We start from the raw sequence: 56,448 nt of genomic DNA, 5'->3' as shown, positions 1-56,448 counted from the left end.
TGGAGCAGGGCCTTGGCCTTGTCCGGGTTGTAGTCGTAGACGGTGCCGGCCTTCTGGTAGGCCTTGTTGCCCTCGTCGAGGTAGCTGGTCGCCGGGCTGCCGTAGCCGTTGAGCGCGGTCTTGATGACCGCCTCCTTGTCGATGGCGTAGTGCAGGGCCTGGCGTACGCGCTTGTCGCTGAACGGCGCGGCGGAGTTGTTGAACATGAGGAAGACCTGGTTGAAGGCCTGCTTCACGTCGATCGTGTACTTGTCCTTGAGCGAGTCCACGTTCAGGTACGGCACGGCCTCGATGGCCTGCACCCGGCCGCCCTGGAGGTCCGACACGCGGGCCGACGCCTCGGTGGTGGTGTTCCACGTCATCGTCTCGACCTTGGCGGCGCGCGGGCCGTTGTAGTTCGCGTTCTTGCTCAGCTTGATGCCGGATTCCTTGGACGCGCTGTCCACCTTGAACGGGCCGGAGCCGATCGGCGCGGTGTCGAACGCCTTGGCCGCGGCCGCGTCACCGGTCTTCGCCTTGGGGACGATCTTGATGACCGCGATCCGCTCGCTGAACAGCGCGAACGGGTACTTCAGCGTGAACTCGACGGTCGAGGCGTCCTTGGCGGTGACGGTGTCGATGAAGGAGACGAAGCCCTGCATGAGCGGCGGCGCCTTCGGGTCCGCGGGCTTGAGCACGCGGGTGAAGGACCAGGCCACGTCCTCGGCGGTGACCGGGGTGCCGTCGGAGAACTTCGCGCCGTCGCGCAGCGTCACGGTGTAGGTCCGGCCGTCGGCCCCGGGGGTCGGGTCGCTCTTGGCCAGGGCGTTGTAGGGTTCCCGCGTGATCGGGTCGAGGTCGACGAGGCCCTCGAAGACGTGCTGGTTGACCGCTGTCGCCACGGCCGAGGAGGCGTTGCTGGGATCGAAACCGCTGGAGAGCGTGAAGGCCAGCGTCGCCTCGATCGACGTGCCCCCCTTCCCGTCGCCCACGGCGTTTGTCGAGGCGGGACCGCCGCTGCAGGCCGCCAGCGCGACCGCGAGGCCGCCCGCGAGGGAGGCGACGGTCAGGGAGCGGACGCGGCCGCGCAGGGCGCGCCGGCTCCTCGACGGCTTACCGGTGGTGCTCACGTAGCTGCCTCCATAGGCTCTTCATGCGCTCGCGTGACCGCTCGCGCTCGGGGATGTGAAGCATAAGGTGTATGACGTCTGACGTCTGATGCCGGTAGGGTGAGAGTGACAGATTCGGGAACGAAGGGCAAGGGGCAGATGACGACCATTGACGCCAGTCCGCTACGCGGCGCCGAGCGGCCCAGCCCTCGCCGGCAGGAGGTGGCGACCAGGATCAAGGAGTACATCCTGCGCAACCGCCTGAAGCCGGGAAACCTCCTGCCCACCGAGACGGAACTGTGCGAGGCGGTCGGTGCCAGCCGGTCCAGCGTCCGCGAGGCGGTCAAGATCCTCTCCGCGCTCGACATCGTGGAGGTACGCCACGGCCACGGCACGTTCGTCGGCCGCATGTCGCTCAACGCCCTGGTGGAGAGCCTGACGTTCCGGGGCCTGCTCAGTGGCGAGGACGACCATCACGTCCTGGCCCAGGTCGTCGACGTCCGCCAGACGCTGGAGCAGGGCCTGGCCGCCACCGTCATCGACGCGCTGGACGAGCAGCACCGGTCGGAGCTGTCCGCGCTCGCCGACGAGATGCACAGCCGGGCCGCCCAGGGCGAGGACTTCCTCGACGTCGACCGCGCCTTCCACCTGAAGCTGATGGAACCCCTCGGCAACGACCTGCTGGTCCAGTTGACAGAGGCGTTCTGGCAGGTGCAGGCCATCGTCGCGCCCACCCTGCGCACCGAGCCGGAGGACCGGGTCATCACCGCCCAGCGGCACCAGGCGATCGTCGCCGCCCTCACCGCCGCCGACGCGGCGGCGCTGCGCTCGGCCATCGCCGAGCACTACGCGCCCATCCGGGCGAGCATCGCCCGCGCCGCGCAGCCCTGATCCGCCGTACGCCGGGACCTGTCGTTCGAGCCTGATCGAAGCCCCCTGTCCCGGGGCACCCCCGGTGCCGAAGCTGTCTGTGACGGGCGCGTCGGGCGCCCCGGACGGCCGAGGTGGGTGTCATGGCGGTGGTGTCGCGCCGGTCGCGGTCCTGGTGGTACGCGGTAGCGGTGCCGGCCGTGCTCGCGGCGGCGGTGGCCGGGGCGCTGGGCGCGAGCCGGGACGCCGCGCCGCCGCCCGCTGACCACGGCGCGACCGCACTGCCACCGGACCCGAGCGCGCCGGCCGTGTCCGCTCCGGCCGCGTCCGCCCCGCCCGCTGAGGTGCTGTACGCCGCCGAGCAGGTACTGATCCGCGACTGCATGCAACGGCGCGGGTTCCGCTACTGGCCGGCCCCCCGGCAGCCGGTGCCGGAACTGCGCGAGTTCCCGTACGTCCTGGACGACGTGTCCTACGCCCGCCGGTACGGATACGGCGGCGCCCTGGAACGCCGGCTCCAGGAGACGATCGCGGCCGACCCGAACGTGCGGTACGCCCGGGAGCTGCCACCGGAGCGCGGCGCCGCCGCCGTGCGCGCGCGCAACGGCGACCCGGGCGAGCCGGATGCGTTGCGCGTGACGCTGCCGGCGGGCGGGGTGCTGCGCCGCAGCAGTCACAGCTGTACCTCCGAGGCGGAGCGACAGCTCTATCGCGACCTGCCCGGCTGGTACCGCGTCACCCGGATCACCGACAACCTCGCCGGCCCGCGCGTCGGGCGGGTGCTCGCCGACCCCCGCTACGCCGACGGCGTGCGGGCGTGGCGGCGGTGCATGCGGGCCGCCGGACACGACGTCGCGGACCCGGCGTCGGCCCGCGCGTCGGCGCCGGAGCCGACTCCCGTCACGCCCGGCTCCGTCACGCCCGGCGAGATCAGGCTGGCGGTGGCGGAGGCGACCTGCGCCACGCGGACCGGGCTCGGCCGGCTCGCCCGGCGGCTCGACGCCGAGCACCGTCGGGCCGTCGACTCCCGGTTCCGCGCCGAGATCGCGGACCGGCTCCGCCTGGAGGCCGACGCGCTGCCACGGGCCCGTGCCGCGCTGGCCGCCGGCTGACCACCCACGACGTCCGTGGCAGCCCGCCACGGAAGGAACCGACCGGAGGGAAACACCATGAGAGCAGTACGCGCCGTGCTGGCCACAGTGGTCGCGGCGGCAGCCGCGCTGGCCTTCACCGCCACCGCCGCCCAGGCCGCGCCCCGGCCGACCCCACACGCGGACACCGCGCAGCGCGCCGCCGCGGGCAGCGGGTACCTCTACGTCAGCCAGGACGCCGGCTGGGCGGGCCGGTGGTGCTGGTGGTACAACGCCGACAACAACTGGGACACGATCAACACGGCGGAGAACGCCAACTGCGACAACAACAACCGGGCCAGCATGCGCAACCTGGCGTCGTCGGCGTGGAACGACTCCAACAGCGGCCGGCCGGTCGCCCTCTACATCCACCCCGACTACACCGGCGCGTACGCCTGTCTCGGCGCCGGCGACGCGTGGGACAACCTCACCGGCGTCTGGTTCACCTGGGGCTCCAACCGCGACGGTTACATGGCCAACGCCAACGACAACATCGCCTCCCACCGCTGGCGGTCCAGCTGCGGCGCCGGCTGAGACACCTCGGGGCGGCCCCCCCCCGCCCCCCCCCCACCCCCGCCATCCAGTGATGTACATCAATGTCAGGGACGAGACTGAGCGCGGTGGCGCATGCGGGAACACTGTGCGTCATGGGGACGCTACGCATCCACTTCACGGCCGGGGACCTCAGCCGCACCCGGCTGGCGGCCCGGCCGGATCCACTGTGGGAGATCATCTGTAGCCTGCACCGCCTCCAGACCCGGGCCGGCCACGCGGCTTACGCCCGCTGGCACCGGCAGGTGCGCCCCGACCTGCAACGAGCCGGCCTCGTCCCGGTCCTCCGCGAGCGGCTGCTGCCGATCGCGCCGCTCAGGCGGTACTTCCCGGACTTCCTCACCCCCGGCCCGGTCACCGACCCCGACGAGGGCATCGACCTGGTTCTCGACACCCCGGCCCGGCGGATCCGCACCGAACTGGGGCGGATGGTGACTCCCGTCGACAGCCCCTGGCTGGTCGATCTGGCCGCCGGCCGACCCGCCGCCCGGCACTGCCTCGGCGACGCGCTGCGTGCCTACTTCCGGGTCGCACTCGCTCCGCACTGGACGCAGGTCACCTCCGCCGTCTCCGGTGACCGGGCCCTGCGCGGGGCATGGGTCCTCGACGACGGCGCCGGGCGCATCCTCGACGACCTGAGCCCGGAGACCTCCTGGGATCCCCCGGTGCTGTCCGTGCACGGCTACCCGGAGGACCGGGAGATGCGTCTCGACGGCCGGGGGATCACGCTTGTCCCGTCGTACTTCTGCTGGCATGCGCCGATCACGCTGGCCGACCCGGAGTTGCCGCCCACGCTTGTCTACCCGGCGTGCCGGCAACGATCGGAACCGACGCCGCCGACCGGCCCGCAACGCCGGCTCGGCCCACTGCTCGGCCACACCCGGGTGGCGGTGCTGCGCGCCGCCGCCGGCGGCGCCACCACCGGCGAGCTGGCCCGGCGCGCTCGCATCTCGCCGGCCACCACCAGCCATCACACCACCATCCTGCGCGAGGCCGGCCTGATCGTCAGCCAGCGGCACGGCAACCTGATGCTGCACCGGCTCACCGCGTTGGGCGAGGCGCTGCTCGGCGAGGCGCCCGGGCGCGATCGCTGAGGGCTCTCGGCGCCGTATCGGACGTCGACCGGAACCGATCCTTGACGGGCCGGGGCGGATCCGCCTAGCGTGCAGACATCGGACATCTGACGTCAGATAGTCGATCCGATCCCCCTCCCCCGTCCCGGAAGGAACCACGTGTCCCCTCGCCGCGCCATGCCGCGCCGGGCAACCGTCCTCGCGGTGGCCGCCCTGACCCTGCTCTCCGTACTGCCCACCACGGCGGCCCAGGCCGCCGCCCCGGCCGGAGTGACGGCCACCGCCGGCGCCGACTGCACCACCGGCCGGCTGCTGCTCGACCTCGACAACCGCAGCGCCACCACGCAGACCTACACCGTGACCTGGCCCGGTCGCTCCGGCTCGCCGTGGACCCGCACGGTCGCCGCCGGCAGCAGCGCCGAGCTGTACTGGACGCTGTCCCCCGGCACGCCGTACACGCTGCGCACCACGACCCCGACCGGCCTGGACGACACCACCAGCGGCATCTTCCACTGCGGCACCGGCATGTCCGCGCTCACCAGCTTCGACTGCACCAACGGCCGCCTCCAGCTCGCGCTGGAGAACCGCACCACGACCGCCCGGGACTTCACCGTCACATGGGCCGGGCGCACCGGCTCACCGTGGACCCGGACGATCGCCGCCGGGGGCAACTACCCGCACTACTGGACCGTCGGCGCCGGCACCCCGTACACGCTGCGCGTCACCGCGCCCGGCTTCGACACCACGCTGCGCGGCACCACCTCCTGCGACCTGGCCACCGGCAACCCGCAGATGACAAGCACCACGCTGCTCACCACGCAGACCGTGATCCGCGACCTCAACGGCGCGGGCGGCCGGTACGACGGCACCGTCGCCTCGGTCCGCATCCCCGGCCTGGCGGTCACCAACAACGGCACCGTGATCGCCGTGGCCGACGCCCGGGTCAACGGCTCGTACGACCTCGGCGGCGGCACCAACAACATCCAGATCGTGATGATCCGCAGCACCGACGGCGGCCGGACCTTCGAGCAGCCCCGCGTCATCCACGCCCCGCCCACCACCAGCGAGGGCGTCGGCGACCCCAGCCTGCTCGTGGACCGCGCCACCGGCGTCGTCTACTGCTTCTTCACCTACTCCCCCCGGCCCGGCATCAGCTTCTGGTCCGGCGGCTCCGGCCTGAACACCGCCGACGACCCGAACAGCATGCACCTGCGCTACATCACCAGCCGGGACAACGGCGCCACCTGGAGCGCCCCGGTCGAGCTGAACCCGGCCGTCAAGGACCCCACCTGGCGGCAGGTGTTCTTCTCCTCCGGCCACGGCATCCAGACCAGCACCGGCCGCCTCATCCAGCCGATCGCCTACCGGGACTCGGCCGGCACCAGCCACGCCGCGAACATCTACAGCGACGACCACGGCGTGACCTGGCGGCGCGGCGGATCCGCCGGCGGGAACATCAACGAGAGCAAGGCGATCGAACGCGGCACGGGCGCGGTGGTGCAGAACATGCGGCACAACTCGACCCGCAGCCGGTTCTACGCCACGTCCACCGACGGGGCCGCGACGTTCGGTGCGGCGACGGCGAGCGCCCTGCTGCCCGACCCGCTCTGCAACGCCGACGAGATGTCCTACCTGCGCCCGTCCGAGGTCGGCGCGAACCGGGCGCCGGTGCGCACCCGCACGGCGCTGTTCAGCAACAACGCGCACCCGACCGCGCGCAACGACCTCACCGTACGGCTGTCGACCGACGACGGCGCGAGCTGGCCGGCGCGGGCGCTGGTCAAGCCCGGCGGCGCCGGCTACTCGACGATGGCGGTGCTGGCCGACGGCACTGTCGGCAACCTGTACGAGGTGGGCAACACCGGCGGCATCTACTTCGCCCGGTTCAGCCTCGACTGGGTGAAGGGCGCCTGACCGCCGGGTCCCGCCCGGACAACGGCGTCCGGGCGGGACCGGTCAGCGCTGCCAGCGGACCACGCCGCCGACCACCGTGAGCGCCACTGTCAGGTCGCGCAGCCGCTGCGCCTCCACCCGGTACGGGTCGGTGGGCAGCACGATGAAGTCGGCGAGCATGCCCTGGCGCAGCCGGCCCTTCAGGTGCTCCTCGTAGGAGGCGTACGCCCCGGCCTCGGTGAAGCAGCGCAGCGCCGAGTCCAGGTCGAGCCGCTCGTGCGGGTCGACGCCGCCCGGCGGGGTGCCGTCGGGCTGCTGCCGGGTCACCGCGGCGTGGATGCCGAAGAACGGATCGGGATCCTCCACCGGGGCGTCCGAGCCGAACGCCACTGTGGCGCCGGCGTCCAGCAGGCTGCGCCAGGCGTACGAGGCCAGGCCCCGGCCGGCGAGCATCCGGGTGGTGAGCGGGATGTCGCTGGTGCAGTGCGTGGGCTGCATCGAGGCGATCACCCCGTGGTGGGTGAGCAGCGGCACGTCGGCCGGCAGCAGGTGCTGGGTGTGCTCGATCCGGTGCCGCAGCCGGGCCGCCGGACCGGGTTGCGCCGACTCGCGCCAGCGCGCGTACGCCCGCAGCACCATCCGGTTCGCCGCGTCGCCGATGGCGTGCGCCGCCACCGCGATCCCGGCCCCGGCCGCGCGCGCCACCAGCCGCTCGAACTCCTCGGCCGGGGTGACAGCGATGCCGTGGTTGCCGGGTTCACCGTCGTACGGCTCGGTCATCAGGCAGGTGTGCGAGCCGAGCGCGCCGTCGGTGAAGATCTTCACCGGGCCGGTGCTCAGCCAGCGGTCCCCGTCCCCGGTGGCCCAGCCGCTGTCGATCGCCTCGTCCAACGCTGTGGCCGGAATCGTCTTGTGCACCCGCAGCGGCAGCTCACCCCGCGCGTACAGCGTCTCGTAGGCGGCGCGGGCGTCCTGCCCGTCCAGGTCGTGGATGCTGGTCAGCCCGGCGGCGAGCAGCCGGGGCAGGTGGGTACGCAACTGTGCGACCAGGTCACCGGCGTGCGGGGAGCGCACCACCGCGTACGCCGCGTCCGCCGCCGCCTCGCGCAGGATCCCGGTCGGCTCGCCGTGCTCGTCCCGGGCGATCTGCCCGCCGGGCGGGTCGGGGGTGGCCGCGTCGATGCCGAGCCGGGCCAGGGCCGCGCTGTTCACCCAGATGGTGTGGCCGTCGATGCTCGGCAGCGCCGCCGGCCGGTCCGGGCAGGCCCGGTCCAGGTCGATGCGGTCCGGCTGCACCGGCCGGGTCCATCTGTTGCTGTCCCACCCGCCGCCGAGCAGCCAGGCGTCCGGCGGCAGCGTGGCGGCGTGTCCCGCGATCCGGGTCAGCGCCTCGTCGAGGCTCGCCGTGCCGCGCAGGTCCGCCTGGTCCAGCCCGCGCACGTAGGACGCCGCGTGGATGTGGCTGTCGATCAGGCCGGGCAGCACGGCCATCCCGTCGAGGTCGACCCGGCGTGCGCCGCCGCCGGCCCGGTCCCGGCACTCCGCGAGATCACCGACGGCGACGATCCGCTCGCCGCGGACCAGCATCGCCTCGGCGTACGGGCGGGCCGGGTCGAGGGTGTGGATGCGGGCGTTCTCGTAGACAGTGCCGCTCATGGGCTCCCCTGTTCCGGCGCTCGCGATCGTCAGGACGTGTGGACCGGCGACGTCTCCCGCGGCTCACCGGCCCGGTCGGCGCGGATGCGGTCGATGTGACCGGCCAGCTCGTCGGTGATCAGCAGGTCCCGCCGGATGTCGTCGTGCGGGTAGGCGGTCCGCCCGACCATGTGCGCGGCCACCGGGGCGGTGGCGAGCTGGAACAGGCCGACCAGCACCAGCGTGGTGATGTCCACCCCGGTACGCAGCCGCAGCGCGCAACCGAGCAGCACCAGCAGCAGTCCGAGCACCTGCGGCTTGGCCGCGGCGTGCATGCGCGACAGCACGTCCGGGAACCGGACCAGCGCGATGCCGGCGGCGAGGCAGAGCAGCGCGCCCGCGATCAGGCAGGCACCGGCGACGGTGTCCAGGACCGTGTCGAGGCTCATTTCGGGTTCCTCCGCGCGGCGAAGCGGGCGACGCTCACCGAGCCGACGAAACCGACCAGGGCCAGGACCACGAGCACCGGCAGCGCGGTGGCGTCCCGGCTGTAGGCCGCCTCGGTCGCGATGGCCGCGACAGCGACGGCGAGCAGCACGTCGGTGGCGACCGCCCGGTCGAGGATCGACGGGCCGCGGATGATGCGGACCAGGGTGAGCCCACCGGCAGCGACGAGCAACAGGGTGACGATCACGGCGACGACTGTCACGTCGGTGCCCCTTCCAGGTCGACCGACCGGGACGGCCCGGCGGGTGCGGATCGGCGGACCAGCTCCAGTTCCTCGGGCGAGCCGACGGCCGCCACGATGCGCTGCTCCAGTTCCAGCACGCTCTGGCGGAAGCGCTCCACCTCGTCGCGGCTGCGGATGCCGATGACGTGCACGTAGAGCGTGCCCGTGCTCCGGTCGGCCTCCACGATCAGGCTGCCCGGCACCAGCGACAGGGCTTCGGCGTTGAGGGTCAGGTTGAGGTCGGTGTTCACCCGCAGCGGCACCCCGATGATCGCCGACTGGGGGTGGTTGGACCGGACGGCCAGCCAGGCGATCTGCGCGGACGCCACGACCAGGTCGCGCAGGAAGCGCGCCAGGAACCTCAGCAGCGGCACCGGCCGGATCCGGCCGGCGAACGTCACCGGTGGCAGCGGGAAGACCACGAGCAGCACCGCGGCGACGACCAGGCCGCTTATCACGTTCGCCCAGCTGAAGGTGCCCCACAGCAGCACCCAGACGGTGACCAGGCCGGTCACGGCGATCGCTCGGTTGCGCCAGCGGTCACGGGCGGTCAGCGGCGCTTTCGGCTGACTGGTCACGGCGGTCCCTCCGGGAACACGGCCTCCACGTACGGGGCACGGCGCAACAGGTCGTCGGCGGCGTCGGTGCTGATCTCGAACAGTGGCCCGGCCACCACTGTCAGCGCCAGACCGAGCACCACCAGGGCGGCGGTCGGCACGGTCATCAGCCGGGGCAGTACGGCACCGGCCGGCGAGGCGCCCTCGTGCGGCTGCTCGGCGCCCTCGGTCCGGGCCGCCCGGTCGGCGTCGCCGGGCCCCGGCATGTCCGGGTGCGGGGCCCGCCAGAACGCCAGGTTCCACACCCGGGCGATGGCGTAGAGCGTGAGCAGGCTGGTCAGCAGCCCACCGGCGACGAGCGCCCAGGCCAGGAACCCGCCGTCGTCCACGCCGGCCTGCACGAGACCGAGCTTGCCGAGGAACCCGGAGAACGGTGGTATGCCGGCCAGGTTGAGGGCGGGCACGAAGAACAGCAGCGCCAGCAGCGGCGACAGCCGGGCCAGCCCGCCGAGGCGGTCCAGCGCGGTGCTGCCCCCGCGCCGTTCGACCAGGCCGGCGGCGAGGAACAGCGTGGTCTGGATGGTGATGTGGTGCACCACGTAGAAGATCGCCGCGGACAGGCCGAGCGGGGTGGTCAGGCCGACCCCGAACAGCATGTAGCCGATGTGGCTGACCAGCGTGAACGACAGCAGCCGTTTGATGTCGGACTGGGCCACCGCGCCCAGGATGCCGACCACCATGGTCAACGCCGCTATCACCATGAGCAGGTCGGCGGTGCGGCCGCCGGGGAACAGCAGCGTCTCGGTGCGGATGATCGCGTACACGCCGACCTTGGTGAGCAGGCCGGCGAAGACCGCTGTGACCGGCGCGGGCGCGGTCGGGTAGCTGTCCGGCAGCCACGCCGACAGCGGGAACACCGCCGCCTTGATCCCGAACGCGAGCAGCAGCATGCCCTGCAGGACCAGGCGCAGGTCGTCGGGGAGCGCGTCCAGGCGGTCGGCGAGCTGGGCCAGGTTCAGCGTGCCGGTGGCGGAGTAGACCAGGCCGATCGCCACCAGGAAGATCAGCGACGACAGGAGGCTGACCACGACGTACGTGGTGCCGGCCCGGATCCGCGTCTCCGTGCTGCCCAGCGTCAGCAGCACGTAGCTGGCCACCAGCAGGATCTCGAAGCCGACGTAGAGGTTGAACAGGTCGCCGGAGAGGAACGCGTTGCACACGCCGGCGGTCAGCACGAGGTAGGTCGGGTGGTAGACCGACAGCGGCGTCTCCTCGTTGCCGTCGGCCATGCCCTGCCCGATGGAGTAGACGAGCACGCACAGCGTCACCGAGGCGGAGACCACGAGCATCAGCGCGGCGAGCTGGTCGGCGACGAGCACGATGCCCATCGGCGCGGCCCAGCCGCCCACCTCCACCACCAGCGGGCCGTCCAGCGACGAGCGGACCAGCAGCAGAGCCGCGACCGCGACGGTGGCCGCGAGCACCACGATGCTTACCCACCGCTGGATGCGGGCCCGCCGGGCGAGCAGCAGGGTGAGGGCCGCGCCGAGCAGCGGCATCACCACCGGCAGCGGAACGAGCCAGGTCATCGGCCCCCCTCCGCCTCGGCGGCGGCCAGGACCCGCGCCTCGGGACTGCCGTCGGCCACGTCGGCGTCGGCGGTGCCGGGGCCCTCGTCCCGGTCGGCCAGCTCCATGATGCGGCGGTCCTCGACGTCGTCCTGCACCTCGTCGTGGCCGTTGAGGTGCCAGCTGCGGTAGGCGAGGGCGAGCAGGAAGGCGGTCATGCCGAGCGTGATGACGATCGCGGTCAGCACCATCGCCTGGGGCAGCGGGTCGGACATGTCCTCCTCGGCGGAGGTGCCGACGATCGGCGGGCCGCCCGCCCGGCCGCCGGTGAGCAGCAGCAGGTTCGCGCCGTTGCCGAGCAGGATGACCCCCATGAGGACGCGGGTGAGGCTGCGTTCCAGCAGCAGCGTGACCCCGGTGGCGAACAGGACGCCGATCACCAGGATGTAGACCAGGTTGGGGATGTTCGGGCTCACACCAGCTCCTCTTCCCGTACGCCGGCCGGTTCGTTCTCCTGCTCGTCGTCCTCCTCCTGGCGGTCCATCTCGGCGCCCAGGCTGCGCAGGATGTCCAGCACCAGGCCGACCACGATGAGGAAGACGCCGACGTCGAAGAACACGGACGTGACGAAGTGGACGTGGCCCAGCAGCGGCAGGTGGAAGTCGAGCGTCGCGCTCTGCAGGAACTCGCCGCCCAGCAGCATCGCGACGACGCCGGTGCCGACCGCGACGAACAGTCCCGCGCCGAGCACGAACCCGGCGTCCACCGGCGCGGCGCCGTTGAGTTCGGTACGCCCGCCCGCCAGGTATCGCACCGCGAGGCCGAGGCCGGCGGCCAGCCCGGCGGCGAACCCGCCACCCGGCGCGTTGTGGCCGGAGAAGAGCAGGTAGATGGCGAACAGCAGGATGGCGTGGAAGAGCAGCCGGGTGACGACCTGGAGGATCACCGACTGCTGCCGGGAGGTCGCGCCGGTGGTGAGCCAGCGCGGACGCGACGACTGCTGCCGGCCGGCGCCGGGGATGCCGCTGCGCAGGTCCAGCGCGCGGGTGCCGCGGAAGATCAGGCTGGCCACGCCGGTGGCGGCCACCACCAGCACCGCGATCTCGCCCATCGTGTCCCAGGCGCGGATGTCGACGAGCGTCACGTTCACCACGTTCTTGCCGCCGCCGTAGGACACCGCCTCGTCCGGGAAGCCGGCCGAGATCGGCGTGGCCGTCCGGCTGCCCGCCGCGACGTACGCCATGCCGGCGGTGACCAGGCCGACGGCCACGCCGAGCGCGACGCGGAACCGCCGGGTGGCGCGGATCGGGCGGGCCGAGAACCGGCGCGGCAGGCGGCGAAGCACCAGCACGAACATCACGATCGTGACGGTCTCCACCAGGAACTGGGTGAGCGCCAGGTCCGGCGCGCCGTGCAGGATGAACAGCAGCGCCGTGCCGTAGCCGGTCACCCCGACCAGGATCATCGCGGTGAGCCGGCGGCGGGCGCGGGCGGCCACCAGCGCGGCGACGACGACCACCGCGCCCGCGACGGCCTGCAACGGCGTGTCCCACAGCTGGAACCGCTGTGCCCAGGGCACGCCGGCCAGCAGCGCGCCGCCCGGCATGATCACCAGCACCAGCAGGATGACGCCGAGGTAGAACGGCAGGGATCCGCGCTGGGTGGCGCCGGTGAGCTCCACCGCCGCGCGGTCGACGGCGCTCGCCAGCCGGTCGTAGCCGGTGGCGCCGTCGAAGGGCAGCCGGGCCAGGTACGGACGGCGGCGGTGCAGCAGGAGGAACAGCGCGACGCCGCCGGTGACGGCCAGCGCGGACAGGCCGAGGGCGGGCGTCAGCCCGTGCCAGAGCGCCAGGTGGTAGCCGGGGTCGGCGGTCGGGAACTGGTCGGCGTACGGGGCGAGCACCCGGTCCACCGCCGGGGCGCCGATGCCGACCGCGAGGCCGGCCAGGGCGAGCACCGCCGCCGGGCCGATGAACGCCGGCTCGATCCGGTGCGGCCGGGTCTCCGCGACGCCGGGCTTGGCGGCGAACGCGCCCCAGAGGAAGCGCAGCGTGTACGCCACCGTCAGCGCCGAGCCGACGACCACCCCGGCGAGCACCAGCAGCTCGACGGTCCCGCCGTGCAGGAACGCCTCCAGCGCGGCCTCCTTGGCCACGAAGCCGAACAGCGGCGGCAGGCCGGCCATGGAGGCGGCGGCGAGGCCGGCGACGGCCGCCAGCACCGGCGCCCGGCGACCCAGACCGCTCAGTTCGCGCAGGTCACGGGTGCCGGTGACGTGGTCGACGACGCCGACGACGAGGAAGAGGGTGGCTTTGAACAGGGCGTGTGCCAGCAGCATCGCGGCGCCGGCCAGCGCGGTGTCCCGGGTGCCCGCGCCGAGGATCACCATGAGCAGGCCGAGCTGGCTCACGGTGCCGTACGCCAGCAGCAGCTTGAGGTCGACCTGCCGCAGCGCCGTCCACCCGCCGAGGAACAGTGTGATCAGGCCGCCGGCGAGCAGGACCGCCCGCCACACGGTGGCCTGGCCGACCGCCGGGCCCATCAGCGCGGCCAGGAACACACCCGCTTTGACCATGGCGGCGGCATGCAGGTAGGCGCTGACCGGCGTGGGCGCGGCCATCGCGCGCGGCAGCCAGAAGCTGAACGGGAAGATCGCCGACTTGCTCGTCACGCCGAGCAGGACGAGCACCAGCGCGACGGTGAGGTAGCCGCCGTCGGGCAGGTTCCCGGAGATCTCGGACCACCGGTACGAGCCGGCGTGCTGGCCCAGCATCACGAACCCGGCGAGCATCGCCAGGCCGCCGAGCGTGGTCACCAGCAGCGCCTGCATCGCGGCCCGCCGGCTCTCCCGCTTGGTGGGATCGCTGCCGATCAGCAGGTACGAGAAGACGGTGGTCAGTTCCCAGAACACGTAGAGCAGCAGCAGGTCGTCGGAGACCACCAGGCCGAGCATCGCGCCGGCGAACGCGACGAACACCGCGGCGAACCGGCCGAGGCTGGGATCGTCGGAGTCGAAGTAGCGCGCGCTGTAGACCAGCACGAGCGCGCCGACACCGCCGACGAGCAGCACCAGCAGCCAGGACAGCGTGCCCATCCGCAACGCGAGGTCCAGCCCGAGCTGCGGCACCCAGGTGACCGTCTCGACGACGGGCCGGCCAGAGCGGACCGCCTCGGTCCGGGTCAGCGCCCAGACCAGCGCCGCGGCCGGGACGGCGGCCAGCAGGTAGAGCACACGTCTACCGAGGAGGCGTACCAGCACGGGGGCGGTCACGGCTGCGAACGCATGGACCGCCACCAGAACCAGCACACACACTCCTCAAGATCGACCTGCGGTACGTCAACCCTAACCGGCCAGGCCGCGAGACGGTATGTCGAGAGAATCACGCGAACGTGTCGTGTCAGCTCCGCTCTGTTTCGGGTAAGGAGTGAGGTTTGGTCTGCCCGGTACACCGGTCGGCGTCCGGCGGGCGCCCCGATAGGGTGGTCGGCGTGCTGCCGATGCGAGCCGCCCTGGCGGGCACCACCGGGAACGCGATGCTGATGGGCCTCGCCGAGGTCAGCACGCCGCTGGGTTGGGTGCTCCTACCGGGCCTGCTCGGCGTCTCGGCCCGGCCCCGGGTGGCGGTGCTGGTGTCGGCCTGGGCGGGCGCGCTGGTAGTGCTGTCGGTCGTCGTACCGGTCATCCCCGGCCACCGCAGCGATCCGCAGGCGCTGCTCGCCTCGGCGGTCAGCCTGGCCGCGGTGCCGGCCCTGGCCTGGGCCCGCCGCCGGACACGGACCGCGACCGTGGCGCGCGCCGCCGGCCCGCCGGACGTCGCGGTGTTCACCGTGCCGGCCGGCCCCGGACGCGCCGCGCTGGCGATCTGCGGCACACCCGGGGAGATCGGTGCCGCCGTTCCGCTGCGCGGCGGCGGCCTGCTCGCCCTGATCGGCACGGTCACCGGCGCGGCACTGGACACCCCCGCCGGGCGCCGGGCCGTCGAGCAGACCTTCCGCCGCCACGCCCGGCCGGGACGCACGCTGCCGGACCTCGCCGGCGTGCTCGACCGGGCGGTACGCGATCTCGCCCCGGCGGGTCACCTGCGCGCCACGATCGTGCGGGTGGACCGGGCCGGCGCCGTGGCGGCGGTGCGCTGCGGCTCCCCCGACCTGATCACCGTCGCCGGTGACCGGGGCGAACTCGCGGCGGTGCCGGCCGGTCCGGCGCTCGGCGCCACCGCCCCCGGCGGGGACCTGCGGCCGGCACCGGTCGAGGGCCGCCGGATCGCCGTCCTCGGCGCCGCGTACGCCGACGCGCACCGCCGGCACTGGGTGCGCGTACCCGATCAGGTGACCGCCGCCGACGACGACCCGGCGGTCGCGGCGCGGCGGCTGACCCGGGGTCCCCGGGGTGAGCGGCGAATCGGCCCGGCGCTGGTGATCGACCCCGGCCCGCAGTCGCGGGCATGACGCCGGGCGCGCCCGCCCCCGGACGGGCCGGTCACGCCCGCCGACGCCGGCCCCGCGGCCTACGCTGGGCGCGGTGGGCCGGCCTCCGGCGCGGGCCCCGCACGGGGGGATCGCGATGACCGACAGCGTCCGCCGGCCAGGTCCGGTCGCGGGCGGCGAGGACGAGCAGTGGCTGGCCGAGGTGGCCCGCGAGGCGGGCGCCGACGCCGGTGGCGTGCCGGTGGAGCTGCTCGGCGACTACCTGCGGCTGCTCACCGACGCGGCGGTGACCGGCCGCCGGCCGCGCCGCGCCGAACTCGACGCGGTCGGCGCGCTGGGCCGGCGCGCGGCCGAGCAGGGGATCTCCGCCGGCCGCGCGGTACGCCTCTACCTGTCCGCGGCGCGGCGCGTCTGGCGGCAACTGCCGCACCTGGACCGGTCCGACGACAGCGAGGCGGTCCGCGCCGCCGCCGACGCCGTCCTGCACGTGGTCGACACCGCGGTGGCCACGCTCGCCGAGGGGTACGCGGTGGCCCGCCGGGAACTCGTCCGGCGCGAGGAGTCACTGCGCCGGGAACTCGTCGACGACCTGCTGCGCGGCGACTCCGACCTGGGCGGCCTGGTGGAGCGGGCCGAGCCGTTCGGCCTGGACCTGGCCCGGGTGCACCAGGTCGCGCTCGCCGCGCCCGGCCGCCGGCTGCCGGACACGGAGGCGGCGATCAGCGCGCTGGAGCGGGTCATCTTCGACCGGCTCGGTGACCGGGACGTGCTGGTGGCGACCAAGGAGGGCCTGCTCGTGGTGATCGCCCCGGCGGACCCGGTGACCGCCGACCGGGGCCGTGACGCCGGCCCGTCCGCGAACCTCGGCACGCTGATGCACGGCGAGCTGGACCGCCTGGTGCGGGGCCGGCCGTGGCAGGTGGCGGTGGGCCGCCCGCATCCCGGCGTCTACGGCATCGCCCGCTCGTACGAGGAGGCCCGGGAGGCGCTGACCACAGCACGCCGCCTGCACAGTGAGGCATCCGTGATCGACGCGCACGACCTGCTGATCTACCGGGTGCTGCTGCGTGACCAGCCCGCCATGGTCGACCTGGTCCGGGCGGTGCTGACGCCGCTGGCCCAGGCACGTGGCGGCGCCGAGCCGCTGCTGGACACGCTCAACGAGTACTTCGCCTGCGGCGAGGTCGCCACCGAGGCCGCCCGGCGGCTGCACGTGTCGGTGCGCACCGTCACCTACCGGCTGGCCCGGATCCGGGCGTTGAGCGGCTACGACCCCGCCGACGCGCGGGACCGGTTCACGCTGCACGCCGCCGTGCTCGGGGCGCGGGCGCTGGACTGGCCGCGCCGGCCGCTGCCGGCGTAGGGCCGGCTCAGGCCGGTACGGCGACCAGCTCCGGGAAACCGAGCAGGTTGGCCAGGGCCGCCGCCTCGTCGCGGGTGAGGGTCAGCGTGACCATGCGGTCCGGGTCGTCCGGGTCGTCGTGGACGACGTCGCGCCGGCCGCCCACCTGGTAGTCGATCACCCCGATGCGACGGCCCTCCTCGGTGACCAGCGTGTGCCGGACCCCGATGCCGGGGAGGGTTGTACGTTCGATGATCACGGGGACCTCCTTCGGACGCGGTCGCCGCGGACCCGCCGGAACCGGCCGGCGTCAGGGCGACGCGGAAGACGTTCGAGCTGCGCTCGCGTTCTCCATGTGTCAACCATAGCCAGGGGGGATGGGGAGATCCGGGTTCCGGCGACCGGCAATCATCGCGCCCGTTGTTGGCCGGTGGCGTGCAGTGCCGCGCGTGCTGTTCCCGGCGACGCTGGAGGTCCGAGGCGGTACCGAGCAGCGAGGAGGTGGTGAGCATGACCCGCACGTCGATGGCTCCACCACCGGCGTTCGCCGTTCTCGTCGCGTCCCGACCTGCGAGCGGCGACCAGAAGCGCGTCTGAAGCCCCCGGCCACCGGCGTCGTCGAGTGAATCCGACGCCCGCGGCCCCGGCCACGCCCCTTCCCCGCACCGTCCACCGCCCGGTTGGGCACCCTGATCCGAAAGAGGTCGGTATGCCGCACCCTGTCACCGCCATTCGCCCGCCGGCCCGTACCGGCATGCTGATCGGCCGTTCCCACGGCAGCCGCCCGTCGGTGACCGTCGACGCGGCGCCGATCGCCGTGGACCTCGGCAGCAGCCTGCTGCGGATCTGGCTGGGACCGGGCCGGACGCTGAGCGTCCCGGTCGGGCACGGCCTGCGCAGCCCGGTCGTCCGGCGCGGGCGGATCGTCGACGGTCCGGCCTGCGTCACCGAGCTGCGCCGGATCCTGCGCGACCACCGCACCCCGGTCCCGGTCGGCGCGCTGGTGGTGGCCTGCCGTCCGGTGCTCGCCGCGCCGGCCGAGCAGGAGGCGGCGCGCCGGGTGCTGACCGCCGTCCTCGCGCCGTCCCGGCTGCTGTTCCTCGACAGCGTCCGGGCGGGCGCCATCGGCGCCGGCGCCGCCGCCGGCACGCTGCTGGTCGCCGACATCGGCGCCCAGCTCAGCGAGGTGGCGCTGCTGGAGGACGGCCGGGTGGTCGCCGCCCGGCGGGCCGACGTCGGCACCCGGGACCTGAACCACACGACGACCGCCGTCATGCTCGCCGACACCACCGCCCGGCTGGTACGCGAGCTGCGGCAGGACGCGGCGCTGCGGCCCCTGGTCCGCGCCGCGCTGACCCGTGGCCCGGTCGTCATCGGCGACGGCGCCACCCGGCCCGACGTGACCGCCCGCCTGGTGGCCACGCTCGGCGCCACGGTCCACCGGGCCGCGTCACCCCGTACCGCGGCGCTGACCGGCGCCGGCATGGCCGCCATCTCGGCCCTGCGCCACCCGCACGACACCCAGCGCCGCCCGGAAAGGAGCGCCACATCATGACGCACGCCCTCAACCGCACCGACACCCTGCGCGAACTGCTCGACCGGCAGTTCGGCGAGTACACCGACCAGCTCACCGAGCTGACGCTGCACACGCGGCAGCCCGGCCACGGCGGCCACGACCCGGACACGCTGCGCCGGCTGATCGAGGTCGCCCGCCAGGGCGTCGCGGACACCGCACAGGCGCTCAAGCGGATGTCCGAGGGCACGTACGGCGTCTGCGAACGCTGCGGGCAGGACATCCCGACCGCCCGCCTGGAGATCCTGCCCTCGGCCCGCTTCTGCGTGCCGTGCCAGCAACGGCGCTGAGCACCGCACGGGGCTGTTAGAGCGGGCGCCGGCCGGTAGCGTCGTCGCCATGGATGTCGACGACGTCGCCGGCCGGCTCGGCGTGCCCGCCGAGGAGGTCGACCGGGTGCGCCGGCTCGCCGGTGACCTGCCCTCCGCGCCGCTGCCCGCCCGGGCGGACGCGCCCGCGCTGCTGGACCGGCTCGCGGTCCGCCCCGACGACGCCGCCGAGATCCTGGCGGGCTGGCCGGAGCCCGGGTCGCCACTGTGGACGCCGGAGCTGCGCTGGCTGCTCGACCGCTCGATCGCCCTGGTCCGCGCCGACCTCGGTGGTTTCGCCTGGCTGCCGCCGGGCCCGGCGCTGCCCCGCGAGCGGGGTCCGGCCTGGCGGCACCTGTACGCCTACGCGTACCTGGCACTGGTCGACGTGGCCCGGGCCTACCACACCGACCACGGCGTGCCCGACGAGGTGTCCTGGACGACGCTCGCCGACCTGGGCAGCAACCTCGCCGTCGACCGGCGGATGAACGGTGAGGGCTGGCCGGTCATCCAGTGCTGGCTGACGCTGCACGCGCGCGGCGGCATCTACGAACTGGGCCGGCTCCAGCACCAGCGCGGCGACGCCGAGGCGATCGAGCTGCACGTCCCGGACTCGGGACCGCTGACCCCGGAGGCGGTCGACGCGTCGCTGGAGCGGGCCCGCGCGTTCTTCCCGCGCCACTTCCCCGACGAGCGCTACACCGCGTTCTCCTGCGGCTCCTGGCTGCTCGACCCGCAGTTGCGCGAATACCTGCCGGAGGACTCCAACATCGTCCGGTTCCAGCGGCGGTTCACAGTGGAGCCCTACCAGGAACTGCCCGGTCTCGACGGCGACACCGAGATGCTGCGGTTCGTGTTCCGCACCCTGGACACGCCGCTGGACCGGCTGCCGCGCCGCACCGTGCTCCAGCGCGCGGTCGTCGACCACATCCGGGCGGGACGCCACTGGCAGTGGCGCCGGGGCCGCTTCCCGATGTAAGTGGACCGAGGGCTTCGGGTGAGCGCCCCCGCGGGCGGGCAGGTCGTTCACGCTAGGCGCCGGGCCGCGGCACCCGCGGTCCTGCCGGCGCGCCCCGGGCCAGCCAGCCGTCGAGGGCGCCCGGGTCGTCGAACAGCAGCACCGGCGGACCGGCCGGGTCGGCCGCCCAGGCCCGCATGCGCCGGCGCGCCCGGCTGAACCCGGTGACGTGCCACACCAGGACCGAGTCGGGAGACAGCACGCTCCCCCAGGACTCCCGGTTGCCGTTGCAGATCTCCTCGCCGCTCGCCAGCCGCCGCCGCGTGCGCCGCAGCAGCCGGCGGAACGAGACCCCACGCGGATAGTCCAGGCCGATCACCAGGTCGGCGCGGCCGAGGACCACGTCCCGCCACCCGTGGTACGCGCCGTCGAGAATCCAGCTGTCGCGCCGGCAGATCGCCTCGATCCGGCGTCGCTGCTCGGCGACCGGCACCTCGACCCAGCCGGGCTCCCACAGCAGATCGTCGACCGGAAACCAGGGCAGGCCGAACCGCTGCGCCAGATGCGCGGCGAGCGTCGACTTGCCGGAACCGTGGATCCCCTCGACCAGGATGCGGGCCGGGACGGTCATGGCAGCAGCGTAGGCACCGCGCGCACCCGCCGCCGATCCGGGCCGTCCGATCAGTGCGCGACAGCGACCGCCGGAGCCGCCTCCAGACCGGCGAGCCGGGACGGCCGGACGACGACCAGCAGCACCACCAGTGCCGCCACCATCCCGCCGGCCACCACCAGGGCCATCGCCACCGCGCCGGTGCCGAGCACACCGACCAGCGGCGCCGCCACCGCGCCCACGCCGAACTGCACGGCGCCGAGCAGGGCGGACGCGGTGCCGGCCGCCTCACCGTGGCGGGACAGGGCCAGCGCCGGGGCGTTCGGCATGGCCAGGCCCGCTGCCGCCAGCACCAGCCACAGCGACACCAGCAGGGCGGGCAGCCCGCCGAAGCCGGTCGCGGCGAACACCACCAGGGCCAGCCCGGCCACCGTGCCCGCCACCAGCGAGGTCAGCAGGATCCACTGCGACGGGTAGCGGCGCAGCAGCCGCACGTTGTACTGGGTGGCGCCGATCAGGCCCACCGCGCCCGCGCCGAACGCCAGGCCGAACTGCTGCTCGTCGAGCCCGTACCCGTCCTGCAGCACGAACGACGACCCCGCGACGTACGCGAACAGCGCCGCCATGGCCAGTCCGGCGACCAGGACCAGGCCGACGAAGACCCGGTCCCGCAGCAGCCCGCCGTACGTCATCACGGTCGCGACGACTCCACCGCGCTGGCGGCGCGCGGGCGGCAGTGTCTCGGGCAGGGCGACAGTGGCCAGCACGACGAGCAGCACCCCGAATACGGCAAGGACCACGAAGACGCCCCGCCAGTCGGTCCACCGCAGCACGCCGCCGCCCAGCGTCGGGGCGAGGACCGGCGCCGCACCCATCACCAGCAGCAGCCGGGACAGCAGGGTGGCGAACGCCGCCCCGCTGAACAGGTCACGCACCACCGCCATCGCCACCACCGCGGTCGCGGCGACACCGAGGCCCTGCACGACGCGCAGGACGCCGAGGACGGCGATGTTCGGGGCGACCACGCACAGCGCCGACGCCACGATGTGCAGCAGGAGGCCGGCGATCAGCGGGCGGCGCCGCCCGATCGCGTCCGACAGCGGCCCGATCAGCAACTGCCCGACGGCCAGCCCGGCGAGCGTGCCGGTGAGCGTCAACTGGACCGCCGCCGACGTGGTCGCGAAGTCCGTGACGATGGCGGGCAGCGCGGGCAGGTACATGTCGATCGTCAGCGGACCCACAGCGATCAGCGAGCCGAGGACCAGCACGAGCTTGAGCCGCTGGCCCCGGCTCATCAGGTCGCCCGGGGTGGGTGTCGGGGTGGCATCGGTCGTCTGGGGGATCTCCGCCCGGTCGGCGTGCGCCCGGGCGGAAGAGGGTGCGGCACTCACACCCTGAGTCAAATGCGCCTCCGGTGATCACATTCCCGTCTCGGCGAGAGGTAACGCAGGTCACGCCGGTCGCCGGCACCGCCGGACGACGGCCGTACCCACCCGTGGGCACGGTCGGTGCTACCGTGAACCCGACCGGTCCGAGCGCGCAGATCGCAGCGGGAAGACGCGCAGATCGCACAGCGGTGACGCGCAGATCGCACAGGGAGAGCAGACATGGCGGGTGACGACGACATCTCCGGGTGAGCCCGGAGACGCGACCGACCGCAGGCGAGCGCCGTGGTCGTCCCGTCGTTCCCTCGTGACCATGTCCCCCGCCGGGCGGATCCGGTCCGCCCGCCCGTACGTCGAGGTCGTCGCCCGATGTCCGATTCCTTTGTCGTCTGCTCGAACCTGACCTTCTCCTGGCCGGACGACACGCCGGTCTTCCAGAACCTCTCCTTCACCCTCGGCGGCGGCCGGACCGGCCTGGTCGCGCCGAACGGCGCCGGCAAGAGCACGCTGCTGCGGCTGATCGCCGGCGAGTACCGCCCGGCCGCCGGGTCGGTGACCGTCGACGGCGTCCTGGGCTACCTCCCGCAGAGCCTGCCGCTGGCCGCCGGCCTCACCGTGGCCGAGGTGCTGGAGATCGCCCCGCTGATCGCGGCACTGCACGCCATCGAAGCCGGTGACGCCGACGAGAGGCACTTCACCACGATCGGCGCCGACTGGGACATCGAGGAGCGCACCCGCGCGCAACTCGACCGGCTCGGCCTCGGCGACCTGGCCTTCGACCGGCCCCTGGGCACGCTCAGCGGTGGTCAGGTGGTCTCCCTCGGCCTGGCGGCGCAGCTGCTCAAGCAGCCCGACGTGCTGCTGCTGGACGAGCCGACGAACAACCTCGACCTCGACGCCCGGCACCGGCTGCACGACGTGCTGGAGCAGTGGCATGGCTGCCTGCTGCTGGTCAGCCACGACCGGGCACTGCTGGACCGGATGGACCGCATCGCCGAACTCGAACGCGGTGAGCTGCGCTTCCACGGCGGGAACTTCACCTCGTACGAGGCGGCCGTGCGGGCCGCGCAGGAGGTGGCGGAGAAGAACGTGCGCAGCGCCGAACAGGAGCTCAAGCGGGAGAAGCGGGAGTTGCAGGAGGCCCGCGAGCGGGCGGCCCGGCGGGCCGGGAACGCGGCCCGCAACCTGAAGAACGCGGGCCTGCCGAGGATCGTCGCCGGTGGCATGAAGCGGGACGCGCAGGTGTCCGCGGGCAAGGCGAACGAGATGCACTCCGGGCGGGTCGACGACGCCCGGGCGCGGCTGGACGAGGCCGAGCGGGCGCTGCGCAACGAGAAGACGATCACCGTGGAGCTGCCCGCCACCACCGTGCCGGCCGGGCGCACGCTGCTCACCGTCGAGGGCGTGCGGGTCCGGCACGGCGGCCGCCCACTGTTCGCCGCCGGCGGTGTCGACCTGACGATCCGGGGCCCGGAGCGGATCGCCCTGCTCGGTGCCAACGGCGCGGGCAAGTCCACGCTGCTGCGCCTGATCGACGGTGACCTGGAACCGGAGAGCGGCCGGATCACGCGCGCCGAGGGCCGGATCGCGTACCTGTCGCAGCGCCTGGACCTGCTCGACCTGGACCGTACCGTCGCGGAGAATCTCGCCGCGTTCGCGCCGCGGGCCCCTGACGCGCGGCGGATGAACCTGCTCGCCCGCTTCCTGTTCCGCGGCCCGCGGGCGCACCTTCCGGTCGGGGTGCTCTCCGGCGGTGAGCGGCTGCGCGCCACCCTCGCGTGCGTGCTGGGCGCCGAACCGGCGCCGCAGCTGCTCCTGCTCGACGAGCCGACGAACAACCTCGACCTGGTCAGCGTCAGCCAGTTGGAGAGCGCGCTGCACGCCTACCGGGGCGCGTTGCTGGTGGTCAGCCACGACGAGCGGTTCCTCGCCGCGATCGACGTCGGCCGCTGGTTGCGCCTGGCCGACGGGCGCCTGACGGAGACCGGTCCCCCGGCCGCCGCCTGACCAGCCCGGCCCGGTCAGGCGGCCGGCAGGCGGACGACGAACCGACACCCGCCGGTGACGTTGTGCGCGTGCACCCGCCCGCCGTGCGCCTCGACCAGCCCGCGCACGATCGCCAGACCCAGCCCGCCGCCGGCCGGCGCCGCCTCGTCGTCGCCGGCCGGTGCCGGGGTACGGGCCCGGGTGCCCCGGAACGCCACGTCGAACACCCGGGGCAGGTCCGCCTCGGGGATGCCGCCGCAGGTGTCGGAGACGGCGAGCCACGCGTCGTCGGCCTCCCGGCCGGCATCGACACGCACCGTGCCGTCCGGCGGCGTGTACCGCACCGAGTTGACCAGCAGGTTCGTCACGACGCGGGCGAGTTCGGCCTCGGCTGCCCGGACCGTCGGCCAGCCGGTCTCGGGGGCGAGCACCCGGACCCGCCGGTCGGCGGCCAGCGGCGCGGTGGCGGCGATCGCGTCGGAGACCACGTCGCCGAGCGGCACCGGGGACAGCGCGGGCCGCAGCGCTCCGGCGTTGATCCGGGACAGCTCGAACAGGTCGTCGACAAGGCGCGTCATCCGGTCCGTCTCGACCCGGATCCGGTGGTGGTACTCGGCCACCGCCCCCGGCTCGTCGACCACCCGGTCCTCCAGCGCCTCCGCCATCGCCCGCAGTCCGGCCAGCGGCGTACGCAGATCGTGCGAGACCCAGGCGACCAGCTCGCGGCGGCCGGCCTCCAGCTGCCGCTCCCGCTGCCGGGCCTGGTCGGCCCAGACCGCCGCCTGCGCCAGCCGCCGGGCGAACGCCACCCCGACGGCCAGGCTCACCGCCGCCGACGCCGCGACCGTCACGAGGACGACCTGGAGGTCGTGCGCGGACAGGAACATGGCCTGGGCGACGGCGGTGACGCCCGCCGTCACCGAGGCGATGGTGACCGCGAGCAGCACCGCGATGTGCGCGAGGATCGACCGGTGGCGCACCAGCCGCAGCGCTCCGGCGCCGAGCGCGCCGACGACCGCTCCGGCGAGCAGGGCGTAGAACCCGATGACCAGCAGCTCGTTCACCGGGGCGCGTCCTGCGGCTCGTACCGGTAGCCGACGCCCCAGACGGTGACGATGCGGCGGGGCTGCGCGGCCCGCTCCTCGATCTTCTCCCGCAGCCGCCGCACGTGGACCGTGACTGTGGACTGGTCGCCGAACCGCCAGCCCCACACGCGGTCCAGCAGCTCGGCCCGCGACCAGGCCCGTCCCGGGTTCGCCAGCAGGAAGGCGAGCAGGTCGAACTCCCGTACGGTCAGCGCCAGCTGCTGCCCGGCGCGCTCGGCGACCCGCCGGTCGGTGTCCGCGGTGAGGTCACCGTCGCGCAGCACCCCCGACGGCCCCCGGTCCTGCGGGGCCGTGCGCCGCAGCACCGACCTGATGCGCAGCACCAGCTCGCGCGGCGAGAACGGTTTGGTCACGTAGTCGTCCGCGCCGACCTCCAGCCCGGCGACGCGGTCGGCCTCGTCGCCGAGCGCGGTGAGCATGACGACCGGCAGGCCGGGCAGCCGGCGCCGCAGCCGCCGGCACACCTCGATGCCGTCGAGGCCCGGCATCATCAAATCGAGGACCACCAGGTCGGGCGGCTCCTCCTCGGCCGCGGCGAGCGCGTCCGGCCCGTCGAAGGAGAGCCGGACCCGGCAGCCGTCCTGTTCCAGGTAGCGCCGGACGACGTCGCTGACCGTCCGGTCGTCGTCGACGACGAGCACGTAGCGCCCCATGGGCCAGACGCTACCCATCGGCGGCCCGGAGCGGCGGCCCGCGGGCGAGCCGTAAGCGGACGGAAAGATCTTTCCGCCGGGTACGCGCCTAGCGTCACGGCATGGGCAGAAGACGTGTGGTGCTGTCAGTGCTGGCCGTGGTGGCCGTCACCGGTCTCGGGGTGAGCCTGTACCTGTTCCAGCCGTGGCGGCTGGCGACCGACCGCGAGGTACGCGAGACGCTGCCGACCGTGGCGGAGCCGCAGCCGGCCGGCACGACCGGCCCGCCGGCTTCCGGCACGGCCGGCCCGTCGCCGACCGGCGCTACGCCCGCCGACGTGGTGCTCGCCGCCGGTGACTTCGTCACCCACGAGCACGACACGTCCGGCCGGGCGCAGCTCGTCCGCCTCGCCGACGGCCGCCGTCAGCTGCTCCTGCGCGGACTGGACACCTCGGACGGCCCCGACCTGCGGGTCTGGCTCACCGACCGGAAGGTGCGGTCCGGCCGGGCGGGCTGGCAGGTGTTCGACGACGGCCGCTTCGTCGAACTGGGCCGGCTCAAGGGCAACATCGGCGACCAGGCGTACGACATCCCCGCGTCGGTGGACCTGGACGGCTTGCGCAGCGTGTCGATCTGGTGCAAGCGGTTCGCCGTGTCGTTCGGCGCGGCGCCACTGGCTCCGGCGGGGACGGGAGCAACGCCGTCCTGATGACCGTGCCGGCCGGCACTGGGCTACGCTGCGGGAAGCGCTGGTTCACCCGGTCGGCGACGGCCGGGTGTCGTAAGAGGGAACCCGGTGGAAGTCCGGGGCTGCCCCGCAGCGGTGAGTGGGAACGACAGCCGTCAACAGCACTGGGCCACGGCCTGGGAAGCGACGGCCAGTAGGCGACCTCGTGTCACGCCCGCGAGTCCGAAGACCTGCCCGCGTCGCGCGTACCACCGGTGCGCGCCGCCGTCGACCTCGCGGGTGGGTCGGGCGGGTGACACGCCGCAGGCAGGGCCGTCGGCGTGTCCTCGACGTGCACGCCCCGGCCGGTCGGCGGTCCGCTTCTGCGAGGACGGAACCGCACAGTGCCCGACACCATCACGCTCACCGGCCGACCACCGTCGGCCTCGCACCTGACCCTGTCGCAGATCATGGACCAGCACCACACCAACCTGATGGGCACGGTCCACGGCGGGCGCATCCTCAACCTGATCGACTCGGTCGCCGGGGTGGTCGCCGCCCGCCACTCCGACGGACCGGCCGTCACCGCCGCCATCGACGAGACCGCGTTCCTGCGCGCGGTACGCGTCGGGGACGTGGTGCACGTGGACGCCCGGATCACCTGGGCCGGCCGCAGCTCGATGGAGGTGGCGGTGAAGGTCAGCGCGGACCGGTGGGACCGCGCGGTGCCGCCGGTGGACGTGGCGACCGCGCACCTGGTGATGGTGGCGGTGGACGACGACGGGCAGCCCCGGCCGGTGCCGCCGCTGCACACCGAGACCGACGGCGACCGGCGGCGCTACCGGGAGGCGCAGATCCGGCGCGAACACCGGCTGGCGCTGCGCCGGGCGCTGCTCGACGGCGCCGGGGAGGTCTGAGTCGGCCGCGTCCGGCTCAGGCGGCCTGCGCCGCCATCTCCCGGGGCGACGGCACGGCCGGCGTCACGGGTGGGGCCGGCGTCCCCGGCGTGACCGGCGTCCGGGGTGGGGACGGCCGCTCGCGGTCCAGATGCAGGCGCAGCAGCATCCAGCCCAGCGACACGCCGCCGATGAACACGTACGCGGGCTGCGTGCCCAACGTGTCCCAGCAGGTGTGCAGCGTGACCACCGCGGCGAAGGTGAGCAGGAACGCCGCCAGCCTCCGGCCGCCGGGCGCGGCGGCGAACGTGAACAACGCGGCGGCGGTCAGCCCGGTCCAGGCCAGGTGCGCGGCGGGCGCGGTGAGCCCACGCACCAGCAGTGTCCGCTCGACCGCGCCGAGGCTGCCCTGCGACCCGACGAACGCGGTGAACGCGTAGCCCATGGTCTCCAGCGCGGCGAACCCGGCGCCGGCGGCCACACCGAGCACCAACCCCTGCGCCGGGGTCCGGTGCCGTCCCCACAGCAGCAGGACGCCCGCCGGCACGATCAGCTTCGCGGTCTCCTCGGCCAGCCCGACGAGCGCCATCGGCAGGACGCCGAGGTGGTTCAGCGTGTCGTACTCCAGCCATCCGGCGGCGACCACGCCGATCACGCCGCCGAGGAGCGCGGCGAGGCCGACGAGGGCGCCGGGGAGCGGGCGGCGGGCCGGCCGCCCCTGGACGAAGGCCAGGAACGTGGCGGGCGCGACGGACGCGCCCAGCACGATCAGCGCCGGTACGAACGTGGTGGCACCGGTGCCACTCAGTGTCTCCAGCACCAGCAGGTGGAGCCCGACGCCGACAACCAGGACCGCTACCCACGCCCAGCGGCGCCCGGCATTCCCCATGGCGCCGAGTATTCCGCCCGGCGAAATGTGCCGGAAACCGGGGTAGGCACTGTGGACGGTGAGATCGAGCCGACACGCGGACACGACATCTGGTGTTGCCATCCAGCCATCACCGCCATATATGGTGTCTTCCGTAGCTGGTTCGGCCGGGCCTTCACTGGTCCGTCCGAGGCAAGAGGGAACCCGGTGGGAATCCGGGACTGCCCCGCAGCGGTGAGTGGGAACGACAGCCGTCAACAGCACTGGGCCATTGGCCTGGGAAGCGACGGCCAGTAGGCGACCGGCAAACGCCGGTCGGGCCCGCGAGTCCGAAGACCTGCCAGCGCGCCGTGCGCTCCCGCGTACGGCGGTCGGAGGTCGCGCGGGACGACCGACGCCAGCAGCCGGGCCGGCCGTGCGCCGCGCCCGTTGGCGTCTCCCGCCGTCTCCAGACGGTGACAGCGAGGAGAGGTCATGACTGTCGTGCAGGAGAGTCCCCCGTCCACCGCCGGCGGGTCCGAGCCCCGCCGGCCGGCGATGCGGGTACGCAAGCGGGACGGCGACACCGAGCCGGTGGACGTCGGCAAGATCGTCCGGGCGGTCGAGCGCTGGGTCGCGGACCTGGACGAGGTGGACCCGCTGCGGGTGGCCACGAAGACGATCAGCGGGCTCTACGACGGTGCGACCACCGCCGAACTGGACCGGTTGTCGATCCAGACCGCGGCGGAGCTGATCGGCGAGGAGCCGCAGTACTCGAAGCTGGCGGCGCGGCTGCTGGCCGCGTACGTGGACAAGGAGGTCCGCGGGCAGGGCGTGGCGAGCTTCAGCCAGTCGATCGCGTACGCGCACGGGCTGGGACTGATCGGCGACGAGACGGCCGCGTTCGTGGCCCGGCACGCCCGCAAGCTCGACGACGCCGTGGACCCGGACGGTGACCTGCGGTTCGAGTACTTCGGACTGCGCACGGTGGCGGACCGCTACCTGCTGCGGCACCCGCTGTCGCGGCTGGTGGTGGAGGCGCCGCAGTACTGGCTGCTGCGGGTGGCCTGCGGGCTGTCCCGCACCCCGGGCGAGGCGGTCGGCTTCTACCGCCTGATGTCCAGCCTGGCCTATCTGCCCAGCTCCCCCACGCTGTTCAACTCCGGCACCCGGCACACCCAGATGTCGTCGTGCTTCCTGGTCGACTCGCCGCGCGACGAGCTTGACTCGATCTACGAGCGGTACCACCAGGTGGCGAAGCTGTCGAAGTTCTCCGGCGGCATCGGCATCTCCTGGTCGCGGGTGCGCGGCCGGGGCGCGCTGATCCGGGGCACCAACGGCCGGTCCAACGGCATCGTGCCGTTCCTCAAGACCCTCGACGCCGGGGTGGCCGCGGTCAACCAGGGCGGTCGGCGCAAGGGCGCGGCCTGCGTCTACCTGGAGCCGTGGCACCCGGACGTGGAGGAGTTCCTGGAGCTGCGGGACAACACCGGCGAGGAGTCCCGGCGTACGCACAACCTCAACCTGGCCAACTGGATCCCGGACGAGTTCATGCGCCGGGTCGAGGCCGACGGCGAGTGGTCGCTGGTCGACCCGTCGGACGCCCCGGAGCTGCCCGACCTGTACGGCGAGGCGTTCGACGCCGCGTACCGGGCGGCGGAGAAGAACGCGGTCCGCACGGTCCGGGCCCGGGACCTGTACGGCCGGATGATGCGCACGCTCGCGCAGACCGGAAACGGCTGGATGACGTTCAAGGACGCCGCGAACCGGCTGTCCAACCAGACCGGCGAGCCGGGCAACGTGATCCACCTGTCCAACCTGTGCACCGAGATCCTGGAGGTGAACGACGACACCGAGACGGCCGTGTGCAACCTCGGCTCGGTGAACCTCGGCGCGCACGTCACCGCCGACGGGGTGGACTGGGAACGGCTGCGTGCCACGGTGCGCACGGCAGTGGTCTTCCTCGACCGGGTGATCGACATCAACTACTACCCGGCCGGGCAGGCGGCGGCGTCGAACCCGCGCTGGCGGCCGGTCGGGCTCGGGCTGATGGGGTTGCAGGACGCGTTCTTCACGCTGCGCCTGCCGTTCGACTCCCCGGAGGCGAAGGAGCTGTCCACCCGCGTGCAGGAGGAGATCCTGCTGACCGCGCTGGAGACCTCCACCGGGCTGGCCGAACGGTACGGCCCGCATCCGGCGTACCCGCAGACCCGGGCCGCCAAGGGTGACCTGCACCCGGACCTGTGGGGCGCGGAGCCGGCGCAGACCGGACGGTGGGCGGCGCTGCGCGAGCGGATCGCCGCCCACGGGCTGCGAAACTCGCTGCTGGTGGCGATCGCGCCGACCGCCACCATCGCCTCCATCGCCGGCTGCTACGAGTGCGTCGAGCCGCAGGTGTCCAACCTGTTCAAGCGCGAGACCATGTCCGGGGAGTTCCTCCAGGTCAACACGTACCTGGTGCGGGAGCTGAAGGCGCGCGGGCTGTGGACGCCGCAGGTCCGCGACCGGATCAAGCGGGCCGAGGGCTCGGTGCAGGACATCGCCGAGCTGCCCGCGCCGGTGCGGGAGCTGTTCCGCACCGCCTGGGAGCTGCCGCAACGGGCGCTTATCGACCTGGCCGCCGCGCGTGCGCCCTTCGTCGACCAGTCCCAGTCGCTGAACCTGTTCCTGAGCGCGCCGACCATCGGCAAGCTCTCCTCGATGTACCTGTACGCCTGGAAGGCCGGGTTGAAGACCACCTACTACCTGCGTTCCCGTCCCGCCACCCGCATCCAGCAGGCCACCGTCGCGCCGGTCTCCGCCGTGCGCGACGACGAGGCGCTGGCCTGTTCCCTGGAGAACCCCGAGAGCTGCGAGGCATGCCAGTGACCACCACCGCGCCGACCCGGCACATGCTGCTCGACCCCGGCATGGACCTGACCCTGCGGCCGATGCGCTACCCGCGCTTCTTCGACCGCTTCAAGGACGCCATCAGGAACACCTGGACGGTCGAGGAGGTGGACCTGCACTCGGACCTCGCCGACCTGGCGAAGCTGTCCCCGGCCGAACGGCACCTGGTGTCGCGGCTGGTGGCGTTCTTCGCCACCGGCGACACCATCGTCGCGAACAACCTGGTGCTCAACCTCTACCAGCACGTCAACTCGCCCGAGGGCCGGCTCTACCTGTCCCGGCAGCTGTTCGAGGAGGCGGTGCACGTCCAGTTCTACCTGAACCTGCTCGACACGTACGTGCCGGACGAGAAGGAACGGTTCGCCGCGTTCGCGGCGGTGGAGAACATCCCGTCGATCGCCCGCAAGGCCGAGTTCTGCTTCCGGTGGATCGACTCCGTCTTCGAGCTGCGGGAGCTGCGGACCCGCGCGGACCGGCGGGCGTTCCTGCTCAACCTGATCTGCTTCGCCGCGTGTATCGAGGGCCTGTTCTTCTACGGCGCGTTCGCCTACGTCTACTTCCTGCGCTCCCGGGGCCTGCTCAACGGGCTGGCCTCCGGCACCAACTGGGTGTTCCGCGACGAGTCGATGCACATGGCGTTCGCCTTCGACGTGGTGGAGACCGTACGCGCCGAGGAGCCGGACCTGTTCGACGACGAGATGGAACGCCAGGTCAGGGAGATGCTGGCCGAGGCGGTGGAGTGCGAGGTGAGCTTCGCCGAGGACCTGCTCGGGCAGGGCGTGCCGGGGATGTCGCCGGCGGACATGCGCGCGTACCTCCAGCACGTGGCCGACCGGCGCCTGGCCGTGCTCGGCATCGCGCCGATGTACGGCAGCGCCAACCCGTTCGCGTTCATGGAGTTGCAGGACGTGCAGGAGCTGTCCAACTTCTTCGAGCGCCGGGTCTCGGCGTACCAGGTCGGCGTGACCGGCAGCGTGACCTTCGACGACGACTTCTGACCGGGCCGCGACACGACGGAGCCGGCAGGCCGGGAACTCCCGGCCTGCCGGCTCCACACACCGGCGTCGGTTACCGCAGGAAGCGGTCGAGCGCGGCCTCGATGGTGCCGCTGTCCGGCGACGCGTACGACTTCATCGTCGCCTTGTTGTAGGAGATGAAGCTCGGGCAGCGGGCGGCCGGCGCGGCCACCGTGCCGCCGTCGCCGACCTTCTCACCGGTCTTGGCCGCGTGGAAGGTCAGGGTGTACCGCGAGGAGATGTAGTCGATGGTGACGACCTTCTCCTCGCTGTTCTTGTACTGGCACTTCTTCGGCGTGCCCTCGCTGCCCTCGACCATCTTGAGGCAGCCGATGACGGACACCGTGGCGAAGTCCGCCGACTTGGCGTAGTAGGGCTTGGCCGAGCTGACCGTCTTCTGCGACCAGAAGGACGGCCGGTCCGGGGAGTTGGAGAAGACGTACGCCTTCGAGCCCGCCGGCGCGGTGTACGGCGCGGCGTTGAGGATCGCTCCCCCGTCGCAGACCGCCGACATCTCGCTGGAGTACCGCGCGGTGATCGAGTTGTTGTTGGTGGGGCCGTCCGGCCCGCTCGACTCCGGCCCGCCCGCGCTGGGGGTCGCGGAGGAGCTGCTGTCCGGCCCGGGGGTGGCGCTGCCCGAGGCGGCCGGCTTCGGGTCCTCCTCGTCCTCGTTGAACGCGACGTAGGCGAGGCCACCGCCGCAGCACAGCAGCGTCAGCGTGACCGCGCCGGCCGCGAGGCCGACGATGAGACCCTTGCTCTTGCCGCCGCTCGGGGGCGGGGTGGGCGCGTACGGCTGCCCGGCGTAGCCCGGCTGGCCCGGGTAGGGCGCCGCGGGCTGCGCGCCGTACGGAGCGCCCGACGCCGGCTGCGCGCCGTAGGGGGCACCCGACGCGGGCTGCGCGCCGTACGGGGCACCCGAGGCGGGCTGGGCGCCGTAGGGCGCACCCGAAGCCGGTGGCGAGCCGTAGGGCGCGCCGGAGGCCGGCTGCGCGCCGTACGGGGCGTTCGGGTCGGGCTGGTTGCCCCACGCTCCGGCGTTCGGGTCCGGATAGCCTCCGTAGGGAGGGTGATTGTCACTCATCTGAGGTTCTTCCACCTGTCGTCCGTGGTTCCGGCGATCAACCACTTCGCAGCGTAATGACGCCCGCAAATCCAGGATCGCCGACATTCGATCGGTCCTTCACCAGCCGTGCCGGGGCCGCTCCGGTGCGTGCGGACGCGGATCCGGCGCCGAGCCGCCCACCAGGGGCGACCGGGCCGGGGAGCGTTGCGACGCAACGAAACGAGCGCTCGGCACGCACCCTCTACCCGACGCCGACATCGGCGAAAAGTGTGACGCACGCAACATCACGACGCGGCAACAAGCCCTCGGCCGGGCGGCGGCGGACCACATCCCGGGACAACATTTAGTGAGGCTTGTCTATATTGACGTGCATCACAGGCGCGGACAGAATCCCCAGCACCACCACCAGGACCCTCCGGGAGAGCGCCATGATCCGTCCCCGCCTGCCGCTCCTACGAACCGCCGGCAAGATGACCGCGCTCGCCGCGGCCGTCACCGGCGTGCTGCTCACCGCAGCCGTACCCGCCGTCGCCGCCGCACCCGCCGGGCGCTATGTCGCGCTCGGCGACTCCTACACCTCCGCCCCGCTCGTGCCCACCCAGGTCGACCTGAACTGCCTGCGCTCCAACCGCAACTACCCGTCAGTGGTCGCGGCGTCCGCCGGTTCCTCGTCGTTCGCCGACGTGAGCTGCTCCGGGGCCACCACCGAGGACATCCTGTCCGGCGGCGACGGCGCGCTGGGCATCGCGCTGCCGCCGCAGGTCAACGCCGTCACCTCGAACACCGCGCTGGTGACGGTGCAGATCGGCGGCAACGACATCGGCTTCGCCGGCATCATCGGCGACTGCGCCGAGGCGAGCGTCAGCAGCCCGCTCGGATCGCCCTGCAAGGACCGGTTCACCGCGGGCGGCACGGACCAGTTGCGGGCCCGTATCGCCGCCACCGCCCCCAAGGTGACAGCCGTGCTGCGGGCGGTCCGCCAGGCCGCGCCGAACGCGCGCGTGGTGGTGCTCGGCTACCCGGCGATCCTGCCCGACACCGGATACGGCTGCTGGCCCGTGGTGCCGATCGCCTATCAGGACGTGCCGTACCTGCGCGGCGTCCAGAAGGCACTGAACACGATGCTCGCCGACACCGCGGCGGCGGGCGGCGCGAGCTACGCCGACGTCTACACCCCCTCGATCGGCCGCGACGCGTGCAAGAGCAGCGGCACCCGCTGGGTGGAGGGGCTGGTGCCGCAGAACTCCGCCGCGCCGTTCCACCCGAACGCCCGTGGCGAGCAGGGCATGGCCACCGCCCTGCTGGCGCACCTGAGCTGACCCGGACGCGGGGGGGGGGGGGGGGGGGGGGGGGGGGGGGGGGGGGGCGCGCGGGGCGCGCCCCCCCCCGCCGCCCCGGGGCGGGGGGGCGGGGGGCGCCGCCGGGGGGGCCCCGCCCGGGCGCCCCGCCCCCCCCCGCCCCCCGCCCCCCCCCCCCCCCCCCCCCCCCCCCCCCCCCCCCCCGCCCCGGGCGCGCTCAGACCCGGGTGAGGCGTACCGCGTCGGCGACCACGTAGCCGGTGCCGGCGCTCCAGCGGCTCACCCCGACCTTGTCCCCGGTTCCGGCGGCGAGCGTGAACACACCGAGGGACACCCAGCGTCCGCCGCCGGTGCGCTGGTCGACGGCCACCGACCGGTTGCCGGTCGTGGTGGCCACCAGGTACGGGGTGCGGTCGTTGTAACCGGGGTCGGCCGGATACCAGACCGAGACCTCGTAGGCGCCGGTCGCCGGCAGGGTGGCCCGGAACCAGGCCACGTCACTGGACGCCACCGGAGCGGCGAAGCGGTAGTCGGCGCCGTAGCGCTGCCCGGAGTACGCGGAGGTGCCCCAGGCCGCGCCCGCGGTGAACCCGCCCGCCGTGGTGTTGTCGACTGTGACGCTCCAGGAGGCGGGCGGCGTGCCGGCCCGTACGTCCAGGTAGTTGCGGTCGATCTTCATGGTCACGCCGCCCCACGTCTCGGTGACGTCACCGGCGTACTGGTGCAGGCGCTGCTGGTCGGCGTAGCGGTCGTCGGCGCAGTACGTGCCCCCGTCGGTGTCCGCGACGCCGTTCCACCAGGCGATCCAGATCTGGTCCAGACGCAGGTACCGGGTGTCGTGGTAGGCGTCGCAGACGTCCCTGATGCCGGACGAGCCGCTTGAGTACATGCCGGCGAGGTAGCCGCGCGTGTGCAGGCGCTCGACCCAGCCGGAGAGGAAGGAGAGCACCGCGGCCCGGCAGGCGGCGGTCGTCGGGTACTGCTCGATGTCGTTGTAGAGCGTGCTGCCGGCGCCGATGCCGAGCGCCTGTGCCGCCCCGGCCGCGCTGTCCGCCGCGGTCCTGCCCTGCGCGCGGGCGGTCGCCGGGTCGGCGGACATCTTCGGCGTACGGGTGCCGCAGGGCGCCTGGTAGCCCAGCTCGATGGGGATGAGCCGCCAGCCCTTGCGGGTCTGCTCGGCGACCCAGGTGGCGGTGAGGTTGGGCTGGGCGCACGTCCGGCTGCCGCCGCTGATGTAGACGCCGACAGCGCGGTACGGCGACGCGGCCAGCCAGGCGTCCATCGCGGCCTGCGACGGCGCGGTGCAGGTGTCGAAGCCCCTGCCGGTGAAGGTGCCGGGCTGCGGGCCGACCGCTGCGACGGCGGGCGACGGCTCGGCGGCGGCCGGGGCGGCCGAGGCCGTCGCCGGCACGGTCGCGGCCGTGACCACTGCGAGAAGCGTCAGGGCCGTGGCGATCGCTCTCATCGGCGTCCTCCTGGGAAGGAATCCTCGCCCGGCGGCGAGATCTGGGCAGGATTTCTACCACGCATCGACGGATGACGACAGATGGTCTGGCGAAAGTTTTCACCGCAGAAACGATCATCGAAGGGTATCGACAGAGAGCCCGGCGGCGGTATAGCGTGCCCGCACTCACATCCGTCGATCAGTGCAGCGCCGTCACCCGAGGAGCGCCATGCCCACGTCACGATCCCCCCGTCTGCGGCGCCGAGGTCTGCTCGGCGTACCCGCCCTGGTGGCCGCCGCCCTCGCCGTGGCCGTCCGTCCCGGCACGGCGCTCGCGGCGCCGAAGGCCGAGTGCCTCGCCGACCTGCTCGGGGAGCAGTGATGGCGACCATTCCCTGGCTGGTGGACGTGCTGCGGGCGGCCGGCGTACAGGTCGTGGTCGAGGGCGACTGGCTCAACCGGATGCGCCCCGGCTCGTTCGACCCGATCGGCGTGCTCTGGCACCACACCGCCGCCACGTCCAGCGCCACCAACCCGCACCCGGCGCTGAACATCTGCATCAACGGCCGCTCCGACCTGGCCGGTCCGCTGTGCCAGGCGCTCGTGGACTACCACGGCGTGTTCCACGTGATCTCCGCCGGCCGGTGCAACCACGCCGGCACCAGCGGCGGCAGCGGCCCGATCCCGGCCGGGGACGGGAACACCCTGATGATCGGGTGGGAGATCGACTACAACGGCGTCGACCAGCGGATGACCACCGCCCAGTACAACGCCAGCATCGCGGCCACCGCCGCCGTGCTCAAGCGGCTCGGCCGGGACTCCAGCTACGCCCGGGGCCACCGGGAGACCAGCACCACCGGCAAGATCGATCCGTCCTTCATCGACCTGAACACGATGCGCGCCGACGTGGCCGCCAAGATGGCCGGCGGCGGCACCGGGTGGACGTCGACGGTGGACAACGCGACGGCGGGCCGGTTCACCGCGAGCGCCAGCTGGGGCACCTCGACGTACTCCGGGCAGCGCTACGGCGCCGACTACCGCTACGCGGACCCGGTCGCCGCGAGCGACGCGGCCTGGTACAAGTTCAACGTCCCGCGCACCGGCAACTACCGGGTCGAGGCGTGGTGGCCGGCGAACGCGGGCTACAACGCGGCCACGCCGTACATCGTCGCCACCACCACCGGCAACCGGACTGTCGTCGTCGACCAGCGGGCGACCGGCGGGCAGTGGCGCACGCTGGGCACGTTCACGCTGCCCGCCGGGGACGCCAACCGGGTCGCGGTCAGCCGGTGGAGTTCCGCGGCCGGCCTGGTCATCGCCGACGCCGTCCGGCTGACCGAGGTCTGACCCCGCGCGCGTGTGCGGCCGGGCGGGCATCCCCGCCCGGCCGCACACGGCCCTCTGCCGGGCCGACCGGTCAGGCCGCCGGGTGGTCCGTCTCGAACCGCTCCCGGGTCAGGAACGCCAGCCGCGCCCGCTTGTCCGGCATGTCGATCTCGTCGCCGAACGTGAATCCCTCGATCCGCAGCCGGCGCAGCATCGCGTCGTTGCGCACGTCCGGCTCGACCACGACGCGGCACGCGGCCGGGTCGCGCAGCAGGAACCGGACCAGGGCCGGGAAGACCGCGCCGGTCAGCGAACCCGGATACCGCCGGGGCGCGTCGAGCAGCAGGTGCGTCCCCACGTCGCCGGGCCGCACCGGGTAACGCTCGCCGACCGGGTCCGCCTCGGGCCGGTAGGTCTGGAACAGCCCGATCGGCTCGCCGTCGAGCCGGATCAGGTACGCGTGGTGGGTGTCCAGCCCGTCGACGAACGCGTAGATCTCGCGTACCTCGTCGACCGTGTGCGAGCCCATGCCCCAGAACCGGTTGCGGGGCCGGATGACCCAGCCGTGCAGCAGTTCGGCGTCCCGGTCGGGGCGTACCGGATCCAGCGCCAGCTCGCCGAGGCCGGGGATGCGCTCCAGGTGGATCACGTCGTCTCGTCTCCCGTCAGGGGGCCGGCGGGCACCGGGATCAGCGTCCCGGTCGCCCAGTGGGTCAGTTGGTCGGCGAAGTGCGCGTCGCCGGGGCGCCCGGAGGCACCGAAGGTGACGATCCAGCGGCTGGCCGCCCGGTCGGTCAGATCCCACACGTAGCGGGCCACCGGGCCGCGCCAGCAGGCGTCGGAGACGCCCGGCACGCTGGACGTCGCGAGCACGCAGTCGGTGTCACCGGCCAGCGCCACCTCCCGCCGCATCGCGGCGACCGCGTCGGTGACGGCCGGGGCGACGCCCAGGTGCACCGGGTGCAACAGGTGCCGGCTGCCCCACTCACCGGAAGCAGGGCCGGCGGCCACCTCGGCCAGCGCCTCGGCGGCCGGTTCCGCGAGGTCGAACTCGGCGGCCAGGTGGTCCAGCGCCAGGCCGATCCGGGCGGCCGGGTCGGTCCAGGGGGCGAACAGCTCGTCGAACCCGCACGGCTCGCCGAGGGCACGCAGCCTCGGGTGTACGCGCAACCGCCGGGCCAGCGCCGCCCGCCAGGCCGCGTACGCGCCGGCCTCGACCGAGCCGGATGCCATCGCCCGGTCCCATCCGCGCAGCCGCAGCAGCAGCGCGCGGGCGGGTTCGTCGAGCCCGTCCGGGTCGAGCCGGTCGAGCAGCCGGGACAGCGGGCCGGCCGGGAGCCGGTCGTCGGTGTGCACTGTGGAAGGCTCGGTGCCCTCGGCGAGCAGCGCCCGGATCCGGCGGGCCCGGTGCGGCGGGGCGAAGTCGGCGCCGTGCGCGGCCACGTCGTCGCGCCGGTCGTTGGCGCACACCGCCACGCCGTCGACCCGCTCGTCGACCAGCGGCAGGTAGTCGCCCCGCCACCGGTAGGCCGGTTCCCAGGCCGGCACGGGTTCCCGGCGGCACCGCTCGTCGCGTACCGGGACCAGGCCGGCGACCAGGCGGCGGACGCTCCCCTCGGTGTCGGCGGCGAGCACGCTGTTGACCGGCTCGACCCAGTCGCGCAGCGCGTCTGCGACGTCGCCGGCACGCCGGGCGCGCAGCAGCGGCAGCAGCGCCTCGAAGCCGAGGCGTGCCTCGACCCGGCTCGGCGTGCGCAGCACGATCGCCTCGCCGGTGACCCGGTCGTGGTCGATCACCGGGCCGCGCGGCGTCTCGATCACCTCGACCGTCTCCGGGGCGCCGCCGCGCACCTCGATCTCCTCGACGTGGCGCGCGACCGGCGTCCAGCCGGCGGCGTCGCGCACCAGGACCCGGCCACCGTCGCGGCGCAGCCGTTCGCGGTAGAGGTCCTGGTAGTCGGCCATCGCGTTGGTGACGGCCCAGGCCACGTGGCCGGTGTGGCCGAAGTGCGGCACGCCGGGCACGCCGGGAAAGGCGAGCCCGACCACGTCGAACTCCGGGCAGGCCAGCCGGACCTGCTGGTAGACGCCGGGGAGTTCGAGCAGCCGGTGCGGGTCACCGGCGATCACCGGGCCGCGTCCGCCGGCCGGGTCGGCGGGCAGCGCCCAGGCGTTGCTGCCCGCCGACGCCGGTCCCTCGACCGCGAACAGCCCGGCCGCGTCGGGGCCTAGTGTCCGGGCCACGTGCGCGTGCCACAGCTTGTTCGGGAACGTGGAGAACAGCACGTGCTGGACGAGGAAGACGCCGAGCGGCGACCAGGGGTGCCAGGGCTCGGGCGCGGCGCCGGTGGCGGCGAACTCCGGCGCGCCCGCGGCGCCCTCGGCGAGTCCGGCGTTGACCCCGTCGACGTACGCCCCGACCCAGCGCCGGGTGTCCGGGTCCAGCCGCTCGTAGCAGCGCCGGGCGGTGTCGTCCAGCCGTACGCGGCGGGCGAACCGGTCCCACGCCAGCTCGGCCGGGCCGACGTGGGCGGCGAGGCGCCCCTCGGCGCGCCATCGTTCGACGCTGATCTGCCAGGCCCGGTCCGTCGCGGCGACACGCCCCTGAAGCCGCGCGAGCGCGTCGGCGTCGGCGGCCCACATCTGCGGCACGCCCCACCGATCGCGATCGACGCGCGTCATGGCGCCGGCCTTGTCCGGCGCGCCGGGCGGTGATTCCGTCTGATGGTCAACTTAGGATACCCTCCCCTAACCGACGGCGACCTTACCGCGACGCGGTTGTGGCGCCAACCGGCGGCACATCCGGGACAAAGCATCCCGAGTCGCGCTTGATAGTTAGGCGAGCCTAACCTAACCTGATCGCCGCGGCTCGCGCCGCGTCCTGTCCGTACGACCGCTGGGATGTCGCATGAGTTCGATCGGGAGCCCGACCGACGCCGGGCGCGCCGCCGACACGGCACGCGCTCACCTGTTCAACGCCGGCTCGCTCGGGCGGTACCGGGACGTGCTGGCGCGCGGCGTCGACCGGGTCGCCCGCCGGGTGGGGGAGGCGGACCGGCCGTTCACCGGCGTCACACCCGACGAGCTGGCGCCGCTCATCGGCGGCATCGACCTGGACCGGCCGCTCGCCGACACCGACGCCGCCCTGGACGAGCTGCACGACGTGTGGCTGCGCGACGCCGTGTGGTTCCACCACCCGCGCTACCTGGCGCACCTGAACTGCCCGGTGGTCATCCCGGCGCTGCTCGGCGAGGCGGTGCTCAGCGCCGTCAACTCCTCGCTGGACACCTGGGACCAGAGCGCGGGCGCGACGCTGATGGAGCGGCGGCTCATCGACTGGACGGCCGGGCGCATCGGGCTCGGCCCCGGCGCCGACGGGGTCTTCACCAGCGGCGGCACCCAGTCGAACCTCCAGGCGATGCTGCTGGCGCGCGAGGAGGCGTACCGACGGGTGGTGGGCGGGGCCGCCGGCCGGCCGGACCGCCCTCAGGTGCTGTCCCGGCTGCGCGTCATCACCTCGGCGGCCGGTCACTTCAGTGTGCAGAAGGCCGCCAAGCTGCTCGGCCTGGCCGCCGACGCGGTGCTCACAGTGCCCACCGACGACAACCGGCGGATGCGCACCGACGAGCTGAACCGCGCGATCGACAGCTGCCACCGCGACGGCCAGGTGGTGATGGCCGTCGTCGCCACCGCCGGCACCACCGACTTCGGCAGCATCGACCCGCTGCCGGAGATCGCCGACATCTGCGCCGCCGCCGGGATCTGGCTGCACGTCGACGCCGCGTACGGCTGCGGGCTGCTCGTCTCCCCCACCCGCCGGCACCTGCTCGACGGCATCGAACGGGCCACCTCGGTGACTGTCGACTACCACAAGTCGTTCTTCCAGCCGGTCAGCTCCAGCGCGCTGCTGGTCCGCGACGCGCGGGTGCTGCGCCACGCCACCTGGCACGCCGACTACCTCAACCCGGTACGCGCGGTCGAGCAGGGCGTACCGAACCAGGTCGACAAGAGCATCCAGACCACCCGCCGGTTCGACGCGTGCAAGCTCTGGCTGACCCTGCGGATCATGGGCCCGGACGCGATCGGCGCGCTGTTCGACCAGGTCGTCGACCTCGCGGCGCAGGCGTGGCGGCGGCTCGACGACGACCCGCGCTTCGAGGTGGCCGCGCCGTCGCGGCTGAGCACTGTGGTGTTCCGTTACCGGCCGCCCGGCCTCGCCCCCGACCTGGTCGACGAGGTCAACCTGCACGCCCGCGACGCGCTCGCCGCCTCCGGGGCCGCCCTGGTCGCCGGCACCCGGGTCGACGGCGCGCACCACCTGAAGCTCACCCTGCTCAACCCGGAGACCACTGTCGACGACGTCGTCCACGTGCTGGACCTGATCGCCGGCCACGCCGCCTGGTACGCCCGGACCGCCACCGCCGCCGAGCTGTCCTGCCCGGTCGGCTGACCCCCGTCGAGGAGAACGAGACCATGTCTACCCACGACTTCATCGCCGTCGGGCTGGGCCCGTACAACCTCGGTCTGGCCTGCCTCACCGCGCCGGTCGACGACCTCGACGGGCTGTTCCTGGAGGCCCGGGACAGCTTCGACTGGCATCCCGGCATGCTGCTCGAATCCACCCGGCTCCAGACGCCGTTCATCGCCGACCTGGTGACGCTCGCGGACCCCACCTCGCCGTTCTCGTTCCTGTGCTACCTGAAGGACACCGGCCGGCTCTACCCGTTCTACATCCGGGAGAGCTTCTTCCCGCTGCGCGCCGAATACAACGACTACTGCCGCTGGGCCGCCGCCAAGCTGCCGAACGTGCGGTTCCGGCACACGGTCACCGCCGTCGAGTACGACGAGGCCGGCGACCGGTACGTGGTGCACGCCGACACGCCGGACGGGCCGGTCACGCACCGGGCCCGGCACCTCGTGCTCGGCACCGGCACGCCGCCGTACCTGCCGCCGTCCTGCGCCGGGCTGGGCGGCGACCTGATCCACAATTCGCGCTACCTGGAGCACCGGGAGGCGCTGCGGGCCAAGGACAGCATCACGATCGTCGGCAGCGGCCAGAGCGCCGCCGAGATCTACCACGACCTGCTCGGCGACATCGACACGTACGGCTACCAGCTCACCTGGGTGACCCGCTCGCCCCGGTTCTTCCCGCTGGAGTACACCAAGCTGACGCTGGAGATGACCTCGCCGGACTACGTGGACTACTTCCACGCGTTGCCCGAGCCGACCCGCTACGCGCTGGAGGCCGCGCAGAAGCCGCTGTTCAAGGGCATCAACGCCGACCTGATCAACGACATCTACGACCTGCTGTACGCCAAGAGCCTGCACACACCGGCGCCGACCCGCCTGCTGACGAACACCGAACTGGTCGAGGCGGCGTACGCCGACGGCCGCTACCGGCTCGGGTTCCGTCACACCGAGCAGGACCGCGCGTTCACGCTGGACACGGAAGGGCTGGTGCTGGCCACCGGCTACCACTACCGGGTGCCGGAGTTCCTCGCGCCGGTACGCGACCGGCTGCGCTTCGACGCGCACGGCCGCTTCGACGTGGCCCGCAACTACAGCGTCGACCACACCGGCCGTGGCGTGTTCCTGCAGAACGGCGGCACCCACACGCACAGCATCACCTCACCCGACCTGGGCATGGGCCCGTACCGCAACTCGTGGCTGATCCGCGAGATGACCGGCCGGGAGCACTACCCGGTGGAGAAGACAATCGCGTTCCAGGAGTTCGGCGCGCCCGCCGGAGCGCCCGCATGAGCGAGCGCACCGAGCGAAGCGAGGGCCGCGAGCGCATGCCCAGACGGCCCCGCATGACCAGCTTCACCCGCGTCGACGACGCGCTGGGCGAGTTCACCCTGCGACCGCTGGACCCGGAGGCCGACGCCGCGCTGCTGCACCGCTGGGTCACCCATCCCAAGTCCGCGTTCTGGCTGATGCGGGACGCCGACGTGCCGGCCGTCGCCGCCGAGTACCGGCGCATCGCCGACCATCCGCACCACGACGCGTACCTGGGATCGTGGCGCGGCGCCCCGGCGTTCCTGGCCGAGCGGTACGACCCGGCCCGGGTCGAACTGGTCGGCCTGTACGAGCCGGCGCCCGGCGACGTGGGCATGCACTTCCTCTGCGCACCCGCCGACACGCCTGTGCACGGCTTCACCCGGGCCGTCATCACCACGGTGATGGCGTGGCTGTTCGCCGACCCGGCGACCCGCCGGGTGGTGGTGGAGCCGGACGTGCGCAACACCGCCGTGCACGCGCTGAACGCGGCCGTCGGCTTCACAGTCGTCGGGCCGATCCGCAAGCCCGAGAAGGAGGCGCTGCTGAGCGTCTGCACGCGGGACCAGTTCCGGGCCGCCACCGGCGCGCCCACAGGCGAGAAAGGGGCACCGGCGTGAACGCCAGCGCATCAGTGGACCACCTGACCCCCGAGGCGTGGGCGACGGCCAACCGGCTGCTGGTGCGCAAGGCGCTGGCCGAGTTCGCCCACGAGCGCCTGATCACGCCCGAGCCCGCCGGCCCGGGCCGGTGGCTGGTACGCGGCGACGACGGCGCCGTGGAGTACCGGTTCACCGCGCAGCTGCTGGCGCTCGACCACTGGGAGGTCGACGCGGACAGCATCGTGCGCCGCCGCGACGGCGCGGAACTGCCGCCCGACGCCGTCGACCTCTGCGTGGAGCTGCGCGGCGCGCTCGGCCTCACCGACGCGATCCTGCCGGTCTACCTGGAGGAGATCACGTCCACGCTGGCCGGGACCGCGTACAAGCTCGCCAAGCCCGCGCTGAGCGCCGCCGAGCTGGCCGCCGCCGGTTTCCAGGCGATCGAGACCGGCATGACCGAGGGGCATCCCTGCTTCGTGGCGAACAACGGCCGCATCGGCTTCGGCGTGCACGAGTACCACGCGTACGCCCCGGAGGCCGCCGCGCCGGTACGGCTGCTCTGGCTCGCCGCGCACCGCGACCACACCACGTTCACCTGCGCCGACGACCTGGACTACGACACGCTGGTCCGGGCCGAGCTGGGCGAGCGGACGCTGGCCGGGTTCACCGCCACGCTCACCGGGCTGGGCCTGGACCCGGCCGACTACCTGCTCGTCCCGGTGCACCCGTGGCAGTGGTGGAACAAGCTCGCCGTGACGTTCGCCGGTGAGGTGGCCGCGCGCCGGCTGGTCTGCCTCGGCGAAGGGCCTGACGAATATCTCGCGCAGCAGTCCATCCGTACCTTCTTCAACGTCACCGACCCGGCCAAGCACTACGTGAAGACCGCGCTGTCGGTGCTGAACATGGGCTTCATGCGCGGGCTGTCCGCCGCGTACATGGAGGCGACGCCGGCCATCAACGACTGGCTGGCCGGGCTGATCGAGGGCGACCCGGTGCTCAAGCGCACCGGCCTGTCGATCATCCGGGAGCGGGCCGCGATCGGCTACCGGCACCGGCAGTACGAGGCGGCCACCGATCGCTACTCGCCGTACCGGAAGATGCTGGCGGCGCTGTGGCGGGAGAGCCCGGTCCCCGGGCTGGAACCCGGGCGGCGGCTGGCCACCATGGCGTCGCTGCTGCACCTGGACCGGGACGGCCGCTCGCTCGCCGCGGCGCTGATCGACGAGTCGGGGCTGGCGCCGGCCGACTGGCTGCGCCGCTACCTGGACGCCTACCTGGTGCCGCTGCTGCACAGCCTGTACGCCCACGACCTGGCGTTCATGCCGCACGGCGAGAACGTCATCCTGGTGCTGCACGACAGCGTGGTCGAACGGGTCGTCTTCAAGGACATCGCCGAGGAGATCGTGGTGATGGACCCGGACGCGGACCTGCCCGAGCGGGTCCGGCGGATCCGGGCCGCCATCGGAGAGGACGAGAAGATCCTGTCCATCTTCACCGACGTGTTCGACTGCTTCCTGCGGCACCTGAGCGCCACCCTGCACACCCGGGGCGTGCTCGACCAGGACGAGTTCTGGCGCACCGTCGCCGAGTGCGCCGCCGGCTACGCCGCCACCGTGCCGCACCTGACCGACCGGATGCGCCGGCACGACCTGTTCGCGCCGGAGTTCACGCTGTCCTGCCTCAACCGGCTTCAGCTGCGCAACAACCAGCAGATGGTGGACCTGTCCGACCCGTCGGCCGCGTTGCAGTTCGCCGGCACCCTGGTCAACCCGCTCGCCCCGTACGCGCCGCGCGGATGACGAAAGCGAGCCGGCGCGTCATGCGCCGGCCCGCTTCGACGGCGGTGGGGACGATCAGTTCTCCGCGCGACCGGCCCGCCAGTAACCCATGAACGCCACCGCGCGCCGGTCCATGCCGCGCTCGGTGACCAGGTGCCGGCGCAGGCCGCGGATCACCGCCGCCTCCCCGGCCAGCCAGGCGTAGAGCGCCGCGCCGTCGGGCCGCTCCGGCACCTCCCAGAGGATGTCCCGGTCCACGTCCACCTCGGCCAGCGGCGCGGCGACCGGAGCGGCCGGTACCGGCACCAGCCGGCCGGCCAGGCTCGTCACGGCCGGGGTGAGCCGGCTGCCGTGCGGGGCGCCGTCGCGGGGCAGCCAGGTCACGGTGACGCCGGCCGGGGCCCGGCACGACAGCTCGTCGCCGGTCTCCGGCACCTCCACCAGCGCGTGCCCGCGCGCCTGCGCGGGCAGCCGTTCCAGGATCGCGCAGATGGCCGGCGCGGCGGTCTCGTCGCCTGCGAGCAGCAGCGTCGCCCCGGCCGGCGGCTGGAACTCGACCCCGCCGTGCGGGCCGTCCCACCCGGCGTCGGGGCCGACGAGCGCGATCCGGTCACCGAGGCGGGCGCGCCGCGCCCACCGGGTGGCCGGGCCGCCGTCGCCGTGCAGCGCCATGTCCACGTCCACCTCGTACGCCTCCGGCCGGACCGCCCGGACCGTGTAGGTGCGGATCGGGCTGCGCAGCCCGTCCGGCAGCGCACGCCACCGCGCGAACCAGTCCGGCCCTTCGGGCAGCTCCCCCGCCACGCCGTCGGCAGCCGGCAGGGCCAGCTTGATCCGCTGGTCGTACCCGTTGTCGGCGAACCGGTCCAGGTCCGGGCCGGTGAGCGTCACCCGCAGGAACGACGGGCCGAGCCGCCGTAGCGCGCGGACCTCGACGGTGAAGACTCGCCAGGGCGCGACGGCCAGGGTGCTGGTCATGCGTCATTCCTCTCACGGCCGGTGGGTGGTGCGTGGGTGAACGGGTCAACGGGCGGCTGCGGCGGCGCGGGAACGCCACAGCAGCCAGACGAAGTACGGGGTGCCGATCATGGCGGTGACCAGACCGGCGGGGACCTGGGCCGGTGCGATGACGCTGCGGCCGAGTGTGTCGGCGAGGCTGACCAGGGCGGCGCCGAGCAGCACCGCGACCGGCAGCACGCGGGTGTGCCGCCCGCCGACGAGCGCGCGGGCGGCGTGCGGCGCGACCAGGCCGACGAAGCCGATCACGCCGACCGCCGACACGGCGGTGGCGGTGAGCAGCGCCGCCAGGCCGAGCGCGACCAGGCGGGCGCGTTCCAGCCGGACGCCGAGCACCCGGGGCGTGTCGTCGTCGAGCGCGAGCAGATCCAGCTCGCGGCGTACGGCGGCGACCACCGGCAGGGCGACCAGCAGCGCGATCGCCACCGGCAGCACCTGCGGGGCGGTACGCCCGTAGGTGGAGCCGGACAGCCAGGTCAGGGCCTTGCCGGTGTTCCACGGGTCGGACGAGACCACGATGAACGTGATGATCGCCGTACCGCCCTGCCAGACCGCGAACCCGATCAGCACCAGCCGGTCGGAGTTGAGCCCTCGCCGCCGGGCCAGGCCGTAGACCAGCGCGAATGCGACGACCGCGCCGAGGCCGGCGGCGCCGGACAGGGCGAGCACGCCGGCCATCGGCGCGAACGTCAGCAGCGACACGGCGCCGATGCCGGCGCCGCCGGTGATGCCGAGGATGCCCGGTTCGGCGAGCGGGTTGCGGCAGACGGCCTGCACAGTGGTGCCGGCCAGGGCCAGCGCCGCGCCGGCCAGCAGCGCCGCGGCGACGCGCGGCCAGCGGGCGTCCAGCACGAAGGTGTACGCCGGTCCGGTGCGGCCCTGCACCCAGTTGACGATGTCGCCGAGCAGCACCCAGGTGTCCCCGGCGAGCATGCCGAGCAGCAGCGCGGCGGTGACGACGACCGCGCAGACCGCGATCACGGAGGCGACGAAGCCGCGGGAGCGGACGGCGGCGTGGCCGCCCGGCGCCTGCCGGGTCGGCCCGGCGTCGCGGTGGCGGCGGGCCAGCCAGACCAGCAGCACCGCGCCGAAGAGCGTGGTCACCACGCCGGTCGGCACGTCGACCCCGGCCTGCCCGCCGAGCACGGCGCGCAGCAGCACGTCGGAGCCGAGCACGATGACGACGCCGACGATGCCGGACAGCGGCATCAGGATGCGGTGCCGGTGCACCTCGGGCACCCAGCGGCCGAGCAGCCGGACGATCACCGGGGCGCCGAGGCCGACGAAGCCGATCGGCCCGGCCAGGGTGACCGCAGCGGCGGAGAGCAGCACGGCGAGCAGCACGACTGTCAGCCGGGTACGGCGCACGTTGAGCCCGAGCACGGTGGCGGTGTCGTCGCCGAGGGCGAGCAGGTCCAGCCGGTGCCCGAGGGCCACCAGCACCAGCGCGGCGACCCCGATCACGGGGGCGAGCTGGGTGAACGCGACCAGGTCGCCCTGCACGAGCGAGCCGTTGCCCCACGCGAACAGGCCGATGGTGGCCTGCTCGAAGAGCAGCATGAGCAGCATGGTCAGCGAGGAGAGCGCCATCGCGGTGGCCGAGCCGGCGAGGATGAGCCGGGTGGTGGCCGCCTGGCCGCCGGCCGAGAGCAGCATGACCAGGGAGGCTGCGGCGAGGCCGCCGCAGAACGCCAGCCCGCCAGCGGGCAGCGCGGGCAGCGCGATGCCGAACGCGGCGGTGGCGACGATCGCCAGGTGCGCGCCCGCGTTGACGGCGAGCGTGTCCGGTGAGGCGAGCGGGTTGCGGGTGGTCGACTGCAACGCCGCGCCGGCGAAACCGAGGGCGATGCCGACGGCGAGGCCGGTGAGCAGCCGGGGCAGGCGGGAGGCGACGAGCACCCGGGCGGTCTCGTCGTCGCCGCCGGTGAGCAGCCGGAGCAGGTCCAGCGCGCCGACGGACGACGTGCCCTGGGTGAGGTGCACCGCGGTGATCGCGACGAGCAGCCCGGCGGCGAGGGCGAACGCGCCGGCCACCCGGCTGCGCCGGGCGGGCGGCGGCCCGACCGGGGCCGGCCGGGTGGCCGGCCCCGGCGGGGCGGGGGCGGTCATCGCGCTCAAGCCGTGTAGACCTTGACGAGCTCGTCGATGTACTGCTTGGCGGAAAGCGTGCCGCCGAACGTCCAGATGCCGTTGGGCATCTTGTGCAGCTTGTTCTGCTGGACGAACGGCAGGGCGCGCCAGATCGCGTTGCCGGCGAGGCCGTCGGCGAACACGTCGGTGCCGTCCGAGGCGTTGTAGAAGAAGTGCAGGTCCTGACCCTTGAGGACGTTCATGCCCTCGACGTCGGTCTGGCCCAGGCCCCACATCTCGTCGGTCTTGCCGGTCCAGGCGTTCTTGAGGCCGAGCTGGATGCCGAGCTGGGAGACGAGCGCGCCCTGGCCGAACATCCGGATCGAGACGGTGCTGCCCTCCTTCCAGCCGTCGGCGAAGGCGAACTGCTTGCCGGCCGCACCGGCGTCGGCGATCTTCTTCTTGCCGTCGGCGATCGCGGCGTCGAAGTCGGCGAGCAGCTTGTCCGCCTGGGCGGTACGGCCGGTCGCGGTGGCGATCATCTTCAGGTCCGAGCGCATCCGGCCGATGTTGTCGGAGGCGTCGCTGCCCTTGGTGACCAGCACCGGGACGTACTTCTCCAGCTGGGTGACGACGGCGGAGCCGCGCTCGGCCTCCATCACCACGAGGTCCGGCTGGAGGGCGACGATGGAGTCGACGCTCGGCTCACCACGGGTGCCGACGTCCTTGACGCCCGGGTCGAGCGGGGCGGCGGTCACCCAGGTGGCGTACCCCTTCGGGTCGGCCACACCGACCGGCATGACGCCGAGGCCGACGAGCATCTCCACCTCGCCCCACTCCAGGCCGACGACCTTGGTGGCGGGGCTCTTGAGGGTGATGGTCTTGCCCCGGCTGTCGGTGACGGTGACCGGGCCGGTGGACGCGGCGTCGGAGGGGGACGGTGCGGCGGCGGGCTCCTCGGTGGTGCCGCAGCCGGCGATCAGCAGCGCGCTCGCCGCGGCGGCGGCGAGCAGGGTCAGACGGGTACGCAACATCGTTTCTCTTCTGTGGGCAGGGATCGGTCAGGCGCAGACGCGGGTCGTGTGCCGGCCGACGGGGCGGGTGGAGAGCAGGTTGGTGACCGGGTCAACGGTCACCTCGACGCGGATGCCGTACGCCTCGGTGAGCGCCGCCTCGGTGAACACCTCGTGCGGCGTGCCGGCACCGCGTACCCGGCCTTCGTGCAGGAGCACGACGTGGTCGGCGACGGCGGCCGCCTGGTTGAGGTCGTGCAGCACCACACCGACGGCGACGCCGGCGGTGTCGGCGAGGTCGCGCATCAGGTCGAGGATCTCCACCTGGTAGCGCAGGTCCAGGAACGTGGTCGGCTCGTCCAGCAGCAGGATCGCGGTGTCCTGGGCCAGGCAGGTGGCCAGCCACACCCGTTGCAGCTCGCCGCCGGACAGTTCGTCGACCGGCCGGCCGGCCATGCCGTCGACACCTGTGACGGTCATGGCCCGCTCGATCGCGGCCGGGCCGTCGGGGTCGCCGGCGCGCCACCGCTGCCGGTACGGGTGCCGGCCGTAGCCGACCACGTCCCGCACCGTCACCCCGCTGGGGGTGGGGCGGCTCTGCGCCAGCAGCGTCACCCGGCGGGCGAAGTCCCGGGCGGACAGCGCCCGCGCCGGGGTGCCGTCGGCGAGCACGATCTCGCCGTGCTCCAGCGGGTGCAGGCGGGCCAGCCCGCGCAGCAGCGTCGACTTGCCGCTGCCGTTCGGGCCGACCAGCGCGGTCACGGCCGCGGGCCGCAGCGTGATGGCGGCGTCGTGCACCACCGTCTTGCCGTGGTAACCCAACCGCAGCTCACTGCCCCGCAGGCCGTCGGCCCGCACCGTTCCGCTCGTCACGCAGGTTAGGCTAACCTAATCCACGATCACCCTGTCAAGCCGCTCCCCGGCCAAACCTCCACCCGGTCGATCATGAGGTTGGCGGCGTTGTCGATCTTCGATCCGGCCGCCAACCTCATGATCGACTCAGGTGGGTGGGCCGTCAGAGGGAGACGGCGCGGCCGCCCAGGGTCACCGTGAGGCGGCCGTCGGCGGCGAAGGACCAGGCCAGAGCCCCGGAGTACGTGGCGCAGCGGGAGCCGTTGGAGCCGGACCAGAACTGGTTCGAGCCGTCCACGTTTCCGACCGTCTTGTCATTGGAGCCGCTGCCGGCGAAGCGGCAGGACGTGTTGCTCCGGAAGACCGAGGTGCCGGCGTCGAACGAGAAGTTGCGCTCGGCGTTGTCGATGCTCAGGTTGTTCGAGATCGTCATGGTGCCCGGGTTGCGGTTGTACGTGAACCCGTGCTTGCCGTTTCGGTACGCGATGGTGCGCCGGACGGTGTGGTTCACCGCGATGTCCTCGCCGCCGAGCTTGAAGCCGTTGCGGTCACCGTTGCCGTTCTGCGTGCCGTTGCTCAGTGTGCCGTTGCTGTACGCGAGGGAGTCCTCGATGGTCACCGGGCCGATCGCGCCGGTGTCGGACTTGGTGTAGAGGTCCCAGCCGTCGTCGATGTTGTGGTGCGACACCGCGTACCGGAAGACGTTTCCACTGCCGACTGTGAGCTTGGCCGCGAACCCGTCGGCGTCCTCGCCGTCAGAGTCGGCGTTGTCGTGCGACTCCACGCTGACCATGAGGTTGTTCGCGGGCCACTGGTCGCGCGGCGTGCTGGAGGCGATGCGGGACAGTTGCAGCCCGGTGTCGCGGTTGAAGCGGGTCACCGTCCGCTCGATGATGTTGTTGCTGCCGCCGACGAAGATGCCGTTGTCACCGGCCCGCTCCACCACGAGCCCGCGCACGTGCCAGTACGAGGCGTTGAGCGCCAGTCCCCGGTTGGCCGGGTCCTCGCTCATCGCCGAGAAGTTCAGGATCGGCGTCTCGCCCGGGTAGGCGTACAGGTTCTTACGGGCGCTCGACGTGCCGTTGTTGCCGGCGGCGACGGTGACCGTCTGGGACAGGTTGTACGTGCCGCCGCGCAGATAGATCGTGCCGCCCGCCCCGACGCGGGTGATCGCCGCGGCGATCGTGGTGGGGCTGGCCTGGGTGCCGGCCGCCCCGGCGGTGCCGTTCGGCGCGGCGTAGATCGCCCCACCGGCCGGCGGCGTGCTCGGGGGCGGGCTGCTCGGCGGCGGCGTGCTGGGCGGCGAAGCACTGGACGGCGTGCCGGTGGTCGGGGTGACCCCGCCGGTGCAGGTGACGCCGTTGACCGCGAAGGTGGACGGCACCGGGTTGCTGCTGTTGTTCCAGGTGCCGTTGAAGCCGAACGACGTGCTCGCGTTGGTGCCCAGGCTGCCGTTGTAGCTGACGTTGACGGCGCGCACCGACGCGCCGCTCGCGGTGATCTCGGCACCCCAGGCCTGGGCGACGGTCTGCCCGGCGCCGAAGGTCCAGGTGACGGCCCAGCCGTCGAGCGGGTCGCCGAGGTTGGTCAGGTTGACGTTGGCGGTGAAGCCGCCGCCCCACTGCGCGGTGACGGCGTAGTCGACGCGGCAGCCGGCGGCAGCCTGCGCGGCGGTCGCGCCGACGGCCAGTCCGGACGCGGCGAGCGCGGCGGTCGCCGCGGCGGACGTCCACAACACCGTACGGCGGTGTCGGTTGTTCATGGTGGTCTCCTGCGGGTGGTGGTGCCGTGCCCCCGCCGGCACCGATGCCCGGTCGGTGTCGGGGACGGGCCTTGATACCCGGACGTCAGTGCCACGAACGCTCACGCCTCCCGCGCAGTAAGCGCTTTCAGCGCAGCCTAACGACGGACGTCGATACGGTCAAACCTTCGCGCGCACTGAACGATCGCGCCGCGCCGTCCGTATCCACTGCCGACCGGAACATCGGCCGGAACCGCGATGCCGGAGCGGGCACGAGCACGATTCCTCCAGTCGTCACTTCGCACCGTGGAGACGGGGCGGCAGCCGCCGCGCCGGCCCTCCCGGTCAACCAGAGGAGAGGTGCATGGCCAGGGGTACGCGCAAGACCGCGGTCCTGAAGCTCGGCGGGGTGGGCGCCCTCGCGGCGCTGTTGTTCGCCGGTGGGCTGCAACTGGCGTCGGCGGGCGAGAACAACCGCCCGGCCGCCACCGCCGCAGCGCAGACCATGAACTGCCCGACCGTACGCGACAAGCTGCCCGCCGTCCCGGCGGCTGCATCGGCCCAGGTGGAACGGGAACTGGCCAACCTGGACCAGGAAATCGCCCGGCAGAACGAGCGGCTGGCCCGGCAGGCGGTACGCCCCGAGGGCGGCCCGGCGTTCCTCGACAACGCCATCCTCGGCCCGCTGCGCAGCAAGCGCGTCGCCGTGCTCGACCGCATCGAGATCGCGTTCAACCGGATCGGCGCGCAGCGGCCGAACCTGGACGCGCTGGCGGCCTGCACCCTCAACGCCCCGGGCGTGCCGAGCGCCGTCAACGGCGGTGCCGCACAGGGCGGCGGCGGCCAGAACGCGGGCGGCCAGAACGGCAACGGTCAGAACGGCAACGCCGGCGGGCAGAACGGCAACGCGGGCGGCCAGAACGGTAACGCCGGAGGCGCGGCGCGGACCGTGAACTGCCCCCGGGTCGCGCTGCCCGCCGTTCCGGCGGCGGCCGCCGGTCAGGTACAGGCCGAGCTGGCCACGCTGGACAAGCAGATCGCCGAGGCGAACGCCCGCCTCGCCCAGCTCGCGGTACGCCCCGAGGGCGGGCCGGCCTTCATCGACAACGCGATCCTCGGGCCGCTGCGCAGCAAGCGTGTCGCGACGCTCGACCGCATCGAGATCGCGTTCAACCGGGTCGGCGCGCAGCGCCCGAACCTGGACGCGCTGGCCACCTGCGGCCTGAACTGAGCGCCCGGCCGCGGCCCGGCGGTGCGCATCCCGCCGGGCCGCGACCCGGGGTCACAGCGGTCCGAAGACGTCGGCCGGGTCGGCGTCAAGTGCCAGCGTCTCCAGCACGGTGAGCAGCTGCCGTTCCTCGTACCGGAAGTGCGACTCCATGATCGCCGCCACGCCCTCCAGGTGCCGGGCCAGTTCCCCCGGCGGGGCGTCGCGGGCCACCGCCGCGCTCAGCCCGGCCAGCAGGTACCCGATCATCGAGTGGTCCTGCCGCAGCCGGTCCAGCGTGCCGCGCAGCTCCGGATGCCGCGCCGCGATCGCCGGGAAGAGACTGCGGTCCTCGCCCTCGTGGTGCGCGGTCAGCGCCGCGCAGAACCCGTGACAGAACAACAGCAGGTCACGCGCCGCCGGGCGGGCCGGCTCACCGTCGGCGAGCGCCCGCCGGGTCACCTCCAGCGCCTCGCGCAGCCGCCCGTGGACGGCGCGCATCTCCCGGCTCCAGGCCACCAGCCTGGCCTGTTCGCCCTCAGCCACGAGGCGAGGGCGAAGGGACGACGAGTGTCATCGTCGTGCTCCCTTCGGTCCGGCGCCTCCATGCCTGACACGGTCTGCCACCGGCACGCGACGCTGCGCGGAGCCTAACCGGCGGCACCGGTGCCATCAAGTGGTGCCAGCGCTACCCCGGCTCGGCAGCTGGCGGTATGGAGCGAGGGCCCGGTTCTGGCGAGGCTTGAGGACGTACCCGTTCACCTCCGTCGAGGAGTTCCCATGACCCGCCGTACCTTCCCGCTGGCCGTCGGCGCCACGGCCCTGCTGACCGTCACCGCGCTCGGTGTGCCCGCCGCGTCCGCCGCGACCACCGACACCCGGCGTCCCGCCGCCGACGCCGTCCAGACGCGACTGGACGGCCTGGTCGCCGAGCACGGCTTCCCCGGGGCGCTGGCCTCCGTCCGCCGCGAGGGCCGGGTGCGCGACTACACCGCCGGGGTCGGGGACCTGCGCACCGGCGCCGGGATCCCCCGTGACGCCCGGGTGCGCGTCGGCAGCAACACCAAGACGTTCACCGCAGTGGTCGTCCTCCAGCTCGTCGGCGAGGGCAAGATCGACCTGGATGCCACCGTCGAGCGCTACCTACCCGGCATGGTGCGCGCCAACGGCAACGACGGGCGGCGGATCACCGTACGCCAGTTGTTGCAGCAGACCAGCGGCCTGCCCGACTACGACGACGTGGTCTTCACCGAGGAGCAGGATCTGATCGACAGGCGCAGCGAGTACTTCGACCCGCGCCGGCTCGTGGACGAGGCGCTCACCCAGTCCCGCCGCTTCCCGCCGGGGACGAAGTGGGAGTACAGCAACACCAACTACGTCCTGGCCGGACTGATCGTCGAGCGGGTCACCAAGCGCCCGGTCGGTGAGGAGATCACCCGGCGGATCATCGAGCCGCTGCGGCTGCGCGACACGTACTGGCCGCAGACCGGCGAGCAGGACCTGCCCGGCCGGCTGCCGCGCGGATACGTGGCGGTGGGGCCCGGCGCGCCGTGGGTCGACGTGACCCGGATGGACCCGTCGCTGGGCTGGGCCGCCGGCCAGCTCGTCTCGACGCCGTCGGATCTGCGCGCGTTCTTCGAGGCGCTGCTGGCGGGCAAGCTGCTCAAGCCGGCCCAGCAGGCGGCCCTGACGCGTACCGTGCCGGCGGCCGACTTCGAGCCCAGCGGCGAATGGGCGTACGGCCTGGGCATCGCCCGGCACGAGCTGCCCTGCGGCGGCCACGCCTGGGGGCACGGCGGCGACATCCAGGGCTTCGAGACGCGCAACCTGTCCACCACGGACGGGCGCAGCGCGGTGGTCGCGGTGACCGCGCTGCCGACCGGCCTGGAGATGCTGGAGGCGGTCACCAGCACCGTCGACGCGGCCCTGTGCGGCACCGACTGATCCAGGTCACACCGCACGCGCGCCGTCTCTCCGCGAGGCGGCGCGCGTGCGTACGCCTATCGCCGGCCGTCGAGATAGCGCAGCACGGCGGTGACCCGGCGGTCCGCGCGGTCGTCCGGCGGCAGGCTGAGCTTCGCGAAGATGTTGCGGATGTGCTTGTGCACCGCGCCGTCGGTGACGAACAGCCGTTCCGCGATCGCGCCGTTGCCCAGCCCCTCGGCCATCAGCGCCAGCACCTCGTGCTCCCGCGGCGACAGCTCGGCCAGCGCGGTGTCCGGCCGCCGGTTGCGGGCGAGCAGCTGCCCGACCACCTCGGGGTCGATCACGCTGCCGCCGCTCGCGACGCGGTGCAGCGCGGCGAGGAACTCCTCGACCCGGCCCACCCGCTCCTTGAGCAGGTAGCCGAGCCCGGAGGCGCCGACCGAGAACAGCTCGGTGGCGAAGGCCTGCTCGACGTACGCGGACAGGACCAGCACCGCGAGGCCCGGCAGGCGGCGGCGGGCCTCGACCGCGGCGACGATCCCCTCGTCGGTGTGGGTGGGCGGCATCCGCACGTCGACGATCGCCACGTCCGGGCGGTGCTCGTCCACGGCGGTCAGGAACTCCTCCGGTGTGCCGGCGGTGGCGACCACGTCCAGGTCCTCGGCGCGCAGCAGCAGCGCCAGCCCCTCGCGCAGCAGCGCGTCGTCCTCGGCGATCACGATCCGCATGGCAGCTCCACGTGCATCCTCGTCGGTCCTCCCGCAGGACTCGTCAGCGTCATCCGCCCGTCGTACGCCTCGACCCGGCGGCGGATGCCGGTCAGCCCGGAGCCGCGCGCCTCGTCGGCGTCGCCGCGCCCGTCGTCGGTGACCGTCACGAGCAGCCGGTCCCCCTCCCGGCGCACGGCGACCTCCACGGCGCCCGCGCCACTGTGCCGGACCACGTTCGTCAGCGCCTCGGCCACCACGAAGTACGCGGTGGCCTCGACCGACGCCGCGCAGCGCGCGTCGACGTCCACCGACAGGCGGCACGGCACCGCGCACTCCGCGGCGAGCCCGGCGAGCGCCCCGGCCAGCCCCCGGTCGCCGAGCACCGGCGGCAGGATGCCCCGCACCACCGTACGCAGCTCGCCGAGCGCCTGCTCGGCCGCGTTCTGCGCGCGTTCCAGGATCTCGTCGGCGCGGTCCGGGTCACGGCGTACCGCCCGCCGGGCGGCACCGAGCAGCACGTTCACCGCGACGAGCCGGTTCTGGGTGCCGTCGTGCAGCGAGCGTTCGATCCGCCGCAGCTCCACCGCGTGGGCGTCGAGCGCGGCGGCCCGGGTGGCGGTGAGCTCGGCGACCCGCAGCGACAGGTCGAACCCGGGCGGCGGGGGCAGCAGCCGGCGGCCCGGCCGGGCCTGGATCCGGGCCAGCGCCGGCCCGGTCGCGACCGCGAGCACCAGCCAGCCGATGCCGAGCACGCCGACCACCAGCGCGTCGCCGAGCCCGTCGACGCGCCACCAGCCGATCCCGGGCGCGCCGGCCTCCGGCGGCACCAGCCGGTACCACAGCGGGAAGGTCATGTCCTGCACGGCGTAGATCGGCAGCG

General features: G+C 73.5%; 50 protein-coding genes and 2 riboswitches (2 of these 52 running past the window's edge). Of the genes, 24 read left to right on the top strand and 26 right to left on the bottom strand.

Translation table 11 applies throughout. The features are described 5' to 3' along the window. Positions 1-1,109, bottom strand: partial view of an ABC transporter substrate-binding protein gene (locus ACGFIA_RS16080; protein WP_357384902.1) — the 5' portion only. The gene continues 517 nt to the left of window position 1, outside the view; 1,109 of the gene's 1,626 nt are visible here — the first part of the coding sequence; it begins with the start codon at positions 1,107-1,109; its stop codon lies off the left edge, out of view. Between the two features lie 138 nt (positions 1,110-1,247). Between ACGFIA_RS16080 and ACGFIA_RS16075 the strand changes: the two genes are divergently transcribed. The 5 genes from ACGFIA_RS16075 (at position 1,248) to ACGFIA_RS16055 (ending at position 6,627) form a co-directional block, all read left to right on the top strand. Beyond that, positions 1,248-1,979, top strand: a complete 732-nt coding sequence (locus tag ACGFIA_RS16075) for an FCD domain-containing protein (protein ID WP_357384900.1) — start codon at positions 1,248-1,250, stop codon at positions 1,977-1,979. Positions 1,980-2,101: 122 nt separating this feature from the next. Next, complete coding sequence (locus tag ACGFIA_RS16070) at positions 2,102-3,070, top strand: hypothetical protein (protein WP_357478287.1); 969 nt, start codon at positions 2,102-2,104, stop codon at positions 3,068-3,070. Positions 3,071-3,127: 57 nt separating this feature from the next. Next, positions 3,128-3,622: a hypothetical protein gene (locus ACGFIA_RS16065; RefSeq protein ID WP_357384896.1), complete on the top strand. Its 495-nt coding sequence runs from the start codon at positions 3,128-3,130 to the stop codon at positions 3,620-3,622. A 113-nt stretch (positions 3,623-3,735) separates the two neighbouring features. Further along, a complete protein-coding gene (locus ACGFIA_RS16060) occupies positions 3,736-4,734 on the top strand; it encodes a helix-turn-helix domain-containing protein (protein WP_357384894.1) in 999 nt (332 codons plus the stop codon). A gap of 183 nt (positions 4,735-4,917) precedes the next feature. After that, positions 4,918-6,627 carry an exo-alpha-sialidase gene (locus ACGFIA_RS16055; RefSeq protein ID WP_357500256.1) on the top strand — a complete coding sequence of 570 codons (1,710 nt, stop codon included), beginning with the start codon at positions 4,918-4,920 and terminating at the stop codon, positions 6,625-6,627. Positions 6,628-6,669: 42 nt separating this feature from the next. Here ACGFIA_RS16055 and ACGFIA_RS16050 read toward each other — a convergent pair whose 3' ends face one another. Genes ACGFIA_RS16050 through ACGFIA_RS16020 form a run of 7 tightly spaced genes read right to left on the bottom strand, consistent with a single transcriptional unit; the run spans position 6,670 to position 14,403 of the window. Next, a complete protein-coding gene (locus ACGFIA_RS16050; protein ID WP_357478283.1) occupies positions 6,670-8,262 on the bottom strand; it encodes an amidohydrolase in 1,593 nt (530 codons plus the stop codon). 29 nt (positions 8,263-8,291) lie between these two features. Then, positions 8,292-8,690, bottom strand: a complete 399-nt coding sequence (gene mnhG, locus ACGFIA_RS16045) for a monovalent cation/H(+) antiporter subunit G (RefSeq protein WP_357478281.1) — start codon at positions 8,688-8,690, stop codon at positions 8,292-8,294. Continuing rightward, a complete protein-coding gene (locus tag ACGFIA_RS16040; protein WP_354873039.1) occupies positions 8,687-8,950 on the bottom strand; it encodes a monovalent cation/H+ antiporter complex subunit F in 264 nt (87 codons plus the stop codon). Before ACGFIA_RS16040 ends, mnhG begins: the two co-directional genes overlap by 4 nt. Continuing rightward, on the bottom strand, positions 8,947-9,549 hold the full coding sequence (locus tag ACGFIA_RS16035; RefSeq protein ID WP_357384886.1) for a Na+/H+ antiporter subunit E: 603 nt from the start codon (positions 9,547-9,549) through the stop codon (positions 8,947-8,949). The genes ACGFIA_RS16040 and ACGFIA_RS16035 overlap by 4 nt, the downstream gene beginning before the upstream one ends. Then, positions 9,546-11,117: a Na+/H+ antiporter subunit D gene (locus tag ACGFIA_RS16030; protein ID WP_357384883.1), complete on the bottom strand. Its 1,572-nt coding sequence runs from the start codon at positions 11,115-11,117 to the stop codon at positions 9,546-9,548. The genes ACGFIA_RS16035 and ACGFIA_RS16030 overlap by 4 nt, the downstream gene beginning before the upstream one ends. Beyond that, positions 11,114-11,572 carry a Na(+)/H(+) antiporter subunit C gene (locus ACGFIA_RS16025; protein ID WP_357384881.1) on the bottom strand — a complete coding sequence of 153 codons (459 nt, stop codon included), beginning with the start codon at positions 11,570-11,572 and terminating at the stop codon, positions 11,114-11,116. The genes ACGFIA_RS16030 and ACGFIA_RS16025 overlap by 4 nt, the downstream gene beginning before the upstream one ends. Further along, complete coding sequence (locus ACGFIA_RS16020; RefSeq protein ID WP_393260578.1) at positions 11,569-14,403, bottom strand: Na+/H+ antiporter subunit A; 2,835 nt, start codon at positions 14,401-14,403, stop codon at positions 11,569-11,571. Before ACGFIA_RS16020 ends, ACGFIA_RS16025 begins: the two co-directional genes overlap by 4 nt. Before the next feature lie 191 nt (positions 14,404-14,594). On the opposite strand from ACGFIA_RS16020, the gene ACGFIA_RS16015 reads away from it, so the two are divergent. Both ACGFIA_RS16015 and ACGFIA_RS16010 read left to right on the top strand, forming a co-directional pair. Beyond that, positions 14,595-15,545 (top strand): hypothetical protein, encoded by a 951-nt coding sequence (locus tag ACGFIA_RS16015; protein ID WP_357384973.1) that lies wholly within the window; start codon positions 14,595-14,597, stop codon positions 15,543-15,545. A 115-nt stretch (positions 15,546-15,660) separates the two neighbouring features. Further along, positions 15,661-16,887, top strand: coding sequence for a helix-turn-helix domain-containing protein (locus ACGFIA_RS16010; protein WP_357384877.1), 1,227 nt, complete (start codon positions 15,661-15,663; stop codon positions 16,885-16,887). 7 nt (positions 16,888-16,894) lie between these two features. Here the strand turns inward: ACGFIA_RS16010 and ACGFIA_RS16005 are convergent, their stop codons facing one another. Further along, positions 16,895-17,125: a potassium transporter TrkA gene (locus ACGFIA_RS16005; protein WP_357471194.1), complete on the bottom strand. Its 231-nt coding sequence runs from the start codon at positions 17,123-17,125 to the stop codon at positions 16,895-16,897. 450 nt (positions 17,126-17,575) lie between these two features. On the opposite strand from ACGFIA_RS16005, the gene ACGFIA_RS16000 reads away from it, so the two are divergent. The 3 genes from ACGFIA_RS16000 to ACGFIA_RS15990 are packed head-to-tail and all read left to right on the top strand — an operon-like array spanning position 17,576 to position 19,726. Continuing rightward, entirely contained in the window at positions 17,576-18,421 is an 846-nt protein-coding gene (locus ACGFIA_RS16000) for a cell shape-determining protein MreB (RefSeq protein ID WP_357478277.1), read from the top strand. After that, positions 18,418-18,729 carry a TraR/DksA C4-type zinc finger protein gene (locus ACGFIA_RS15995; protein ID WP_357384871.1) on the top strand — a complete coding sequence of 104 codons (312 nt, stop codon included), beginning with the start codon at positions 18,418-18,420 and terminating at the stop codon, positions 18,727-18,729. The genes ACGFIA_RS16000 and ACGFIA_RS15995 overlap by 4 nt, the downstream gene beginning before the upstream one ends. Positions 18,730-18,778: 49 nt before the next feature. After that, positions 18,779-19,726 (top strand): acyltransferase domain-containing protein, encoded by a 948-nt coding sequence (locus ACGFIA_RS15990; RefSeq protein ID WP_357478275.1) that lies wholly within the window; start codon positions 18,779-18,781, stop codon positions 19,724-19,726. A 52-nt stretch (positions 19,727-19,778) separates the two neighbouring features. Here the strand turns inward: ACGFIA_RS15990 and ACGFIA_RS15985 are convergent, their stop codons facing one another. Both ACGFIA_RS15985 and ACGFIA_RS15980 read right to left on the bottom strand, forming a co-directional pair. Beyond that, entirely contained in the window at positions 19,779-20,336 is a 558-nt protein-coding gene (locus ACGFIA_RS15985) for an adenylate kinase (RefSeq protein ID WP_357384866.1), read from the bottom strand. 50 nt (positions 20,337-20,386) lie between these two features. Further along, the gene (locus ACGFIA_RS15980; RefSeq protein ID WP_357471240.1) at positions 20,387-21,610 is read right to left on the bottom strand and encodes a multidrug effflux MFS transporter; all 1,224 of its coding nucleotides are present in this window, start codon (positions 21,608-21,610) and stop codon (positions 20,387-20,389) included. Between the two features lie 459 nt (positions 21,611-22,069). On the opposite strand from ACGFIA_RS15980, the gene ACGFIA_RS15975 reads away from it, so the two are divergent. Then, entirely contained in the window at positions 22,070-23,707 is a 1,638-nt protein-coding gene (locus tag ACGFIA_RS15975) for an ABC-F family ATP-binding cassette domain-containing protein (RefSeq protein WP_357384863.1), read from the top strand. A 14-nt stretch (positions 23,708-23,721) separates the two neighbouring features. On the opposite strand, the gene ACGFIA_RS15970 is transcribed toward ACGFIA_RS15975, so the two are convergent. Further along, positions 23,722-24,750 (bottom strand): HAMP domain-containing sensor histidine kinase, encoded by a 1,029-nt coding sequence (locus ACGFIA_RS15970; RefSeq protein WP_357384861.1) that lies wholly within the window; start codon positions 24,748-24,750, stop codon positions 23,722-23,724. Further along, positions 24,747-25,445: a response regulator transcription factor gene (locus ACGFIA_RS15965; protein ID WP_357478273.1), complete on the bottom strand. Its 699-nt coding sequence runs from the start codon at positions 25,443-25,445 to the stop codon at positions 24,747-24,749. Before ACGFIA_RS15965 ends, ACGFIA_RS15970 begins: the two co-directional genes overlap by 4 nt. Before the next feature lie 101 nt (positions 25,446-25,546). On the opposite strand from ACGFIA_RS15965, the gene ACGFIA_RS15960 reads away from it, so the two are divergent. Together ACGFIA_RS15960 and ACGFIA_RS15955 are read left to right on the top strand one after the other, a co-directional pair. Next, on the top strand, positions 25,547-26,134 hold the full coding sequence (locus tag ACGFIA_RS15960; protein WP_357384856.1) for a DM13 domain-containing protein: 588 nt from the start codon (positions 25,547-25,549) through the stop codon (positions 26,132-26,134). Between the two features lie 24 nt (positions 26,135-26,158). Beyond that, positions 26,159-26,366: riboswitch (cobalamin riboswitch) on the top strand. A gap of 130 nt (positions 26,367-26,496) precedes the next feature. Then, a complete protein-coding gene (locus ACGFIA_RS15955; RefSeq protein WP_357471208.1) occupies positions 26,497-27,009 on the top strand; it encodes an acyl-CoA thioesterase in 513 nt (170 codons plus the stop codon). Positions 27,010-27,025: 16 nt separating this feature from the next. Here ACGFIA_RS15955 and ACGFIA_RS15950 read toward each other — a convergent pair whose 3' ends face one another. Continuing rightward, positions 27,026-27,877 (bottom strand): PrsW family glutamic-type intramembrane protease, encoded by an 852-nt coding sequence (locus ACGFIA_RS15950; RefSeq protein ID WP_357384854.1) that lies wholly within the window; start codon positions 27,875-27,877, stop codon positions 27,026-27,028. 121 nt (positions 27,878-27,998) lie between these two features. After that, positions 27,999-28,216, top strand: a riboswitch (cobalamin riboswitch). Positions 28,217-28,330: 114 nt separating this feature from the next. On the opposite strand from ACGFIA_RS15950, the gene ACGFIA_RS15945 reads away from it, so the two are divergent. After that, positions 28,331-30,703 (top strand): ribonucleoside-diphosphate reductase subunit alpha, encoded by a 2,373-nt coding sequence (locus tag ACGFIA_RS15945; protein ID WP_393260570.1) that lies wholly within the window; start codon positions 28,331-28,333, stop codon positions 30,701-30,703. After that, positions 30,694-31,722, top strand: a complete 1,029-nt coding sequence (locus tag ACGFIA_RS15940) for a ribonucleotide-diphosphate reductase subunit beta (RefSeq protein WP_357384851.1) — start codon at positions 30,694-30,696, stop codon at positions 31,720-31,722. Before ACGFIA_RS15945 ends, ACGFIA_RS15940 begins: the two co-directional genes overlap by 10 nt. Before the next feature lie 70 nt (positions 31,723-31,792). Here the strand turns inward: ACGFIA_RS15940 and ACGFIA_RS15935 are convergent, their stop codons facing one another. Further along, the gene (locus ACGFIA_RS15935) at positions 31,793-32,824 is read right to left on the bottom strand and encodes a hypothetical protein (RefSeq protein ID WP_357384849.1); all 1,032 of its coding nucleotides are present in this window, start codon (positions 32,822-32,824) and stop codon (positions 31,793-31,795) included. 410 nt (positions 32,825-33,234) lie between these two features. Here ACGFIA_RS15935 and ACGFIA_RS15930 point away from each other — a divergent pair, with 410 nt between their 5' ends. Further along, on the top strand, positions 33,235-34,125 hold the full coding sequence (locus tag ACGFIA_RS15930; RefSeq protein ID WP_357384847.1) for an SGNH/GDSL hydrolase family protein: 891 nt from the start codon (positions 33,235-33,237) through the stop codon (positions 34,123-34,125). Between the two features lie 196 nt (positions 34,126-34,321). On the opposite strand, the gene ACGFIA_RS15925 is transcribed toward ACGFIA_RS15930, so the two are convergent. Then, positions 34,322-35,569: a glycoside hydrolase domain-containing protein gene (locus ACGFIA_RS15925; RefSeq protein WP_357384845.1), complete on the bottom strand. Its 1,248-nt coding sequence runs from the start codon at positions 35,567-35,569 to the stop codon at positions 34,322-34,324. Positions 35,570-35,777: 208 nt separating this feature from the next. Here ACGFIA_RS15925 and ACGFIA_RS15920 point away from each other — a divergent pair, with 208 nt between their 5' ends. After that, positions 35,778-35,930: a hypothetical protein gene (locus ACGFIA_RS15920; protein ID WP_162959110.1), complete on the top strand. Its 153-nt coding sequence runs from the start codon at positions 35,778-35,780 to the stop codon at positions 35,928-35,930. Continuing rightward, entirely contained in the window at positions 35,930-36,895 is a 966-nt protein-coding gene (locus tag ACGFIA_RS15915; protein ID WP_357384843.1) for an N-acetylmuramoyl-L-alanine amidase, read from the top strand. Before ACGFIA_RS15920 ends, ACGFIA_RS15915 begins: the two co-directional genes overlap by 1 nt. A 70-nt stretch (positions 36,896-36,965) precedes the next feature. Here the strand turns inward: ACGFIA_RS15915 and ACGFIA_RS15910 are convergent, their stop codons facing one another. Together ACGFIA_RS15910 and ACGFIA_RS15905 are read right to left on the bottom strand one after the other, a co-directional pair. Next, complete coding sequence (locus tag ACGFIA_RS15910) at positions 36,966-37,523, bottom strand: GNAT family N-acetyltransferase (protein WP_357384841.1); 558 nt, start codon at positions 37,521-37,523, stop codon at positions 36,966-36,968. Continuing rightward, entirely contained in the window at positions 37,520-39,556 is a 2,037-nt protein-coding gene (locus ACGFIA_RS15905; protein ID WP_357384839.1) for a penicillin acylase family protein, read from the bottom strand. The genes ACGFIA_RS15910 and ACGFIA_RS15905 overlap by 4 nt, the downstream gene beginning before the upstream one ends. 226 nt (positions 39,557-39,782) lie before the next feature. Between ACGFIA_RS15905 and ACGFIA_RS15900 the strand changes: the two genes are divergently transcribed. The 4 genes from ACGFIA_RS15900 to ACGFIA_RS15885 are packed head-to-tail and all read left to right on the top strand — an operon-like array spanning position 39,783 to position 45,053. Next, positions 39,783-41,324: an aspartate aminotransferase family protein gene (locus ACGFIA_RS15900; RefSeq protein WP_357384837.1), complete on the top strand. Its 1,542-nt coding sequence runs from the start codon at positions 39,783-39,785 to the stop codon at positions 41,322-41,324. A 23-nt stretch (positions 41,325-41,347) separates the two neighbouring features. Next, the gene (locus tag ACGFIA_RS15895) at positions 41,348-42,634 is read left to right on the top strand and encodes a lysine N(6)-hydroxylase/L-ornithine N(5)-oxygenase family protein (protein WP_357471216.1); all 1,287 of its coding nucleotides are present in this window, start codon (positions 41,348-41,350) and stop codon (positions 42,632-42,634) included. Positions 42,635-42,687: 53 nt separating this feature from the next. Continuing rightward, positions 42,688-43,272 carry a GNAT family N-acetyltransferase gene (locus tag ACGFIA_RS15890; protein ID WP_357384833.1) on the top strand — a complete coding sequence of 195 codons (585 nt, stop codon included), beginning with the start codon at positions 42,688-42,690 and terminating at the stop codon, positions 43,270-43,272. Continuing rightward, positions 43,269-45,053, top strand: a complete 1,785-nt coding sequence (locus ACGFIA_RS15885; protein WP_357384831.1) for an IucA/IucC family siderophore biosynthesis protein — start codon at positions 43,269-43,271, stop codon at positions 45,051-45,053. The genes ACGFIA_RS15890 and ACGFIA_RS15885 overlap by 4 nt, the downstream gene beginning before the upstream one ends. A 54-nt stretch (positions 45,054-45,107) precedes the next feature. Here the strand turns inward: ACGFIA_RS15885 and ACGFIA_RS15880 are convergent, their stop codons facing one another. From ACGFIA_RS15880 to ACGFIA_RS15860, 5 genes are all read right to left on the bottom strand, one after another. Further along, on the bottom strand, positions 45,108-46,010 hold the full coding sequence (locus ACGFIA_RS15880; protein ID WP_357384829.1) for a siderophore-interacting protein: 903 nt from the start codon (positions 46,008-46,010) through the stop codon (positions 45,108-45,110). A 45-nt stretch (positions 46,011-46,055) separates the two neighbouring features. Then, entirely contained in the window at positions 46,056-48,158 is a 2,103-nt protein-coding gene (locus ACGFIA_RS15875; protein ID WP_357478515.1) for an iron ABC transporter permease, read from the bottom strand. A 5-nt stretch (positions 48,159-48,163) separates the two neighbouring features. Further along, positions 48,164-49,153 (bottom strand): iron-siderophore ABC transporter substrate-binding protein, encoded by a 990-nt coding sequence (locus tag ACGFIA_RS15870; RefSeq protein ID WP_357384827.1) that lies wholly within the window; start codon positions 49,151-49,153, stop codon positions 48,164-48,166. A 27-nt stretch (positions 49,154-49,180) separates the two neighbouring features. Then, the gene (locus tag ACGFIA_RS15865; protein ID WP_357471251.1) at positions 49,181-49,990 is read right to left on the bottom strand and encodes an ABC transporter ATP-binding protein; all 810 of its coding nucleotides are present in this window, start codon (positions 49,988-49,990) and stop codon (positions 49,181-49,183) included. A 157-nt stretch (positions 49,991-50,147) separates the two neighbouring features. Beyond that, positions 50,148-51,746: a cellulose binding domain-containing protein gene (locus ACGFIA_RS15860; RefSeq protein ID WP_393260561.1), complete on the bottom strand. Its 1,599-nt coding sequence runs from the start codon at positions 51,744-51,746 to the stop codon at positions 50,148-50,150. A gap of 343 nt (positions 51,747-52,089) precedes the next feature. Here ACGFIA_RS15860 and ACGFIA_RS15855 point away from each other — a divergent pair, with 343 nt between their 5' ends. Further along, positions 52,090-52,956 carry a hypothetical protein gene (locus tag ACGFIA_RS15855; protein ID WP_393260558.1) on the top strand — a complete coding sequence of 289 codons (867 nt, stop codon included), beginning with the start codon at positions 52,090-52,092 and terminating at the stop codon, positions 52,954-52,956. Between the two features lie 51 nt (positions 52,957-53,007). On the opposite strand, the gene ACGFIA_RS15850 is transcribed toward ACGFIA_RS15855, so the two are convergent. Beyond that, on the bottom strand, positions 53,008-53,478 hold the full coding sequence (locus ACGFIA_RS15850) for a hemerythrin domain-containing protein (protein WP_357384821.1): 471 nt from the start codon (positions 53,476-53,478) through the stop codon (positions 53,008-53,010). 234 nt (positions 53,479-53,712) lie between these two features. Between ACGFIA_RS15850 and ACGFIA_RS15845 the strand changes: the two genes are divergently transcribed. Continuing rightward, on the top strand, positions 53,713-54,876 hold the full coding sequence (locus ACGFIA_RS15845; protein ID WP_357384819.1) for a serine hydrolase domain-containing protein: 1,164 nt from the start codon (positions 53,713-53,715) through the stop codon (positions 54,874-54,876). A 56-nt stretch (positions 54,877-54,932) separates the two neighbouring features. Here ACGFIA_RS15845 and ACGFIA_RS15840 read toward each other — a convergent pair whose 3' ends face one another. Continuing rightward, positions 54,933-55,586 carry a response regulator transcription factor gene (locus ACGFIA_RS15840; protein ID WP_357384817.1) on the bottom strand — a complete coding sequence of 218 codons (654 nt, stop codon included), beginning with the start codon at positions 55,584-55,586 and terminating at the stop codon, positions 54,933-54,935. Then, positions 55,574-56,448: the 3' portion of a sensor domain-containing protein gene (locus tag ACGFIA_RS15835; RefSeq protein ID WP_357384815.1), read on the bottom strand. The gene runs 352 nt beyond the window's last position; 875 of the gene's 1,227 nt are visible here — the last part of the coding sequence; the start codon falls outside the window, past its right edge; the stop codon is at positions 55,574-55,576. The genes ACGFIA_RS15840 and ACGFIA_RS15835 overlap by 13 nt, the downstream gene beginning before the upstream one ends.

It is taken from the genome of Micromonospora sp. NPDC049203 (assembly GCF_043197215.1).
Lineage (GTDB): Bacteria > Actinomycetota > Actinomycetes > Mycobacteriales > Micromonosporaceae > Micromonospora.
The sequence above is the reverse complement of the archived record's forward strand: the minus strand, read 5'-3'. Positions and strand labels throughout refer to the sequence as shown.

Bases quoted from the DNA above. Each gene is read 5' to 3' on its own strand.
- ACGFIA_RS15920 (WP_162959110.1), top strand. From the start codon at position 35,778: ATGCCCACGTCACGATCCCCCCGTCTGCGGCGCCGAGGTCTGCTCGGC.
- ACGFIA_RS15905 (WP_357384839.1), bottom strand. From the start codon at position 39,556: ATGACGCGCGTCGATCGCGATCGGTGGGGCGTGCCGCAGATGTGGGCC.
- ACGFIA_RS15990 (WP_357478275.1), top strand. From the start codon at position 18,779: ATGGATGTCGACGACGTCGCCGGCCGGCTCGGCGTGCCCGCCGAGGAG.
- ACGFIA_RS15935 (WP_357384849.1), bottom strand. From the start codon at position 32,824: ATGAGTGACAATCACCCTCCCTACGGAGGCTATCCGGACCCGAACGCC.
- ACGFIA_RS15930 (WP_357384847.1), top strand. From the start codon at position 33,235: ATGATCCGTCCCCGCCTGCCGCTCCTACGAACCGCCGGCAAGATGACC.
- ACGFIA_RS16015 (WP_357384973.1), top strand. From the start codon at position 14,595: ATGCGAGCCGCCCTGGCGGGCACCACCGGGAACGCGATGCTGATGGGC.
- ACGFIA_RS15840 (WP_357384817.1), bottom strand. From the start codon at position 55,586: ATGCGGATCGTGATCGCCGAGGACGACGCGCTGCTGCGCGAGGGGCTG.
- ACGFIA_RS16075 (WP_357384900.1), top strand. From the start codon at position 1,248: ATGACGACCATTGACGCCAGTCCGCTACGCGGCGCCGAGCGGCCCAGC.
- ACGFIA_RS15995 (WP_357384871.1), top strand. From the start codon at position 18,418: ATGACGCACGCCCTCAACCGCACCGACACCCTGCGCGAACTGCTCGAC.
- ACGFIA_RS16050 (WP_357478283.1), bottom strand. From the start codon at position 8,262: ATGAGCGGCACTGTCTACGAGAACGCCCGCATCCACACCCTCGACCCG.
- ACGFIA_RS15950 (WP_357384854.1), bottom strand. From the start codon at position 27,877: ATGGGGAATGCCGGGCGCCGCTGGGCGTGGGTAGCGGTCCTGGTTGTC.
- ACGFIA_RS15845 (WP_357384819.1), top strand. From the start codon at position 53,713: ATGACCCGCCGTACCTTCCCGCTGGCCGTCGGCGCCACGGCCCTGCTG.
- ACGFIA_RS16070 (WP_357478287.1), top strand. From the start codon at position 2,102: ATGGCGGTGGTGTCGCGCCGGTCGCGGTCCTGGTGGTACGCGGTAGCG.
- ACGFIA_RS15925 (WP_357384845.1), bottom strand. From the start codon at position 35,569: ATGAGAGCGATCGCCACGGCCCTGACGCTTCTCGCAGTGGTCACGGCC.
- ACGFIA_RS15870 (WP_357384827.1), bottom strand. From the start codon at position 49,153: ATGTTGCGTACCCGTCTGACCCTGCTCGCCGCCGCCGCGGCGAGCGCG.
- ACGFIA_RS16065 (WP_357384896.1), top strand. From the start codon at position 3,128: ATGAGAGCAGTACGCGCCGTGCTGGCCACAGTGGTCGCGGCGGCAGCC.
- ACGFIA_RS15895 (WP_357471216.1), top strand. From the start codon at position 41,348: ATGTCTACCCACGACTTCATCGCCGTCGGGCTGGGCCCGTACAACCTC.
- ACGFIA_RS16030 (WP_357384883.1), bottom strand. From the start codon at position 11,117: ATGACCTGGCTCGTTCCGCTGCCGGTGGTGATGCCGCTGCTCGGCGCG.
- ACGFIA_RS15965 (WP_357478273.1), bottom strand. From the start codon at position 25,445: ATGGGGCGCTACGTGCTCGTCGTCGACGACGACCGGACGGTCAGCGAC.
- ACGFIA_RS15975 (WP_357384863.1), top strand. From the start codon at position 22,070: ATGTCCGATTCCTTTGTCGTCTGCTCGAACCTGACCTTCTCCTGGCCG.
- ACGFIA_RS15900 (WP_357384837.1), top strand. From the start codon at position 39,783: ATGAGTTCGATCGGGAGCCCGACCGACGCCGGGCGCGCCGCCGACACG.
- ACGFIA_RS15860 (WP_393260561.1), bottom strand. From the start codon at position 51,746: ATGAACAACCGACACCGCCGTACGGTGTTGTGGACGTCCGCCGCGGCG.
- ACGFIA_RS15890 (WP_357384833.1), top strand. From the start codon at position 42,688: ATGACCAGCTTCACCCGCGTCGACGACGCGCTGGGCGAGTTCACCCTG.
- ACGFIA_RS15980 (WP_357471240.1), bottom strand. From the start codon at position 21,610: ATGAGCCGGGGCCAGCGGCTCAAGCTCGTGCTGGTCCTCGGCTCGCTG.
- ACGFIA_RS16010 (WP_357384877.1), top strand. From the start codon at position 15,661: ATGACCGACAGCGTCCGCCGGCCAGGTCCGGTCGCGGGCGGCGAGGAC.
- ACGFIA_RS15880 (WP_357384829.1), bottom strand. From the start codon at position 46,010: ATGACCAGCACCCTGGCCGTCGCGCCCTGGCGAGTCTTCACCGTCGAG.
- ACGFIA_RS15985 (WP_357384866.1), bottom strand. From the start codon at position 20,336: ATGACCGTCCCGGCCCGCATCCTGGTCGAGGGGATCCACGGTTCCGGC.
- ACGFIA_RS16000 (WP_357478277.1), top strand. From the start codon at position 17,576: ATGCCGCACCCTGTCACCGCCATTCGCCCGCCGGCCCGTACCGGCATG.
- ACGFIA_RS16060 (WP_357384894.1), top strand. From the start codon at position 3,736: ATGGGGACGCTACGCATCCACTTCACGGCCGGGGACCTCAGCCGCACC.
- ACGFIA_RS15875 (WP_357478515.1), bottom strand. From the start codon at position 48,158: ATGACCGCCCCCGCCCCGCCGGGGCCGGCCACCCGGCCGGCCCCGGTC.
- mnhG (WP_357478281.1), bottom strand. From the start codon at position 8,690: ATGAGCCTCGACACGGTCCTGGACACCGTCGCCGGTGCCTGCCTGATC.
- ACGFIA_RS15915 (WP_357384843.1), top strand. From the start codon at position 35,930: ATGGCGACCATTCCCTGGCTGGTGGACGTGCTGCGGGCGGCCGGCGTA.
- ACGFIA_RS15940 (WP_357384851.1), top strand. From the start codon at position 30,694: ATGCCAGTGACCACCACCGCGCCGACCCGGCACATGCTGCTCGACCCC.
- ACGFIA_RS15960 (WP_357384856.1), top strand. From the start codon at position 25,547: ATGGGCAGAAGACGTGTGGTGCTGTCAGTGCTGGCCGTGGTGGCCGTC.
- ACGFIA_RS15855 (WP_393260558.1), top strand. From the start codon at position 52,090: ATGGCCAGGGGTACGCGCAAGACCGCGGTCCTGAAGCTCGGCGGGGTG.
- ACGFIA_RS15945 (WP_393260570.1), top strand. From the start codon at position 28,331: ATGACTGTCGTGCAGGAGAGTCCCCCGTCCACCGCCGGCGGGTCCGAG.